Genomic DNA, 57519 nt, shown 5'->3' with positions numbered 1-57519 from the left:
CGTTTGCGGGGCTGATAATACTTCACAGGGATTTTTAGTCAAACACTTTTTTGGAGAAAAAAGAGCGTTCGCTCAGCATTTGGCCAAAGCGTGGAATATTCAAGCAATATCGACACTTATCCCGTTGTTTTACGCCGTACAGCCGATTTCACTGGCCATAAAAAACAAAAGGCGACACATGAGGTGTCGCCTTGTCACTGCCTGGAATCCAGCTTAGAAGTTCGGCTGGCCCGGAACCTTCTCAGCCTGGATACGCTGATAAATCTCTTCGCGGTGCACGGAAACTTCTTTCGGTGCGTTCACGCCGATACGAACCTGGTTGCCTTTAACGCCCAGTACGGTGACAGTCACTTCGTCACCAATCATCAGGGTTTCCCCTACACGACGAGTCAAAATAAGCATTCGCTTGCTCCTGTATCCTGTTTTGTTTTTATATCGATATGCGACATTATCTAACAAAGATACCGATATGGTAAATGGTTGAAACTAAATCAATCAGAGATTGTTAGCCCAGGGGCTGCTCTTGGGGCGCTTGATCCAACCCGAAAGCGGCGTGCAGGGCTCGCACCGCCAGCTCCAGATACTTCTCGTCAATCACCACAGAGATTTTGATTTCAGAGGTGGAAATCAGCTGCATGTTGATCCCCTCCTCGCCCAATACCTTGAACATGGTGCGGGCAACACCGGGGTGGTTCCACATGCCGACACCGACAATGGAAACCTTGGCGATCTCGCCATTTCCCTGCACACAGGAGGCGCCCAGCTCGCTGGCCGTTTCCTCAAGCAGTGCGCGGGCACGGCGGTAATCATCCCGATTCACCGTAAAGGTAAAGTCGGCGGTGCCGTCCCCCAGGGTGTTTTGCACGATCATGTCGACATCAATGTTGGCATCGCTGATCGGATTCAGGATCTGCGCGGCCACGGTCGGTTTGTCAGGCACACCCAGAATGGTCAGGCTGGCCTCGTTGCGGTTAAAAGCGATCCCGGATACCAGGGGAGCTTCCATCCTCTCACCTCCATATGTGATTAAGGTTCCCTCTCCATCGATAAAGCTCGACAGTACCCGCAGCGGGACGCGGTATTTGCCCGCAAACTCCACCGAACGGATCTGCAGCACCTTGGCCCCCAGGCTGGCCATCTCCAGCATCTCCTCGAAGGTGATGGTATCGAGACGACGAGCCTTGGGCTCGATGCGCGGATCCGTGGTGTACACCCCATCAACATCGGTAAAGATCTGGCACTCATCGGCCTCGATGGCCGCCGCCACGGCAACTGCCGTGGTGTCCGAGCCGCCCCGGCCCAGAGTAGTGATGGCGTTGTGCTCATCACGGCCCTGAAAACCGGCGATCACCACTACCTTGCCCGCCGCCAGTTCTGCCTGAACCAGCTCGGTATCGATATGAGTGATGCGCGCCTTGCCATAGGCGGAATCGGTGTGAATGCGTACCTGATCACCGGTCATTGAGACCGCAGGACAACCGCGTTTGTTCAACGCGATCGCCAACAGCGCTATGGTGACCTGCTCACCGGTGGAGACGAGCACGTCCATCTCGCGCCGGTTGGCATCAGGATCCAGCTGCTGGGCCATGCCCAGCAACCGGTTGGTTTCGCCCGACATGGCGGAGACCACCACCACCACATCGTGTCCCTGGGCGCGGGTCTGCTGAACCCGCTCAGCGACCGCCTCGATCCGCTCCAATGTGCCGACCGAGGTGCCGCCGTACTTCTGTACATAGAGTGCCACAGATCACCTCGCCCTATTACAGGCGCTCTTCCAGCCAGGAGTGAACGGATTGCAGCGCTGCCGGTACGGCCTCTGGCTGGGTACCACCCGCCTGAGCCATGTCCGGACGACCACCGCCCTTGCCGCCCACCTGCTGGGCTACCAGATTGACCAGTTCACCGGCCTTGACCTTGCCGGTCAGGTCGTTGGTGACACCGGCGATCAGGTTGACCTTGTCATCGCTGCTGGTTGCCAGCAGTACGACACCGGATTTCATCTGGTTCTTCAGCTCGTCCAGCATGCCGCGCAGGGACTTGGGATCAGCCCCTTCCAGCGCTGCAACCAGCACCTTCTGCCCCTTGATCTCGATGACCTGGCTCAGCAAATCGTTACCGGCCTGGGCAGCCAGCTTGGCCTTGAGCTGCTCCAGCTCGCGCTCCATCATCTTGGCCTTGTCCAGCACCTGACGCACCTTGTCCGCCAGGGAGAACTGGTCACCCTTGATGAGGGCCGCAGTCTCTTCGATCTGCTCACCCAGCTGGTGCATGTAGTCGATGGCGGCCTTGCCGGTCACCGCTTCGATACGACGCACACCGGCGGCGATACCGCTCTCGGCGATGATCTTGAAGAAGCCGATGTCACCGGTACGCTTGGCGTGGGTACCGCCACACAGCTCGGTGGAGTAGTCGCCCATGCGCACCACGCGCACGTCATCTTCGTATTTTTCACCGAACAGCGCCATGGCACCGGCCGCCTTGGCGGCTTCCAGACCCATGACCTGAGTGCTGACTTCATGGTTGGCACGGATCTGGGCGTTGACCAGCTCTTCGATCCGGCGAATGGTCGCCATGGTCAGGCCTTCGAAGTGGGAGAAGTCGAAACGCATGCGCTCGGCGCCCACCAGGGAGCCCTTCTGGGTCACGTGATCACCGAGTGCCTGACGCAGGGCAGCATGCAGCAGGTGAGTCACGGAGTGGTTCAGGGCCACGGCCTGACGACGCTCGCCATCCACCACGGCTTCCACTTCGGCGCCCTTCTCCAGGGTACCCAGCTCCATGTAGCCTTTGTGGATGATGGCCTTACCCGCCTTCATGGTGTCGGTCACGGCGAAGATGCCGTCGTCCACCTTGAGGGTACCGGTGTCGCCGATCTGGCCACCGGACTCGGCGTAGAAGGGGGTCTGCTCCAGCACGATGACGGCTTCGTCACCGGCGATCAGTGCATTCACCTCTTCGGTGCCCTTGTAGATGCCGATCACGCGAGTCTGCTCGCTCAGGGTCTTGTAACCGGTGAACGGAGTCTCGAAGTCGAGCTTGAGCATCTCGTTGTAGTTCACACCGAAGCTGGAGGCCTCTTTGGCACGGGCACGCTGCTTCTCCATCTCGGCGTTGAAGCCTTCCTCGTCGATGCCGATCTCGCGCTCGCGCACCACGTCGGCAGTCAGGTCAGCCGGGAAACCGTAGGTGTCATACAGCTTGAATACCACCTCGCCCGGAATGACCTTGGCATCGCCCAGGTTGGCCAGAGCGTCTTCCAGCAGCAACAGACCGCGGTCCAGGGTGCGGACGAACTGCTCCTCTTCGATGCGCAGCACACGCTCGACCAGCGGCAGCTGGGCGATCAGCTCGGCAGCGACATCCTTCATCTGAGCTGCCAGCTCGGCGGCCAGCTTGTAAAAGAAGACATCGGTGGCGCCCAGCTTGCGACCGTGACGCACGGCGCGGCGGATGATGCGGCGCAGCACGTAGCCGCGACCTTCGTTGGAGGGCATGACGCCATCAGCCACCAGGAAGGCGCAGGAGCGGATGTGGTCCGCGATGACGCGCAGGGACTGGTTGCTCAGATCGGTGGTACCGACAATCTCGGCCGCTTTTTTGATCAGCGCCTGGAAGATGTCGATCTCGTAGTTGGAGTGCACACCCTGCATGATGGCGGAGATTCGCTCCAGACCCATGCCGGTATCCACGGACGGGCGCGGCAGCGGCTCCATGGTGCCGTCAGCCTGACGGTTGAATTGCATGAACACCACGTTCCAGATCTCGATGAAACGGTCGCCATCCTCTTCCGGTGAGCCGGGACGGCCACCCCAGATGTGATCGCCGTGGTCATAGAAGATCTCGGTGCAGGGACCGCACGGACCGGTATCGCCCATGGCCCAGAAGTTGTCGGAAGCGTACGGTGCTCCCTTGTTGTCACCGATGCGCACGATGCGATCGGCCGGCACGCCAACTTCCTTTTCCCAGATGTCGAAAGCTTCATCGTCAGTCGCGTAGACGGTCACCAGCAGGCGCTCTTTCGGCAGTTGTAGCACCTCGGTCAGGAAACCCCAGGCGAACTTGATGGCATCCTGCTTGAAGTAGTCGCCAAAGCTGAAGTTGCCCAGCATCTCGAAGAAGGTGTGGTGACGAGCGGTATAGCCGACGTTTTCCAGATCGTTGTGCTTACCACCGGCACGCACGCAACGCTGGGAGGTGGTTGCGCGGTTGTAGGCACGCTTGTCTGCGCCAAGGAAGACATCCTTGAACTGGTTCATACCCGCGTTGGTAAACAACAGGGTCGGGTCGTTATGCGGTACCAGCGAGCTGGAGGAGACAACCTGGTGCCCCTGGGAACGGAAATACTCGAGAAACGCGGTGCGTATCTCAGACGTGGACATATACATGGAAAATCCTGCTTGATTCGAATACGGACTTTTAACCGCATTAATGTAAGTTTTCTGCGGGGTAAAGTAAAACGTACCGGCCCTTCACGGGCGAAAAAGCACGCATAAACGGGCGGGTGAAGAAAAGGGAGGCAAATGCACGCTTTTCCGGCCACGGATCGAGCCAAAAGCAGCGGAAAATAACCGCAGGATGCGACAAAACCGGACCCGCTTCATCATCCGTAGCCAAGCCACTGAACAGACAGGAAAAAGCTGCTGAGCCGCGCTCAAGGAGCGAGTCCCGGTGAGTCGTCAGACGAAGGGAAGCTGGCGAGAAGGAGCCGGTTAAAGGGAATTGACAGGTTCAGGGGCCACGCGGCCCTATGGTCAGCGCAGGAGACGAACTGGCAGTTATCGTCACCGACATCTTGTTATCTCGCCAGCTTGTGCCGACCCTACTTCTCCCGCTCCTGCAAGGCAGAGAGGGCATAGCGGGCCTGATCCTGGGTAAAACCTCGCCCCAGCAGATACTTGAGCCACTTCATGCGTAGCTTGAAATCGGCCAGATCGGCGACTCTGGCGCGTCGCTCCAGCAGCTCGAAAGCCAGTTCGAACCAGTCCAGTTCGGGTTGCTCGAAGGCGGCGTCGATCTGGCTGTCGTCCAGCCCCTTGCGTCGCAGGTCGAAGCGGATCTTGATGGGCCCGTGTCCCTTGGCAGCACCGGCTCGCACCGCCATGGCGCCATAACGCTCGTCATTGACCCAGTTGTAGCCACGGCAGTAGTCGACGACCGCTTCGATCACCTCCTGGCTGAACCCCTGCTGGCGCAGCCGGTTGGCCAGTTCGGATTCGGCACTCTCGCGGCGGGCGAGACTGCGCATGGCGAAGTTGCGGGCGGCCACCAGCTGCTCTTCGAAGCTGGGCTGTGTGGGTTCGGTAGTGGATTCATCAACCATAAATGACAAGGCCGGGTATCGACCCGGCCTTCCTGTTACTCGTTATTCGAACTCTTGTTCGCTTTCGACGTCGAACTCGTCTTCTTCCGCGGCGACCGCCTTGTCATCGGCAGGAACCACGCCGGAGAGCAGCAGATCGCGCAGCTTGGCCTCCACCTCGGCTGCCATGGCCTTGTTCTCGGCAAACAGCTTCATCACGTTGGCCTTGCCCTGACCGATCTTCTCGCCGTTGTAGCTGTACCAGGCACCGGCCTTGTCGATCAGCTTGTGCTTGACACCCAGATCCACCAGCTCACCCTCTTTGGAGATGCCTGCGCCGTAGAAAATCTGGAATTCGGCCTGCTTGAAGGGCGGGGCCACCTTGTTCTTGACCACCTTGACGCGGGTCTCGTTGCCGACCACTTCGTCCCCTTCCTTGATGGCGCCGGTACGACGAATATCCAGACGCACGGAGGCGTAGAACTTCAGTGCGTTACCACCGGTCGTGGTCTCCGGGCTGCCGAACATGACGCCGATCTTCATCCGGATCTGGTTGATGAAGATGCACAGGCAGTTGGCGTTCTTGATGTTGGCGGTCAGCTTGCGCAGCGCCTGGGACATCAGACGAGCCTGCAGGCCGACGTGGGAGTCACCCATCTCGCCCTCGATTTCCGCTTTCGGAGTCAGAGCGGCTACGGAGTCGACGATGATGACGTCAACGGCGTTGGAGCGCACCAGCATGTCGCAGATCTCGAGCGCCTGTTCGCCGGTATCCGGCTGGGAGATCAACAGGTCATCGACGTTGACGCCCAGTTTGGCGGCATAGATGGGGTCGAGTGCGTGCTCCGCATCGACGAAGGCACAGGTCTTGCCCTTCTTCTGGGCTTCCGCGATCACCTGCAGGGTGAGGGTGGTTTTACCGGAAGATTCCGGGCCGTAGATCTCGACGATACGACCGCACGGCAGACCGCCAATGCCCAGCGCCACGTCCAGGGAGAGAGAACCGGTAGAGATGGCTTCGATGTCCATGGTCTTGCTGTCGCCCAGACGCATGATGGAGCCTTTGCCAAACTGCTTTTCGATCTGACCCAGCGCAGCCGCCAGTGCCTTCTGTTTGTTCTGATCCATGCCAATCTCCGCTGGAAATCGTGAGTAAGAAGTGAAGTTGGGCTAAGTATACTGTCTATTCATACAGTATCAAGCCCAATTTATCTGAGCAGGGCCAACAGACCCGACAAGGCCTGTCTCACCGCCTGTTGACGCACCTGACGACGGTCGCCGTCGAAACGGGCCAGCAAGGAGTGGTGGCGGCCGTTGCAGTCGACCCAGGCAAACCAGACGGTGCCCACCGGTTTGCCCTCGGTGGCGCCACCGGGGCCGGCGATGCCGCTGATGGCCACACTGATGGAGGCAGACGAGTGGGCCAGGGCGCCGCGGGCCATCTCCAGCACCACTGCCTCGCTCACGGCGCCATGCAACACCAGGCTCTCGTCGCTCACCCCCAGCATCTGCTGCTTGGCCTCGTTGGTGTAGGTGACAAAGCCGCGATCAAACCAGCCGGAGCTGCCCGCGATATCGGTGATGGCGCTCGCCACCCCGCCGCCGGTGCAGGACTCGGCGGTCGCCGCCAGCCAGTCGCGCTGGCCAAGGGCCTGTCCCAACTCGATGGCCAGGTGCTCTATCTCTGCATCCAGTGTCATGGCGGATCTCCTGCTCATTGAAGAAGCACATTATGCGATCCCGATCCTGTCGCCCGCAACTGGAGGCAATCCAAGCCGGCCTCCCCCGCCACGCCGCTTATGTGTAGAATGGCGCCATCAAGCTCAAGGCTCATCACCGCAGACACAGGCCCGCAGAGGCCCCTTCTGGAATAGCACATGACCGCACAACACCAAGCCACTGGCGCCGCGCCAGGCGCCAATCTCAGCGCCCACACGCCCATGATGCAAGGGTGTTTACATGTTGATTTTAATGTGCTTTTTTTGAAATTTATCTATCTTTCTACGCTTTAACCTACGCTATGAACACCCTTCATGATTGAGCCTCTTTTACCAATCCTGCACCCACATCCCCAATGAAGGGCATTGTCCAAACATAACAACCAGTATGCTGCTTAACAGCGCACACAAATAAAAACACGACTACATCCTATTCAATGAAATTTCAAACCTATATCACCTACATGAGTTAGCAGGCTGAATGTCTGCATTTCACAATTCCTGGAGGAGATATGGCTCACCTGATCGACACCATGGCCTACACCGGCCAAACCCCTTGGCATGGCCTTGGCAATGTCTTGCCCCCGCAACAATCTCTCGATATCTGGCTGCAGGCAGCCGGGATGGATTGGACCATCGAGCAGAGCGACGTGATGTTTAACGTCGCCTCCGATGCACTGCATATCCGTTCCTGCAGCGATAGCAAGGTGCTGTATCGCTCCGATACCCTCACCCCTCTGTCGGTGGTCTCAAGCCGCTACAACGTGGTGCAGCCTCACGAGGTGCTGCACTTCTATCAAGACCTAGTGGAAGCCGGTGGCTTTGAGCTAGAAACAGCAGGCTCGCTCAAAGGTGGCCGCAAACTGTGGGCACTGGCTAAGACCGGCCAGGATCTAAAACTCAAAGGTAATGACTTGGTAAAATCCTATCTGCTGCTGGCAACCAGCTGCGACGGCACGCTCTGCACCACGGCGCAGTTCACCTCGCTGCGGGTGGTCTGCAATAACACCCTGCAGATGGCACTGCGTGGCGCTACCGGCGCCATCAAGGTACCCCACTCCACTCAGTTCGATGCGGCGACCGTCAAAGAGTCGCTCGGACTGGGGCTCTCCCATTGGGATGAGTTCAAAGTCCAGACTAAGGAATTGGCACAACGGCCCGTCGCCCCCGAAGAGGCGCTGCGCTTTTTCAGCGACCTCTTGGCGCAACCGCTGGATGAGGAGAGCATCATCCTCACCAAGCCGGTGCAACGACTGCATGAGCTCTATCAGGGCGCAGCTATGGGCTCAGAGCTTGCCAGTTCCCGCAATACCGCCTGGGGGCTGGTCAATGCGGTCACCGAATACGTGGATCACCACCGCCGTGCTCGCAGCCAAGATCACCGGCTCGATTCCGCCTGGTTTGGTCAGGGCGCCCAACTCAAATCCCAAGCCTTGAATCAAGCTCTCACCCTACTGCAGTAATTCCGTTTCCCCATTCAAACCGCATAACGACCTCACCCGGATTGGCGCAAGCCAATCCGGGCGTAGGCGTTTATGCCGTTAACAAGGAGTCGTCATGAAAGCAAAAACCAAATACGGCCAAGCCCTGCGGCTGGCCTCCACGACCCAGTTAACCCGCGAGCAGTGGCTCGCTATCCGCAAACTCGGCATTGGCTCCTCCGATGCCGCCGTGGCAGTGGGGCTCTCCCCCTACAAATGCCCGCTCAGCCTGTGGCTGGAGAAAACCGGCCGCAAGGAACCGGAAGATATTTCCCACAAGGACGCGGTGCTGTGGGGCATTGAGCTGGAACCGGTGCTGGCGCAGGTCTACGCCAAACGCACCGGCTATAAGGTGCGCCGGGTCAATGCGGTACTGCAGCACCCCGAGCAACCCTTCATGCTCGCCAACCTCGACCGGGAGGTAATCGGCCATCCCGATGGGCCGGGCATTCTGGAGATCAAGACCGCCAGCTATCACAGCGCCCCACAGTGGGAGGAAGGGGTGCCGGTGGCTTACCAGTGTCAGGTGCTGCATCAACTGGCCGTCACCGGCCATGCCTGGGCTGAGGTGGCAGTGCTCATCGGCGGCCAGGATTTCCGGATTTACCGCATCGAGCGCGATGAAGAGAAGATCCAGGATCTCACCGAGCGGGAAGCACAGTTCTGGCAAATGGTGCAACAAGACCAACAGCCTGAGCCTGATGGATCCAGTGATGCCGCCAATGCCCTGAGCTGGCTGTTTCCGCGTGACGATGGCCAGACGGTGGATCTCTCCGATTCCCCCGAGTTCAACCAGCTGTTTGGCGAGCTATTGAGATTGCGCGAGCAAAAGGAAGCCGTCGAGCTGCAGGAGTCACAACTCAAACAGCGGCTGCAAGCCACTTTGGGTGAAGCGACAGCCGGGCTGTTTGCCGACGGCAAGATCACCTGGAAACGCAGTAAAGACCGGCTGGCGCCGGATCTCGATAAGCTCGGTCAGGATCATCCCGACCTGCTCACTCGTTACGTCAAACCGGTGCCCGGCGTGCGCCGTTTCACCATTCAACCCTTGAGGCAAACACAATGATCAAAGGACTGGCGATAACCCCGCCCGTGATCGGGCGGGTCTGCATCGGCAAGCTGGTGCAAAAACAAGATAAGTGGGTACCGGAGAAGGACGACAGTTTCACCCTCACCACCCAGATACAACAAAAAGGGGGATGGTTGCTCCATCCCCTGCATCAACACTACTCATCGCAAAAAAGTAGCCAAGGGCAGGAGCAGACCAAGATCCGCGCCATTCCGGTACGGGTGCTGTTCAACGATAGCGACTTGAATCTGCGGGCGGAATATAGCGCCTTTGACCGTCAAACCGGCAGGCCGTTGTGTGTCGGGAATGGGGAGGTGGCGAGACGAGTGGGGGCGCAAGGCATGGAGGAAGTCAGCTGCCCTGGACCAGAGCGCTGCGCCTTTGCAGGGCAACAGGGCTGCAAGCTGTACGGTCGACTGAACCTGTTTGTGGAGGGGCAAGGGGATGAGCTGGGTAGCTTTATCTTCCGCACCACCGGCTACAACTCGGTGCGCACTCTGGCGGCTCGACTGAAGTACCTGGAGGCTGTGAGCGGGGGCCATACCCGCTATCTGCCGCTCACTCTACGGCTGCGGGCCAAGAGCACCACCCAGTCCTACCGCACCCCGGTCTACTACGTGGATTTAACCTTGCGGGAGGAAACCAACCTGACCGAGGCAGTCAGGCTCGCACAGGAGGCGGCCCAGCGTGACCAGGAGGCAGGCCTTGCAATCGACCAGATGGAGCAAGCCGCTCGTGAGCTGCTGCGTAACGGCCAGTTTGAGGATATTGATGAAGAGGTACCGATGCTGCTGGAGGAGTTCTATCCCGAAACCAACAGCGACGAGACGGCGAATGGTAACGCTGGTGTGGAGGCGACTACTTCGCATGCCGCACCGCAAAGCCAAGCAACCAGAACGCCGCAGAGGCCGCAACCAAGAAGGAGTCCACTCACCAACAAATTGGGGAAAGGGAACCCATCCCCTCCCCAGTGAATGGCGGGTGATCAGCGGGGACGCGCCAACCGCTCCACCAACCGTTCTACCGTTTCCAGCAACAGGGTTCGGTCAGCATCATCGAGCCGAGCCAGTTGCTGGCTCAGCACAATGCCCTGCTCGGTCGGGCGGTTACTGGTCTCACGCAGAAAGTCGGCTAGCTCACAACCAAACAGTTGAGCGAGCTCCGCCAGCCGCACCACGGTCGGCACCACAATTCCCCGCTCCATTCGAGAGACGGCTTCCATCCCGATATTGAGGTGTTCAGCCACATGCTCTTGCGTGAATCCGGCTTGAGTACGCTTGTGGCTGATCGCCTTGCCAACGCTCTTGGCTAACAGCTCAAGGTTGATATCTGTCATGGGTCCTCCAGTCAACCTCTATGGTTGACCATGGACCCATTGACGATAAGGACTCAAAAGGTAGACTAAAGACTTAATGAGTCCATAAACGGCAATTGGTGCTGATTTGACACAGATGCGAGGCCCTCAACCAATAAACCAGCGTGACCAACTCGCAACAGGTGGGCTCCATAAGACCCTTTTACTAAACGACCAAGGAAACAAAACATGGAAAGACTGACTTATGAAGATCTAGGTACTGACAAGCTGGCCTCACTGATCCGTGCACGAAAATCTTTCGAAGTCGTGGGGCTATCTGGGCGTATGAGCGCCGCTGTGACAAAACTTGAAAACAGCATCGAACCTGCCGGGCTGAAATGCCGGGTGTATACCAAGGGCCGGATCGCCGCAGCAGGGGCCAGCGTCTTTGGCGGTATTACCGGTCTAGCCGGGATCGCATCTGCCGTCACCATCGCGGCACATAATCTCGCCACTTACAATCCAGACTATGAAATCGTTAAGCACTTGGTGGATAACTCACTCAGCGTGCTTTACAAAAAATAACCACGTTAATGGCTCATCTAAATCCTTGAGCCTTTAGGAGTCACAGGGATGAAAAAACTCTTCATTACCTCAACAGTACTGCTGCTGTGCGGCAACGCCATGGCGTATGGCGAGGCCGGACGCTGGAGCAGCGGCTGGGGTCAGGGCACCAGCGAATACACGGCGGTGGTCAACGAGCAAAACAACCTCTATATCGCCTGTAATGACACCCGCAAGGTCAGCATGACGGCCACCGTGCAGGGCAAGGAGTACGGCTCTTATGCTGGGCAGGCTTTCTCCATCGTCGTCGATGGCAGCCAATACGATGCGCCCTATGAGACCGAGTCCCGTGTCGGTGAGAACAATTTCTTCGACATGTGGGGCAAGCTACGCAAGGCCAAGTCGATCAGAATTTTGACGGCTGACGGCAAGCAGCTCGCACTGCCGACCCAAGAGGTGGCATCAGTTCTGCCCGCCACCAATACCCCCGAGTTTGACTGCTTGATGTGGGACCAATAGGTCACACCCATTCCCATCCAAGAGGAGGCATTTGCCTCCTCTTTTTATTTCTGCCATTCACCCACTCTTGAAGGAGACGCACTATGCCCCCCTGCATTCCCCCTGAATGCGAGCCGTTCGATCACCAAGGCTTTTGGCACAAACTCTGGGCCTTTGCCAAACGTGCCGGTCGGCCCTTTATCGAGACCTGCCTGTTGCTCTACTACACCAGCCAAAAGGATGATCTGCCGCTTTGGGCCAAGCTCCTGATTTACAGTGCGCTGGCCTACTTTATATCGCCCATTGATGCGATCCCGGATGTGTTGCCGATGGGACTCACCGATGACATCGCGGTACTGAGTGCAGCTCTCGCCAGCATTGCCGCCTTTATTGATGAACAGATCCGTGCCCGTGTGGCCAAAAAAATGCGCGAGCTGTTCGACCAAGATTAACCCCCACAAGGAGTACACCATGGCCATTCCCTTTTTCCGGGAGGGCTTTGCCCTGCCCGTTGCCCAAGCTTTGCTGGTTCTGCTCAACCAAGAAGTCGCTAAAACCGAGCTCGACATCGAGCGCTTAACCCAACTGACCTTCAACTTTCGTAACCCCGGCTACAGTGCCGCTCAAGGCGGCGTGCACCCAGTCGAGATCCGGCTGATCCGTGGGCTCGATGGCTGGCTGTTCGATTACGTCACCGACTTCAGTTATCAAGGGCTGGGCTCGGATGCCGAGCTCAGCAAGGAGCTCGATTTCAACTTCCTTGATGGGGAACACACCATGCTGGGCTGGGGACCGCTGCGGCTGGCCGAAGCGCGGGAGCTGTTCGATATCTGGCAGAGCAACTTCATTGCCTACTGCCGGTTAGAGTGTTTCAGCGTCACGGTCGCAGGAGATTAGGAGGACACCATGAGCCAAGAATTAGCACTCTCCCACTACTCACGTCAATGGTTGGGACACGTCTCCACCAGTGCCAAGCTAACACCCACCCGCAGTGGTCAACGCTGGTTGCTACATCTGACCCCAAGAAGTCAACAAGCCAGCACCGTCACCTTGCAAGTGCGCTGGTCTGGTGTGCAGTGGCAACTGCTTTCCATCAGCAATGCCGAGGACTGGCACACCATGAGCCAGCCAAGGGATGAAATCTGCATCGACCCCAAGCGACGTTGTTTCTGGCAATGCCAAGCAGGGCCGGTGCCGCTCAGCGAGCAACCCCGCGTGCTGGCCAACTTTCTGGCAGACCTGCAGCGCATCTGCATCCATCGTGGCTATGCCGTGGAGAGTGACCCCATCCCTGACAAGGAGACCGAAGATGATTAACGCCGTGATCGCCATCGAGCTGGAGGCTTACCTTGAGCACAATGGTCAATTTGAAGTGGTGCATGAACAGGGCCAGCCGGTGGACGGTTACGCCCTCTACCTGCGCTATGAAAACGAACAGGGCGATGTACTGGCGCAATGGCTGTGCGATCACCCTGACCACAGCTGGCTAACCCAGCTAGGCGCCCTGCTAGCGACCAGTTACCACATTCCGCTGCACGACTACACCACTCACACACTGGCGGCCTGAACACAGCCAACCAAGCCTGCGGTCACGCCCCATTCAGTAACTCATTAACCAAATAGCTCGCCTACCCTGCCGCATCCAACGCGGTGGGGCGATGGCGTATGGAGCCTAATCATGTTGCATCACAAACTAATCGCCGGGGAGCCCCCCGGAACCTACTGGGTGACTGACCTTGTCACCGACGATGACCTGCTCACCATCGCCCAAGCTATTGCCCGGCAGAAACTGGCCAAGGGGGAAGCTATTACCGATAAACACGTGGCCCATCAAGCCCTGCAAGGGCTGCTGCAAACACGGGATCGCGAAGTTTTTGCGGCACTGTTCCTCGATAACCAACACCGGATACTGGCCTACGAGGAGCTGTTCCTTGGCACCCTGTCCGCTGCGACCGTCTACCCCCGCGATGTCGTCAAGCGAGCACTGCATCACAATGCTGCCGCCCTGATGCTGGTGCATAACCACCCGTCGGGATACCCGGAACCCAGCCGGGCAGATATCGAGATCACCCTGCGCCTACAGAATGCCCTAGCACTGGTGGATATCCGGATTTTGGATCATCTGGTCGTCGGTACTGAGGGTGTGGTGTCGCTGGCAGAACGAGGGAATTTGTAACTACCACGCCGGTCAGGGAGCCCATGGAGGAAGAAGGCATGGTCAGCAGTGAGCTCTACAACGACTTACCATCATTAGGAGTACACAGAAAATGGGAACCATAGGGAGTTGGGGATTACACACCCAAGTTCAACCACGTTTTGGCGCACGTGCAATTGTTGAACGAAGCAGGGTTTCCCTGCTTTGGGATCGCTGCGGCGTCTATGGCGATGCTGACGAGCAATGGCATACCGACATTGATACCGTTATACCGAGTTTTATTGAGCGCCTTAGCAAGCTCTTTCAACAAGGAGAACTACTGAGTGACCAAGATAAATTGGTGACGTTGCAGCAAGGGGAATGGGTATGTCTGGCTAATCCCAAAGCCAGCTACGGATATCTCTATCTGGATGTCTACCGGCAGGAATGCGGTAATGTTCAAGCCACAAAAAGATAAATCTGAGGCAGAGGGTGAGCATGTAGCTCACCCTACCTGAGACTTCTTTTTTTGGCTGACTACTGAACCCCTAATGCCTTGTAGACGGCATCCACCGGATCAGCATAAAAGCTGATTTGAAACTTGGAGAAGATCTCCGCCGGTACGGTTGGAATATCCGAGGCTGACGCCATCGGCAGTAATACTCGTTTTCCGCCACTGTCCATTGCCAGTTGCAGACTGCCAGCCAAATCCTCAACCGGATTGACCACACCGCCTAGCGTCATGTCACCCAGCACCACCATCTGCTCCTGCACCGGCTTGCCCATCAGAATGGAACAAAACGCCACCAGCGCGGCCAGACTGGTTTTGGTGCTGGGGCCGGAGTTATGTAGCTCGACCACATGCAAATGGTACTCATGCTCGGAGAACTTGGCCGTTGCGCTGACCCGATTCAGGTTGCCTTTGAAGTAATCGAAACCGACCCGGATCGCCTCCTTCGCTGGCGTATTGGAACCTAGGCCTGAGGTTTAATGCTTGCCGTTATCTGGCGCCATCCGTGCCCACAAACGATACGCCGTCACTGATATTAACCTTTGGCGTCGATTAGGCAAAGGCTGGAAATCACTGAGCAGTGCACCCAGAACATATTACAACTGTAATGCGTATAGGAATAAGTTTGAGGAGTAGGGAATATACGATATTAGCATGGTGTATCACGATGACTTAGAAGAACGTCATCTGCTATTGCATAATGTGCTGAACTATTTGCTCAAATTTGATGAAATGCTACTGACTGTGATGTATGAGCTCTTCAGAAGCATAGGTAAAATGGAAGTGCCCCGCAGAAGATGGAAAGGTGGTAAACCACGTTTTCTGCAGTGATATCAAGGCGGTAAGATAGCGCATATTTATAACATATGCGTACCCCCTCTTGAAATACAGAACCCGTGATATGGTGCATCACGGGTTCTGAGTAGTTAGAAGTTAGCTAAGAATGTTTAAGTCTAGTATGGGACTAAAAAGACTCGACTCCCGCTCAGAGTATATGCACGGAGGCGGTGTTAGTTGTGCCGCTCGGTACCAGAGCACCGGAGACCATCACAACCACGTCACCTTTCAGACCCATGCCAATTTCCAGCGCGGCTTCTTTACCGATGCGATAGAAATCGTCGGTAGAGGCGATGCTGTCAACCACGTGAGCAACCACACCCTTGGTCAGTACCAGCTGGGCAGCGGTCTTCTTGTTGGTGGTGATGGCCAGGATCCAGGCTTTCGGGAAGTACTTGCGAATGGCCTTGGCAGATTTGCCGCCTTCGGTGGCAACCACGATCAGCGGGGCGTCCAGCTTCTCGGAGGTCTCGACCGCGCCTTTGCAGACCGCTTCGGTGATGCGCAGCTTGTTGCTGTCGTTGACAGCAGACAGGTTGGACGGCATCACGGCATCGGTACGCTCGCAGATGGTGGCCATGATGGTCACGGCTTCCAGCGGGTACTTGCCCTTGGCGGACTCACCGGACAGCATGACTGCGTCGGTACCGTCCAGGATGGCGTTGGCCACGTCGCCAGCTTCGGCGCGGGTCGGACGCGGGTTCTTGATCATGGAGTCCAGCATCTGGGTGGCGGTGATGACCACTTTGCGGGCTTTGTTGCACTTCTCGATGATCATCTTCTGGGCGAAGATAACCTCTTCAACCGGGATCTCGACACCCATGTCGCCACGGGCAACCATGATGCCGTCGGAGACAGCCAGGATCTCGTCGAAGTTGTCCAGGCCTTCCTGGTTTTCGATCTTGGAGATGATCTGGATGTTCTCGCCGCCGTGGGCTTTCAGGTGCTCACGGATTTCCAGCACGTCTTCTTTCTTGCGAATGAAGGAGGCGGCAACGAAATCAACGCCTTGCTCGCAACCGAAGATGAGGTCGCGCTTGTCTTTCTCGGCCAGGGCCGGCAGCTTGATGGAGACGCCCGGCAGGTTGATGCCCTTGTTCTCGCCCAGGTCACCGTTGTTGAGCACTTTACAGATCACTTCGCGCTCGGTGATTTCGATGACGTCCAGGCCGATCAGGCCGTCGTCAACCAGGATGCGGTTGCCGACGCGCAGGTCGCTGGCAAAGCCGGCATAGGTGACGGCGACTTTGTCTTTGTTGCCCACCACGGTCTGGTCGGTGGTGAAGGTGAAGGTCTGGCCGGCGACCAGGGAGACGTCGTTGCCGCCTTCGAGCTTGATGGTGCGGATTTCCGGACCCTTGGTGTCCAGCAGGATGGCTGCGTGCTTGCCGGTTTCGGCCATGACAGCGCGCAGGTTGCTGATGCGACCACCGTGTTCGGCGTAGTCGCCGTGGGAGAAGTTCAGGCGCATGACGTTCATGCCGGCATCCAGCATCTTACCCAGCATTTCTTTGGATTCGGTCTTGGGACCGATGGTGCAGACGATTTTGGTCTTTTTCATGTCAGTCTTCATGGTGCTGTTGTCATCTCTTCAATGTGAAATAGTCAGCGGGTCGGGGCAAAGGCGGCCAACGCCGGCAGTCCTCTGCCCTCCCGATCAAACAGGGCCTGGTTCTCCCAACCATTACCGAGGGGTTCGTCTATCCCGAGGAACGCCATGCCAGCCTGACTGGCCCAGCTGTCACCGGTGACCCGGATCCAGCCCGGCTCCCAGTAGACAAACCCGAGCCCGAGCCGATCCGGCACTGCGGCAATAGCGGCACGCAAGGCATCGAGAAACGCCAGTTGCCCCTCGGGCGTCGCAGCAAACCCGCCGCGCACGGCCTCCTGCTCACCGAAGGCATTGCGAACCGCGTCCTGGTTGACGGTATCGTGCCCATAGGCGGTCTCAACCACCAGCAGCGGGAGTCTGATTTGGGTGGCAAGGCTGTTCATGGTGCGCGAGAGGTCACCCAAGGATCCGTGCCAATAGGGGTAGAAGGAGAGACCCACCAGATCGAACGGCACATCGCGCGCCTGCATCGCCTTGAACCAGCGCAGGCACTGAGCCTCATCCCCTCCTTCAGCAAGATGCAGCATCAGTCGTGGGGTGATCCCCCCCTCGCTGCCAGCGCGGATCCCGGCGATGGCCGCCTTGAGCAGCTGGGCCAGTCGATCGAACCCCTCCTCTTCTTCCTGCCGGTGTAGTTGCCCCAGCGGCCACAGCATGCCGTTATTGAGTTCGTTGCCGACCTGTACCATTTGCGGCGGCACCCCAGCCTCGCGCAGGCGCTGCATCACGGCGGCGCTGTAATCGTGCAACATCGCCGCCAGTTCTGCTTCCGACTTGCCTCGCCAGGTCCGTGGCGTGTACTGCTTGCCCGGATCGGCCCAGAAGTCGCTGTAATGAAGATCGAGCAACCAGGGCAAGTTGAGAGCCCGGCTTCGCTGCGCCAGTGCAATCACCTTTTCCAGATCATTGTTGCCACCACCAAAGGGTTCCCCCTTGGCCGAGCGGGGATCGACCCACAGCCTCAGGCGCACCAGGTTGAGGCCACGCTCGCGCATCAGGGTTAGCAAATCCCCCTGTCGCGTTTCGTCCTGATAGTGAACGCCCAAGTGCTCGAGTTCGGCCAGGGTGGAGACATCCGCCCCTCGGATGGCCAGGTTGTGAGGAGCGGCTCCAGCCCCTGCACTGATCGCTCCCAGCATGACCAACAGTGGCCAGCTCAGCGGGAGGTACATGCTAGTGTTGCTCCGGCTCGTGCAGCTCGAACCACTGACCGAGCTCGCGGCGCAGGTTGTCCGAGCGCTTGCCGAAGATGGCCTGCACCTCGTCACCGATGATGATGACGCCGATGGCACCGAGACCTTGCAGCGCCTCGCTGTCGACCTGCTGCAAGGCATTGACCTTGACCCGCAGCCGGGTCAGGCAGGCGTCAAAGCTCACTATGTTGTCGTGCCCACCAAAGGCAGCGATGAGCGCGGTGATGGCCGCCTCGTCCAGCCCGGAGAGCGGCGCCTCGGTCGATTTTTCCTCCTTGTGGCCGAGGGCGGCGGCGAACAGCCGCTTGAAGTCCTGCATCTTGACCATTTGAATCTCCTAAACATAAAAAAAGAGGGCGAAGCCACTGGCTCCGCCCCGCAATCAACGGGCGCGACGCAGCACTCGGCAGCCGAATGGAGGCAGCACCAGCGAATCGCTCAGCGCCTCACCGCTCACCATGTCACTGTGACCACCCGGCAGAGTGACCAGGCGCTCGGCGTTGGCGAAGTTTTGCACGAACACGAACTCCTGCTCACCATCGCTGCGACACTGAGCTGTGACCCCCTCCGGCAAGGCTGGCAAAGCACGCGGCAGGGCCAGGGTCTCGATGAGATGGCCAAAGAAGTCGCGTTGGAACGCCAGATCATTTCGCGAGGCGACATAATAGGCGCGACCTGTCCCGTGCTCGTTGACCGTCACCGCCGGACGTCCGGCATAAAAGTCACCGTCATAGCTGGCCAGGGCCCTCGCGCCTTCCAGGTGGATGAGATCGCAAAGGTGAGTGACTTCGTAAGGGCCGCAGAGTCCGGCTTCGTTGCCAGCAAGACCCGAGACGGCGTTACGTTCCTCGTCATAGAGACCGTCTATCTCCTCTGCCCAGATCCCAAGGACCGGGCGCAGCGGCCCTGGGAATCCCCCCAGGTGACAGAGATCGGTCTCGTTGACGATGCCGCTCCAGTAAGTGGTAACAAACTGCCCACCTCGTTTGACAAAGGCGTCAACCCGTTCGGCAAAGCCATCGCGCACCATGTAGAGCATCGGGGCGATAACCAGGTCATAACCATCCAGCGCGCAGTCGGCATTGATGACATCCACCGCAACTCCTGCCTCCCAGAATGGGCGGTAGTGCTCGGCTACCGTCTTCTCGTAGAAGAGGCCGGCATTGCGCGGCCCCTGGGCATTGTCCATGGCCCAACGGCTCTCCCAGTCGAAAATGATGGCCACTTTGGCCTCGACGCGACTGCCAGCGACCTCTTGCAACTTGGCCAGGATCTCGCCTAGCGCCTGCACCTCGCGGCCCACCCGGGTATCGATGTGACCAACGTGATCGACCACGGCGCCGTGGAACTTCTCGACCGAACCACGGCTCTTGCGCCACTGGAAGTACTGCACCGAGTCGGAGCCGTGGGCTACCGCCTGCAAGGAGGAGAGGATATGCATTCCCGGCTTCTTGAGCTTGCTGATGGGCTGCCAGTTGGTCAGGCTCGGGGTCGACTCCATCAGGAAGAAAGGTTTGCCTCCCTTGAGAGTGCGCATCAGGTCGTGATACATGGCGGTGTACGCCGCCAGGGTCGAGTCATCGCCACTGTTGTGCCAGAGGGGGTAGCTGTCCCAGGAGATGAAATCGATCTCCTTGGCCAACTGCCAGTAGTCATAGTCGTAGAAGTACTCCATGAAGTTGGTGGTGGCCGGCAGGCTCGGGTTGGCCGCCTTCAAGGGCTTGATCTCCTCGGCACAGAAATCGCTCACCTGGGCGGTATTGAAACGCTTCCAGTCGAGGTTTAGGCCGTGGATCGAGCTCTCGCCGATGGGAGACGGGGATTCGATCTGTGACCAGTCGGTGTAGGTATGGCTCCAGAAGCTGCTCCACCAGGCGTGATTGAGCGCTTCTATGCTGCCATAACGAGCCTTGAGCCAGTCACGAAAGCGCTCCTGACAAAGCTCGCAGTGGCACTCGCCGCCGTACTCGTTGGAGATGTGCCAGGCGATGACACCTGGATGATGGCCGTAGCGTTCGGCCAGGGCACCGTTGATAGCGCGCACCTTGTCACGATAGACAGGCGAACTCATACAGTGATTGTGACGGCCACCGTGCAGTGCCTTCACACGTTCCTTGCTGACCCGCAGCACCTCGGGATAACGCTGGGAAAGCCAAGCCGGGCGAGCACCACTTGGTGTGGCGAGGAAAACTGACACACCGTTTTCGTGCAAGCGATCGAGCACCGTATCGAGCCAGCCGAATTCATAGCGCCCCTCTTGTGGCTCCAGGGAAGACCAACTGAAGATGCCGACCGACATCACGTTGCAGCGGGTCTGCTTCATCATCTCGAGATCGCGCTCGAACACCTGGGGATCATCCAGCCACTGATCCGGGTTGTAATCAGCACCATGCAGCAGAGCGGGCACCCGTTCACTGAGCGGGGGAAACTTGAACATCACACATCTCCTAAAACGAGGGGGCGCCGGCCATGGCCGGTCGCCCTATCGGTTGAAACCGGGTCAGTTGAATACCTTGATCGAGGGGAGCACATGGCCGGAGCAGTCAAACAGCGCCTGGTTCTCCCGGGCATTGCCCTCTTTCCAGTCGTCGTTGTTGTACTTCATCCCAGCCTTGGTGGCCCAAGTGGCACCATGGGTTGGCAGCCACGCAGGCTCCCAGTAGAAGACTCCCTTGCCACGCCCGTCCGGTACCGCCACCACGCTCTTGATCAGATCGCGCAGGAAGTCGGCCTGCCCCTGTACGCTGGCCGGGTAACCACCGTCGCTCGCCTCCTTGGCAGTGAAGTTGTTCTCGGCGTTGTCGCAGTTCTCCGTGGTGTAGCCGTAGGCGGCCTCGACCACGATCACATCCTTGCCATAGCGCTTGCTGATGTCATCCATGTTGGCCTTGAGGGCACTGATGGGGCCATTCCAGTAGGTGTAGAAGGAGAGTCCGATGATATCGAAGGGCACCTCGCGCTTGGCGACTTCATCAAACCACCAGACGAAGGTGTCGTTTTTGGTGCCCTCAGCCAGATGCAGCATCACCTTGATATCTTTGCCGTGCTCTTTCACAGCACGTACACCAGCCTTGAGCAGTGTGGCCAGGCGATCAAACTCCCCACCGTTTTGCCCCCAGCTCTTGCCCTCTGGCCATAACATGCCACCGTTGATCTCGTTGCCGACCTGCACCATGTCAGGCATCACACCGGCTTTTGCCAGGGCATCCATGCTTTCCTTGGTATGGGCGTAAACGGCATCCGCCAACTGCTCGACTGACATCGTACGCCACGCCTTGGGCTTGTTCTGGCGGCCCGGATCCGTCCAGAAATCACTGTAGTGGAAATCGAGCAGGAACTTCATACCAAGGGCCTTGGCACGCTTGGCAAGCGCTATCGTTGCAGCCAGATCGTTGTTACCACCGCCGTAAGGCTTGCCGTCCGCATCCTTGGGGTCTACCCACAGGCGCAGGCGAATGTAGTTAAAGCCGTTCTCCTTGAGGATTGCCATGGCGTCCTGTTGCTTGCCACTGGCATCAAAGAACTTGCCACCAAATTTCTCTACTTCGGCCAACATGGAGACATCAGCCCCCTTGATGAACTCCTGCGGTACAACAACTGGTTGCACCACCACATTTTCGGCAGCCACGGCGGGGGCATGCATACCCAACATGCCGGTGGCGAGCAGCGCCGCCATCACCAGCGTCTTCTTGATTTTCATGTCGAACGTCCTGTTTAACGGATTAACCTTTGGTCCCACCTGCGGTAAGACCGGAAACGAAGTACTTCTGCAAGGAGAGGTACAAGATGGCCACCGGCACCGCGATGAGCACAGCTCCCGCCGCATAGGTGGTGTAGCTGGCCCCCATCTTCTGGGCGACCAGGTTGTAGAGACCAATGGGCAGGGTGAACTGATCCGGGGTGCGCAATATGGTGCTGGCCAGGATGAAGTCGCCAAGCGGGCCGGTGAAGGAGAACAGTGCAACCACCGCAATGATGGGCTTGGAGAGCGGCATGATGATCTCGATAAAGATGCGGAAGTTGCCCGCCCCGTCCATGCGCGCCGACTCGTCGAGATCCTTGGGGATGGCATCGAGGTAACCCTTCATCAGATAGGTGTTCATCGGGATCATGCCGCCCACATAGACCAGCACCAGCGCCAGATGGCTGTTGACCAGACCCAGCATCTGGGCCAGCACGAAGATGGCGATGAGGGCCGAGAACTGGGGCACCATCTGCAACAACAGGAACAACATCAGGCCATTTTGCCGCCCACGGAAACGAAAGCGCGAGAAGGCATAGGCAGTGAAGCTGACGCTGATGAGGGTCAACACCATGGTCAGGAAACTGATCTTCATCGAGTTCCAGTACCAGGCGGCATAATCGATGCGACCGTCAAACAGCTCCTGATAATGAATAAAGGAGAAGTTTTCCGGGATGATCGAGGTGTTGAGCAGGCTGCTGCCCGGATTGAGAGAGGCTCCAACCGTCCAGATCAGGGGATAGATGATGATCACCGCAACCATAGCCAGCAGCAAATAGCTTAGGGTCAGACGGATGGCATTACTCTTTTTCAGACTGTGTTTGGCACTCATGGCTGGATCTCCTTACACCATGTCGTCTTGCTTGAACGAATTGGTCGCACGGAACTGCCACAGGGCAATGCCGACCACGAAGATGGAGAGCAGAATGGTGATGCTCGCTGCAATCGCATACTGGGATGACGACATGGTCAGCTTGTAGATCCAGGAGACCAGGATGTCGGTGCCGCCGGCATTGGAACCAGCCACCGCAGGTCCACCGTTGTTGAACAGGTAAATAATATTGAAGTTGTTGAAGTTGAAGGTGTACTGGGTGATGAGGATCGGAGCGATCGAATACAGCACCAGGGGCAGCGTAATGGTGGTCAGCTTGTGCCATGTACTGGCACCGTCGATGGTGGCCGCCTCGTAGAGATCATCCGGGATAGCCTGCAACACCCCAGTGGTCATGGCGAAGACGAACGGGAAGCCAAGCCAGGTCTGCATCAGGATGAGGGCCGTCTTGGTCCAGAAGGGATCTGTCATCCATGCCTTGGGGTCGATACCCAGAGAAGCCAGAATACCGTTGTTGATGACGCCAAAGGTCTCGTTGAACATGCCGGCGAACACCAGAATGGTGACAAAACCGGGCACTGCCCACGGCAGGATCAGGATGGTGCGGATGAGCGGCTTGAAGCGCAGATCCTTCTGATTGACCAGGATCGCCAGCAGCACCCCGACCGAGCATTGCAACGTGGTGGCGATCAGCGTCCAGATCACGGTCCACTGCAGCACGTCGAGCAAGGTCGAACGCCACAGATCGAGCTTGAAGATGTTGATGAAGTTCTTCATCCCCACCCAGTCCACCAGCTTGGCCGGCGGCGTGTGGTAGAGATCGTAGTTGGTGAAGGCGATGGAGAAACCAAAGATGATGGGGAACACCACCACGAACACCAGCAGGATGAAGCCCGGGGTGATCATCAGATACGGGAACCCTTCGCTCAGCAGCAACTGGTATTGCTTGCGCACACTGGTCAGCGCTACGCCACGATCCCGGCGATCGCCGTTAACATAGGCGTCGCGGACGCTCCAGTAGTAGATGGCGCAACCAAAGATGGCCACCAGTACGCTGATAACCCCCTTGGCCAGGAGGAAGACGGAGTTGTCCCGGGGCAACTCGGTGCCGAGGGTAAACAGCCCCCAGAACCCTTGAGATAGAAAATCATGGAATACGCCGAAGAAGCAGGCCATGACGGTGAAAAACAGGGTGCCCTTGACCCATTGCCGGTTATACCACTGACCGAGTCCCGGGATCAGCGAGAGCAGGGCGGCCACCTTGGCATGATGGGTTCTTGTACCGATCTGGGTAAGCGATCCGGAATCGACAACCACAATGTACCTCCTTTCCATTAAGAGCCCGGGCGGCCACGAATGCCGCCCGGCCCGAATTGGGCCTGCGCCCAACTTGTGTTATTGCTGCGCGTGGTTGACTTCGATCTGCATGTTGATGTTCTTGACTGCACCTTCCAGTGCCGCCTTCACATCCTGCTTGCCAGTCACGCCAAGCTGCAGTGCACTGTTGGCAGGGGTCCACACCTCTTGCATCTCGGGCACGCTCGGCATCGGAGTGGCGAAACCGGCCTGAATGGCCACGGCACGGGATTTCTCGTCATCTTTGATGAGCGGATCGTCAATCAGCGCCTTGAGCGGCGGGATCTCGCCGGTCTTCTCGAAGCGGACTTTGGCGTACTCAGGCTGGTTGATGAACTCGATGAACTGCTGCGCCAACTCTTTCTGCTTGGAATAGGTAGAGATGCTGTACCCTTTCACGCCGAGGAAGGAGCGCATATGCTCGCCATTGGGCAATGTCGGCAGCGGTGCGACACCGTAGTTCACCCCCGCATCCTTGTAGGGCTGGAACGACCAGGGTCCAGTAATGACGGCAGCAGCCTTCTTCTCGGTGAACAGGGAATCGATGGCGTTGGCACCGGTCTCACCCACGATACCGGCCGGGAAAAGTCCTTCACTGTAGAAACGCTTGAGGAAACTCACTGCATCGACCGAGCCCTGGTTGGCCAGGCCCACGTCCTTGACGTTGAGCGAACCGTTGGGGTTCTGGCCGAAGATATAACCCCCCATGGCTGCGACTACACCGTAGGAGTAATAAATCTCGTCAAACTTGGCGAGCAGGCCGTATTTGTTCTCCCCGCGCAGGGTCTGTGAAGCCTTGATCAGCTCGTCAAAGCTCTCGGGAGCCTTGGGTAACAGGTCCTTGTTGTAAACCATGACGATGGTCTCCACCGCCTTGGGCAGGCCATAGAGCTTGCCTTCATAAGTCTGGGCATCCACCGCAGGTTTGGTGAAACCAGCCAGATAGTCGGCCCCCGGCTTGATCTCGCTGATCAGCCCCTGTACCACGGCAGTACCAACCTGATCATGCGGCAGTACCAGCACATCCGGACCGATACCGGCCGGGCCATCCAGGCGCAGCTTCTCGATCTGCTGGGCATAGGGAGTTTCGAGGATCTTCACCTTGACGTTGTGCTTGGCTTCGAACGCTTTGACAGCCTCCTCAATGCCGTTTGATTTCTTGATGTCTTCCCACACCAGAAGTTCACCGTCAGCGGCACGGGCTACCTGGCCCAACCCCATAACGCCCAAAGACAACAACATTGCAGCAGTCAATTTGTTGATTTTCATATGATTTCCGTGTCCCTAACTCAGGTAAAAGCAGGTCTTCTCAGACCACGTAGGCAAAGTGAGTGTTACGATTCCATCCAGTCGGTGTAACTTCTGAAGCTTGTTACCAATTCGGGTGTAAAACAAAGCACAACCACATTACACGCCGGACTGGTCTGGCCTCTATGACACAACCTCACTACCACCTAATGCAATGAAAAATAAATGGTTTAATCCCATACATCAGATCCGGAGCAATACGCTCTATCACTTGATTTTTGCTTTACACAGCTCTTCGAGTGCACTGGAACAGCAAAAAAGGTAACGATTACACCGAATGGCTCTACGGTAAGCGGTGCTTGCCCAGCCTGCCAGTAGCACGTACCAAGGCTGTGATCTCATGCACAAAAGAAACAGCATTTTGTGCAACCGCTTACACCTGACTGATATAGTCCTCCCAAAGCCACAGAGTGAAACGGTGTGAAACGCCTTCTCCCTCCCAGGGCAAAGAAGCCGCAGCAGGGGCATGACTGCCCCCAGCATTTGCAGCTAAGGCATTTATTATCAAGGAGTTAAAGCTCATGGCGAGTATCAGGCTGAACAATGTGATCAAGCGTTTTGGCAGCAATGTGACCCTACATAATGTGAATCTGGATGTAGAAGATGGTGAGTTCACCGTCTTTGTCGGTCCTTCCGGTTGTGGTAAATCCACTCTGCTGCGCATGATCGCCGGTCTGGAAGAGATTTCGGACGGCCACATTGCGATTGATGAGCAGGTGGTCAACGATGTAGCCCCGGCTCATCGCGGGGTGGCCATGGTGTTCCAGTCCTATGCCCTCTATCCCCACATGACGGTGGCCGAGAACATGGGCTATGGCCTGCGGGTCAATGGCGTGCCGAAAGAGGAGATAACCCACCAGGTCAGCATGGTGGCCAAGACGCTGCAGCTCTCCCACCTGCTCGATCGCAAGCCCAAGCAGCTCTCCGGCGGCCAGCGCCAGCGGGTAGCCATCGGCCGTGCCATCGTGCGCAACCCCAAGGTGTTCCTGTTTGACGAGCCGCTCTCCAACCTCGATGCCGAGCTGCGTGTCGAGATGCGCCTGCACATCGCCAAGCTGCATCAGGAACTCAAGACCACCATGATCTACGTGACCCACGATCAGGTGGAGGCCATGACCCTGGCCGACAAGATAGTGGTGATGAACTATGGCAAGGTGGAACAGGTCGGCTCGCCGATGGAGCTCTACTACAAACCCTGCAACCGCTTCGTGGCCGGTTTTATCGGCTCACCCAAGATGAACTTCCTGCCGGCCCGCGTACTGGCCTGGAGCCCGGAGCAGATCCGGGTCAAGGTAGCCGGCCAGCAGGAGCTCACCCTGCCCATCCTCACCGAGCGACTCGAGCCGGGCAGCGAGATCTCCCTTGGCCTGCGTCCCGAGCATGTGGTGCCGGGCGCAGAGGGGATCCACCTCGCCTTTACCTGCGAGGTGGTGGAACGTCTTGGCAACAGCACCTACCTGTTCGGTCAGTGCTGCGGCACCGACGGCTTCAAGCTGCTGCTGGCAGGGGATGGGGAGTTTCATCCGTACCAGAAGATGGATGTCTTCTTTGCCCCGCAAAATTGCCTTGTGTTCAATGCCGAAGGGCTCAGGATCAGCCGCTGAACGCGGCTACTGCATGCCCCGATCCATTTTGCCCCCGCCAGTCGGGGGCTTTTTTTATCCCCGGGCGCGGGACACAAAATGAGAGCGGGCTCGCAACCCTGGACAAATCCCGTACAAGGGTGCCGAGAAAGAGTGTAAAAGATTCACAAAACAATGAAAACGTTACACTAAAAATCAGAATCAGGTGCCCTCCCTTATCGCCGCCTTATCTTTTAACGAGGTAAGACACTGATAAAACATGACTTATCACTTGTGTCATCAGGCTGGGTTGACTCAACACCATATGTAATCGATACCATGAACTTGCGCACTCGTCACCTTTCCATCATCCAGCGCCTGGCGCTGGGCTTTGCCGTCATCCTGTTGCTGCTGCTGCTCTCGGTGGCCCTCTCTCTCTACGCCGGCCAACGGCTGGCCGACCAGGTGGGGCTGCTCGCCAGCCATACCGCGCCGACCCTGGTGCAGAGCCGCGCCGTGACCCGCGATCTCTTCACCCTCGACCGACATCTGGGCAACGCATTGTTGCAGACCGGAGAGGAGGAGCTGGGCGCCGCCCGCGAGCAGATGCAGCAATGGCAGGCCCGTTTCGACCAGGATCTGGCCACCTTGGCTCGACAGATAGCGGGGGAGCCGCAACAGAGTGCGCGCGTCGAGAGCCTGCGCGAGCAACAGGCCGCCTACTGGCAACTGGCCCAGCAGTTGGTCGATGACTATGCCCACAACCGCCTCGAACAGAGCAAGCTGGCGGCCGACACCCGCCTTGGCGAAACGGCGCGCCAGCTTGCCAGCGCCCTCGATGTGCTGCTCGCCCCTCTGGGCAGCCACCCCGCCGTGCTGCTCAAGAGCCGCCTGCTGGCAAACCTGGAACAGCAGGTCAGCGCCACACAGGAGATCCTCAAGCAGCAGGATCCGGCCCCCGTTGCCGCACGTCTGGCTGCCAATGCACGCGCCAGCGAACAGGCGGCGGCACTGCGCCAGGAGCTGGCACGCCAGCTCGCCGGCCAGGAGGATGCCTTCGGCGTGCCCCTGAGCCTGGAACGCGGCACGGGTGCCAGGTTCGATACCCTCGCCACCCTGCTGGCCGGCCCCGAGAGCCTGCCGGCACGCCACCTGGCGCTGGTCGAACAGAGCATCATGTTGCGCAACCAGAGTGTGCAGGCCAGCCGCCTTATCGACAGCCTGCTAGGCGATCTGAGCGAGCTTGACGCCGCGATCGACGCTCAGCTTCGCCACAGCACCGCCGGCAGCGGCGCCATCCTGCTCTGGCTGCGCCTCGGGCTGTGCGCCGGCCTGTTGCTCTCCCTCGGTCTCGGCGCCCTGGTGCTGTGGCACCTGGTGCGCGCCATCCGCCAGCCACTGCACCACATCCTCACCACCCTCAAGGCCCTGAGTCAGGGAGACATGCGCCAACGCGTGCCGCTACTGCGCAACGACGAGTTCGGCCAGCTTGCGACCGGCATCAACGCCCTGGCCGACGAGATGAGCGGCATGCTCGGTCAGATAGTTCAGGCCGCCGATGCCCTCGGCCGCATGGCCGGCCAGAACCAGCACGCCCAGCATCACGCCCAACTTGCCATCGGCGAGCAGCGCAACGAAACCACAGGGGTCTGCAGCGCCATGGAAGAGATGGACTACTCGGTGCGCGAGGTCGCCGGCAGCATAGGCCAGACCGAGCAGACCCTCGGCAACATAGCCGCGGCGGCCCACGCCGCCAGCCTGCGTGGGGCGGCGACCGGTCAACGGCTGCAGCAACTGGCTGACGAGTTGGCGGAGTCGCGCCGCAGCGTGGAACAGGTGCAGACATTGAGCGTCAGCATCGGTGACATCCTCGCCCTGATCGAGCGCATCACGGAGCAGACCAATCTGCTGGCCCTCAACGCCGCCATCGAGGCGGCCCGCGCCGGCGAACAGGGGCGTGGCTTTGCCGTGGTGGCCGACGAGGTGCGTCAGTTGGCGCACCACACAGCAGACTCCACCACCCGCATCCAGGGGATCATCGACGATCTGCAGCAAAGCACCCGCGGTGCGGTCGCCACCATGCTGCGCTGCCACGACGCCATGGCCCAGAGTCGCACCGACAGCGACGCGGGTTGCGCCACCCTAGCCGAGCTATCCCAGGCGCTGCAGCAGGTGGCCGAGCAGAGCAGCCGTATCGCCAGCGCGACCCTGCAGCAACAGCAGACCAGCGCCGAGATCGCCCGCAACATTACCAACATCGCCCGGATTGCCGACGACAACCAGGGCGCCCTGGCCAAGGTGGCACAGACCAGCGACCAGTTGCAGCAGCTATCGCAGCAGCAACTGTCGCTGACCCGCCGCTTCACCCTGCAGAGCGCCTGATCACACACCACAGAGAGGACCATCCATGTTCAAGAAGACACTGTTGCTGACTACCCTGATCGCCTGCCTCCAGCCCGCGCTGGCCAACGAGGAGGATCCCCTGGCCCGCCCGCTGTTCCTGCGCGGCGAGATGAACAACTGGGAGGCCCCGGCAGACCAGCAACTGGTTACCCAGCAAGGGGACTTGCTGTCGGTCCAGGTGGCCTTGCAGGCCAGTCACGGCGCCTACAAGTTCAAGATTGCCGACGAGAAGTGGAAGGCCGACACCACCTATGGCCAGTTCGACCCCGCCGCCAAGGTCGAGTCGGACAAGCCGGTGGTAGTCAAGGCCGGCTGGCAGTGGAGCGACATGAAGTTCACCCCGCCCAGCGACGGCAAGTATCGCATCACCCTGGATCGCCGCGATCCCCAACACATCCAGGTCACCGTCTCCCCCGCCGGGTGATCCTAGGGCCGCCGCAAGGCGGCCCCAGCCTCCGCCGGGATGGCGCCGCACGGCGACGCCATCCCGGCGCGGGACTGCCTCCTTGTCGCCACCCTACACACATCCAGACAGGAGATAACAACAATGAAGAGACATCTGCTTACCACCCTGCTGCTTGGCGGCGCCCTGCTGTTTCATGGCCAGGGAGAGGCCATGGTCAAGGGAGCTGACGTCAGCTGGCTGACCCAGATGGAGAAAGCCGGGTACAAGTTCTATAACGACGCCGGCCAGCAGCAGGATCTGTTCAAGACCCTGAAAGAGCACGGTATGAACACCATCCGGCTCAGGGTATGGGTCAATCCTGCCGATGGCTGGAACAACATCAGCGACGTCATCGCCAAGGCCAAGCGGGCCAAGGCGGCCGGTTTCGATCTGCTGATTGACTTCCACTACAGCGACAGCTGGGCCGATCCGGGCAAGCAGACCAAGCCGGCGGCCTGGCAGAGCTACACCTTCGAGCAGTTGATGTCGAACGTCTGGTGGCACACCTATAACGCCCTGGTGGCCCTGAAAAATGCCGGCATTACCCCCAAGTGGGTGCAGGTGGGCAACGAGACCAACAATGGCATGCTGTGGGAAGAGGGGCGAGCCTCGGTCAACATGAAGAACTTTGCCTGGCTCATCAACAGCGGCTATGACGCGGTCAAGGCGGTCAACAGCGGCACCAAGGTGATCGTCCATCTGGCCAACTGCGAGAACAACAGCCTCTATCGCTGGATGTTTGACGGGCTGAAGAGCAACGGGGCCAAGTGGGATGTGATAGGCGCCTCCCTCTACCCGACCCAGAGCGGCAACGGTGACTGGTTCACCCTAGACAATCTCTGCTACGACAACCTCTCCGACATGGTGACCCGCTATGGCAAGGAGGTGATGATCGTCGAGGTGGGCATGCCGTGGGATGACCCGAAAAACAGTTACGACACCATTGCCGACCTGCTCAACAAGATGACGTGGATCCCTGACGGCAAGGGACTCGGCGTGCTCTACTGGGAACCACAGAGCTACAAGAACTGGCAGGGCTACAGCCTGGGTCTGATGGACAACAGCGGCAAACCCACCTATGCGCTGGATGCCTTCCTGTTGCAATAAAGATGTAACGTTACACAGAGGCGCGGTGAGTCGTGCGCCTCTTCCATCTGCCGCCTGGACATGACTTAGCCCGTCTCTTCGCCCTTTCTCGCCATCGCTTATCATCCCGCCTCCACCACTCCGCGCCCTCCGGCACCATCACCAAAACATGGCCACCCTCTCCCCGAGGCAGACTCGCGGACGACACCTTCGTCGCCGGGATTCGCAACGATGGAGCCCCGATGACGACGTCAGCACGACAAGGCGCGCGTTCAATGCAAAATAAAAAAGGGAGCCCAAGCGGGCTCCCTGCGGGGTGACGAGTCGGGATTTACCACCAGGCTTCAGCCTGCACGCCGAAGTTCCAAGTATTATCATCCTCACCGCCGTTGAAGGATTTGCCTTCGCCATCTTTCAGATAGCTGGCAAAAACCCGGATCTCCGGGCGGGCAAACATGCTGGAACCAGCTGACCAAGCTTGAGCCAAGGTATATTTTTGACCACTCGATTTTTCTTCAGAGCCGCTTGTCCAGGTCTTGGTGCTCTCATAAGTACCGGCTTCAACCAGCGTCTTCATGATGTCAGTCCACGCATAACCGCCTCGCGCGACAGCGCTGAACAGTTCGGTGTTGTCATGCCATGCTTCAAGTTTCTCACCCTTACCGTAAGTGAATACATGGTTCACACTGAATTTCTCTCCCATGGGAATGTCACCAGTCAGAATCACACGGTATCCCTTGGCATCATCGGTCAGATGCCAAACATCATACCAACCGCCCCCTTGGGAGATCATGTTCTGGGCCAGCCCTTTATCAGCATATTGCAGCACCAACTTCTCGTAGATGCGGCTATCGGCAAAGTATTGACTCATTTCTGCGGTCAACATGACACCATTTTTGGGATCATAGAGATTACCAGCTTTCTCCTGCTCATCGGTCGGATTGGGCATGGCATAGCTGACACCCGCTTCAGTCCAAGCCCCTTCCCAAGGAGCCCAGCCGGCATAGCGCAGGTCCAGGAAGTTAACGTTGAGGTCATTGTTGACAATCGAGTTATCGATATCGTTACCATCAGACCGGATCCACGCCAGTGAGAAGGCGCCTGGACCTGCCTTGAGGTTCTCAATACCGGCACCGGCTCCCGAGATATTCCAGTATTTGGTATCGATGATGTGAAGGTCGTGACGCTGATAGAAGCGCTTGCCAGCCCACACCACAGCATCGGGCGCAGCGGAAATCAGCCCCTTGGCCTTAACATTGAATTGGCGCAGGGCAAATGTTGCATCGTCCTTGCACTCCTTTTGATCGAAGTTACACACAGTGGTGGTACTTTCATAGTCATTGGAGCCATCGCTCTGCATGCTGAACATGCTGTCTACATAGAAAGTCTTGCCATCCTTGTTGTAAACCTCCTGACCAATACCAATTTCGGTATAGGTATCACTTTCGTTACCCAAACGACCGACAAAGTTCTGTCGACCGGTTTGCATATCACCGTCTTGGGATACACCTACGCCAGAGCGGAAATAGCCTGTAAAATCAACAGCATTAGCATTCAATGCAGTCATTGACAGAGCGAGGGCAACGGATGTCGTCAGTAGTTTCACTTTCATAGTTATTCCTTTAATCCACTGTTGCATTGTTATCTTGATGAACCGCTTACCAACCCATAGGGAAAGCGCTTTCACTGTCCGATGGAGATTATAGGAATAACTGTGCCATCATTGACATGACAAAACTCACAAAACTGTAATTATTACATAAATACTGCTATAAAAACACTTGATAAAGCCACAGGGAAAACTCAAGCGATTGAAATTAAAGGGGTATTTGATAAAAAATCATGTGTTATCGATTACACTCGTAATGATAATATCTACACCTGAGAACCATGACTCGACCAGACTCATCGCAGCAGACATGACCTCCTCGTGCAGGGCATAGGAAGGCACCGTGAGACCTTCCCGACCCCACAGGAGTGAGCGACAAAAGAGAGAGGAAGAAGATGAGGCACTAAAAAGGCAAGGCCCCTGACGGGTAACCTTGCCTGATGGCCGATGAATTCAGGTTGCCAAATCGTCGATCAATCGATACTGCGGACTGAATGACGGCGTACCAGAGTCGGGCTGAACATATGTGTCGTCTGGGGCAAGGGCCCACCTTTTGCCAGAGCAATGGCCAGCTCGGCGGCATGGGTCGCCATGGCGATGATGGGATAACGCACCGTAGTCAGACGAGGGCGCAAGTAGCGGGATATCAGTACATCATCAAACCCCACCAGAGATAGCTCCTGGGGAACCTCGATCCCGTTGTCGCTAAGCACGGACAAAGCTCCTGCCGCCATCGAATCGTTATAACAGACGACCGCCGTCATCTGTTGCCCCCGGCTCAACAACTCAGTCATCGCGGCTTCACCTCCCAGCTCATCCGGACTGCCACGGGAGATCAGGCGCTCATCGACCGGGATATTGTGCTCTTGCAGCGCATCCAGATACCCCTGCATGCGATCCTGAGAGTCAGAGATCAGATGATTTGAACACAGAAACCCTATCTTCTTGTGCCCTTCCTGGATCAGGTGACGAGTTGCAAGCCAGGAACCATAGCGATCGTCCAGCGCCACACAACGGGACTCGAACCCTGGAACGATACGGTTGATTAGCACCATGCCGGGAACATAGCTCATCATCTGGATCAGCTCTTCATCTGGCAGCATTTTGGCATGAACCACCAAGCCAGAGCAGCGATGCCCTATCAACTGCTCTATTACGTGCTTCTCTTTGGCTGCGTCGTGGTAGCCATTTCCGATGAGCAGAAAATTCCCCGTAGCCTGCGCCACCTGCTCAACTGCTTTAACCATGGTGCCAAAGAAGGGGTCAGACACATCGGCAACAATCAACCCCAGCGTTTCGTTGTTCTGATGGGCCAAGGCTCTCGCATTCGCGTTGGGGTGGTAGTTGAGTTCATGCATCGCCTTGAAGACGGCATCGCGTGACGCCTGACTTGCCTTTGGCGAATTATTGATGACACGTGAGACTGTGGCGACGGATACGCCTGACAGGAGTGCTACATCTTTGATGGTTGCCATGAATTAGCTTTTCCGGTGAACGGTATAAATAAAAACCAGTGCTTTATAGGGTCAAGATACTACCGACATTTCCAATACCTGACACGGCTTTCATGTCAAAAGCGGGAGCATTCTATCAATACGAGCGTCTCGCTGTGTAATCCATTTACATACACCCTTATCCATTCTCATGCTCATCGCGGTGAAAAATGTGACAAAAATCACATCAAATGGAGATGCATCTTCCAGGACCTTGTTCACAAGCGCAGAATAAGGGAAAGCGATTACACCAAATAAAACCCAATGAGAACGAGCGCCAAGGAGCGATTCATGTTGAAGATACTCGTGACAGGTGGAACTGGTTACATAGGTAGTCATACCTGCTTGCAGCTTATCGCTGCCGGGATGACCCCCATCTTGTTGGACAATCTGGTTAACAGCAAAGAGAGCGTCCTCGAACGTATCCACAGCCTCAGCGGACTGCGCCCCCAGCACTATCACGGTGATGTGCGGGATGCCGACCTGCTGGATCGTGTGTTTGCAGACCAGCAGATAGATGCCGTGATCCATTTCGCAGGCCTCAAGGCCGTAGGGGAATCGGTACAAAAGCCTCTCGAGTACTATGACAACAATGTCAGCGGCACCCTGGTGTTGCTGCAGGCAATGCGACGCGCCGGGGTCAAGACCCTGCTGTTCAGCTCATCTGCCACCGTCTATGGCGAGCCGGAGATCATGCCCATCACCGAGGAGTCGCCCACCTTTCACGCCACCAACCCTTATGGTCAAAGCAAGCTGATGGTGGAGCGCCTCATCAAGGACTTTGCACACTCAGCCCCCGACTGGTCATTGACCCTGTTGCGCTATTTCAATCCGGTGGGCGCCCATCCCAGCGGCCTGATGGGCGAGGATCCCCAGGGCATTCCCAATAACCTGATGCCCTATATTGCCCAGGTGGCAGTGGGCCGCCGTGCCAAACTCGCCATCTTTGGTGATGACTACCCGACACCAGATGGTACCGGTGTGCGGGATTACATTCATGTCATGGATCTAGCCGATGGCCACGTCGCAGCCTTGAAACATGCGCTTGGGCAAGCTGGCGTCCATGTGTACAACCTGGGCACTGGGCATGGCTACAGTGTCCTGGACATTCATGCCGCCTTCTCCAAGGCCTGTGGCCGCGAACTGCCTTATGAGATCGTGCCGCGCCGCGCTGGGGACATAGCACAGTGTTGGGCAGATCCAACACGAGCCTATAACGAGCTGGGGTGGAAGGCTTATCGCACGCTTGATGAGATGACGGCTGATACCTGGCGCTGGCAATCCCAAAATCCAAACGGTTACCCCCTTCCATGAATATACAGAACGAGACAGACCTTACTATGCAATTCGAACCGACCGACCACCCTCACCGTCGTTACAACCCATTGATCCAACAGTGGGTTCTCGTTTCTCCCCACAGGGCGAAACGCCCTTGGCAGGGCCAGCAGGATGAACCCGATCGTACCCAGCGCTCCCCTCACGATCCGGATTGTTTCCTCTGCGCCGGCAATACTCGCGTCACTGGTGACAAAAATCCGGATTATCCGTCGACCTTCGTTTTTACCAACGACTTTGCGGCACTGATGGTTGATACACCTATGGCCCCAACCAGCGAGGACCCCCTCTTCCAGCTAGAGAGTGCACGCGGCACCAGCAGGGTAATCTGCTTCTCACCGGATCACAGCAAGACCTTGCCCGAGTTGTCTATCCCCTCCCTCACTGCCGTGGTCAACACCTGGTGTGAACAAACTGCAGAGCTGGGGCGCGAATACCGCTGGATCCAAGTATTCGAAAACAAGGGCACCATGATGGGGTGCTCCAATCCCCATCCCCATGGGCAGATATGGGCCAACGACTTCTTGCCCAACGAAGCCGCGCGGGAAGATGTCGCCCAACGGGAGTATTTTGCCAAACATGGTCGAGCCATGTTGCTCGATTATGCGGAACGCGAGCAGGCTGACGGCAGCCGCACCGTAGTGGAAACGGAACACTGGCTGGCAGTAGTGCCTTATTGGGCTGCCTGGCCCTTCGAAACCCTGTTGCTTCCCAAGTTTGCGGTAACACGTCTACCGACACTGACACCGCAACAGCGTGCAGACCTCGCACTGGCGCTCAAAAAACTAACCAGCCGCTATGACAACCTGTTTCAGTGCTCCTTCCCCTATTCGATGGGATGGCATGGTGCGCCATTCAATGGCGAAGAGAATGATCACTGGCAGTTGCATGCCCACTTCTACCCGCCCCTGCTGCGCTCTGCGAGCGTACGCAAGTTTATGGTGGGCTATGAAATGCTGGCAGAAACACAACGTGACCTGACGGCAGAACAGGCGGCCGAACGCCTGCGTTCCGTCAGCGATATCCATTTTCGTGAACAGGTTTGAGGTTGAGATATGAGTATTGAATCGCCACACAGCGTGACTGAACATACCTTTTACACTCAGTATGGTTATCGCCCGACCCTCGCCATTCAGGCACCTGGGCGTGTTAACCTCATTGGGGAACACACGGACTATAACGATGGCTTCGTGCTACCCTGCGCCATCGATTATCAGACCGTGATCAGTGCTGCCCCCCGCCAAGATAGTCTGATCAGGGTTATCGCTGCCGACTATCACAACCAACTGGATGAATTTGACTTACGCCACCCCATAGAGGCGCGCCCGGAATACCTGTGGGCCAACTATGTGCGAGGCGTCGTCAAATATTTGCTATTGCGAGGCTGTCAACTGACAGGGGCAGACCTGGTAATCAGTGGCAATGTACCTCAGGGAGCAGGCCTGAGCTCTTCCGCCTCTCTGGAAGTGGCAGTAGGACAGATCTTCAAAGAGATGAATCACCTCGACATCAGCCAAGCAGATATCGCCCTGAATGGACAACTGGCGGAAAACAGGTTCGTCGGTTGCAACTGCGGCATCATGGATCAGTTCATCTCGGCTCTGGGTCAGCAAGATCATGCTCTGCTGATCGATTGCCGCAGTCTGGATACCTGTCCTGTGAGCATGCCAGCCGACATTGATGTGGTCATTATCAACTCGAACGTACGTCGGGGCCTGGTGGATAGCGAATACAATACCCGCAGGGCACAGTGTGAAGAGGCCGCACGGCATTTTGGGGTCAAGGCACTGCGCGATCTGACGATGACCCAGTTCACCGAGCGAGCCAACGAACTGGATCCTGTCGTCGCGAGCCGTGCACGCCACGTCATCTCCGAGAATGAACGAACGCTGGCAGCAGCCGATGCGCTTGCGAATGAAGACATGGTCATGATGGCCGAATTAATGGCGCGGTCCCATGCCTCGATGCGTGATGATTTTGCCATCACAGTGCCTGCTATCGACGCCTTGGTCGACATGATCAAAGAGATCATCGGCAGTCGTGGTGGTGTGAGGATGACTGGTGGCGGGTTTGGTGGCTGTGTGGTTGCATTGGTTCCACAGTCACTGACAGCAGCAGTGTGCGAACAGGTTAATATTCGTTATCCCCAAGTGAGCGGTCTGGCCCCGAGCATCTATATCTGTAAGCCCTCCGCCGGAGCCGGCCCACTCTGATATGTTCGCTGACACCTCAATATTGTAGTGGTCACGTATTTCCAGACTGGTCATGGTATAGCCGCCCTGCTAGACGGTGAACGCTCGACTTAGTTGAGTTAAACAACGCTCTCTGTGAGCAGCTGTGGTTAACATGTAGATAATACAATTGAACCAAACTTCAGACATGTGTTATCGCAATGAGCCTAACTCAGGGACTGCTTCGGCAGTCCCCTTTTCCTTTGCTGTAAATGTTCGTTGCATTCAACAATCCTCCGCAACTGCATGTTTTCACATGGTCGTGACACACCCGATTGAATCCCACCCTCCTTTGAGATGTTGCGCTCTCCTCGGTTAATTGACGCAGATCGGTTTTCAAGCAGTGTATCTCGGCTTGCAAGGCAGACTCTTCGTGTTGCTGCTCTGCAGGCTTGCCGTACGGCTTGAGCTAGGCATACAGAATGTGGCTGGATACCCCAAGGGCTCGTGCAACGTCAGCCACAGGCATCTCACGCTCAGTAACTTGTTTAACAGCTTCGATTTTGAAAGTTTCTGGATAACGCTGACGGACCATGGCACCTCCAATGCTGGCCTCATTTTAAGGCAGTTAGGTCTCTAGGGAACTAGGGGCAATTCACACCGACCAAACCCCTTTATATGGCAGCGGATGAGCCTCGTTCTCAGCCAGCCAAGTCAATAGCTGTCCCATCAGACGAGGGACCTGGTTCGCAGGGGGAGCCATATGCACTAACTGCTCGCCTCGATAAATACCTACGCCAGTGACCCGCATCATCACAGAGTCCACGCATCAGTAGTCCGTGAGCACCAAGTAAATCTTCCGCTGAAGCTGGATCCCTATTAGGCATTGCCTCATAGGCCGCAAACGCATTACGGACCTCTTGGATTTCCCGTGGAAGCCCAAGTACCGTCTTCCCCTCAGTCACTGCCGTCACCTGCTCAACACTCAGAGTATTGTGCTCAGTAGCTAGCGAAGCTTGGATGGTGCGGATCCGGTTCTCTCGACGCAACATAAGAACCTGAGAGCTCTGAGCAAACCGCTACAGCCGCAGCAACTCAGCGATATCCGCCACTCGACTCAACATGGCATGGGTCATGGGTGAAGGAAGGGGAATAGGCTGCCATGGGTTACTCCAACTGATGCGATAACAAATGAGGGATTAGCTTAACAGATCCGAGAGTAGAAACTCCCGAATTGAATTTGAATGTCCAAGCATCCCCACTAGGGCCAGTGAATTAAGAGTGAACATTACCTTATCCGTTCACTATGCCCGAAATTACGCTCACCTCGTACTTTCGAACGCAATTTAAATAAATACCCGATCCTCACCAAGAAGTTATAAAAATTCTCATTCTGCAGATCTGCATCTCTGCGATCAAATCGATACTCTGCGTCAGGAGGGAAATGCACCAAAGACGCATAATCAGGGTATGCAAGCCTCAATGCTCTGCACCAAGCTTTACGAATACGCGTAGCCATGTTATCCGCATCAAAATTAGCGTAGCCACCAAGATAACCGTAATCATCTCGGTTAAATAGTAGCACCACGTGATAATGAGGGTACTGGCTTGTTACTTGCTCCTTTACCCAGATATAACCCAAGAAGAATCGTTTACCAGTCTTACCCTTACGGTGACGTAACGCATGTATCTGGCTTTTTAGTGAAGCAATAAATCGCGTAATAACCTTTTCCTCTTCTACCTCCGGTGGAAAGCTTGTCGGCATGTCCGGATCATCCATAACTGGTATATGAGGGAAACGCATATCAACGCGTACAGCAAACACTCTCGGATGTTTATTCAAAAAGCTGGCGATCACCTCCACGGATGTTTTTAACTGCTCAAAGGATATTTCACCATACTTGGCCTCAGCCACAACTCGCAAATTGTCTAGCTCGTTGCCTATTAAACAATACCCGCCATTTGATTTCATATACGGCCCTATGATTTACATGGAATACCCATGCCAGTTGGTTAGATGCTCAGGTAACAGCACTCATCGTCATTAATGAGGGCCGCTGCGTAAAACTTTACGGTCAACTGATACCCTGCTCTCTTATCAAACCAGTAGGTTGATATACCAACCTGCGTTTAGCACTCTGTGCTTTGCATATGCTGCGCTATGCCGATGTATACGGCTAATGGCTTGTATCTGACGTACAAGCCCGATGTGTATCTGATTGGTATACACTTCGTGTGTATATCACATATGCTCGTTGGTATACCCTGTGATACACTTTGGTGGTGTATCACTCTCATCTTCGATATATCTCCTACACCCTCTACCTTGGTATACACCTTGGTGTATATATTACTATTACCGAACTTAGCGACCTCCTAAATCACCGGGGTACACGTGATTATTTTAAATAAACCTCCACTAATACTGGTTGTTAAGGCAAGAAAGTTACTCTGAAGTTAGATTCAACGTACAAGCAACTATTCCATGCCATGAAATTAACCAGCAAAAAGTTGTCGACCAACAGTTACCGCCCCTAAACAGATAAAATGAAACCACCAAGCTAAAAAGGCTCCCCAAAGGGGAGCCAAGTAAATTGTTAGTTGTTAGCCTTCTCGCTCCATTATCAATTTGCGAATCCAGTCCTCTATTTCTGATTTTTCCCATGCCACCGTCTTGGGCGATGTTTTGAGTTGTGAAGGGAACTTTCCAGCCTTGATTAGCCGGTAGATTGTAGGGCGAGACAGCTTAGTCATTGCTATTAATTCATTTATTTTAATGAGACCCATCTTACACTCCTTAGATTTTTTCATACCTAAGGTTCGTTGCGTTCATTTTTACATAGCCCAGACGCCATCATCACACTCGGATCTATTACCCCACTATTTATACTCACTGATCCACAGCCAATACCAAATCATCAACAACTCACCGATGCTACTATAGGTATTCACATACCAGCTCTCTGTAAAACCAGTGATGAGAAACCTCACACCAACCACGAGACACAACGCAATCGCCCATAAAAGCTAATAAAAATCAATGAAAAGCCATGGATTCCAGGGTTTTTAGCTCACATAAAAACACTATAAACAGACTACAAAAATTCAATAAAAACCCTAAAAAAACACTTGACCGACACTAGGAAAACCCTAGTATAAAACTTAAATAACTTTTAAATGGAATTAGTTCATATGACGCCAGCCAATTATGAATTACCAAAAACAAGTGATTCAAAATACCCGTGGAAGGATAAATTCAATAGACTTAAAGCTACAGAGGAAATGATAAGATTTGCAGGATATATTCTGCATCAACTACAAGTTGATACCATCAATATTGATTCCGACTCAATTTTATTAACTTTTAATGACTATTTAAAAACCAATCCCGATTATGTTGTCGCAAACTATATTCGAAAAATAGATAACTCCATACAGCTAGAGAATATCGATACCATCGCAGAATTTCTATTCAAACAGTTTAGTAGAAACTGTCTAGAAATAGAACACTTTTGCTGGATACAGGAAGCGAACCAAAGAGTGTGTAATTTTGCATTTGCCATAACTAATAATTGGGGTTATTTTTTTGACAAAGATAGTGACCTTTACAAGAAGCCTATCCAAAACTTTAGTCAGCCAGGGCCAAATTATTTTAGAAACAATTCATTTGAAGACGCAATATCATTCAGCCACATGCGTTTTACCAATACGCCCCCCAGAGCCAAAACTCCTCGTCAAAAAAAAGAAAGGATAATAGAGTATTTTGATCACTTAGATGATGAAATAGCTATAAAGGCCAAGCACCTTCAGCTTATTGAATTGTTTTGGAATAAAATAGTTAAAAGCCAAAAACCTAAAAGCTGGTCAAACTTTGAAAAATTAAAAAATGAAGATTTGTTATGGATAAAAAACCAGATAGATCAAGATGAGCTTTTTTTAAAAATAATTGACGGTAATAGTAACAAAGATGTTTTCGAGACCATTAAAACCTACTTTGACTTACTATTCGTATTTAAAGAAAGTGACTGCATAGTCAAAGTTGATAGAATCAAAAAATCCCTAACCCAAAAAAATTACAGAAAAAGCAACCCAGACAGCAAGCAATATAATTTCATCATGAGTGTAGACATTGAAGGTAAATTAAAAGAAATTACAAAGTCGAAGGGACTAAAAAGAAATGAAGTCATAGAAAAACTAATCAACGATGCGTACTGCAACATCAATCCTGATGGGTAGTTTCATCAATATTTAAGCTAGCTATAAAAATCACATGTTACATGGGGGCACTTACGCCCCCACAAATAAATATATTTGACCGATGAGAATTTTCTATATCGCAATTAACCTTTCTAAATGATCCGCCCACTTTTGCAACCACTCTTTGCACTCATCATTGTATCTGTGTAGGTTGTATGTTCCTTCTATGCCTTTCGGGGCATGACCTAGTATTGCCTCTGCAATATCACTGGGGCATTTCAGCTTTGCAAGCCCCGTTCTAACGGTACGCCTAAGGTCATGTGGTGTCCAAGAAGGTATATCAATCATTACATTGTCTTTGCGCAGTCGCCATGCTGTTTCAGTTAACAATTTTTGAGGTATCGGTTTTTTAGTCAAAATAGATGGGAATAAACAATCACCTGTGATTAATTTCAGTGAATGAAGAAATTCGATAGCTTGTCTTGGCAACTGAACATATCGCTCGGTATCAGTTTTTGTTTCTTTTAAATGGAATGTACCATTACTTAGATCAATATCTCGCCAATAAGCACCACATATTTCTCCGGTACGGCATCCTGTCCATAGCGTCATTCTGAGCACGTTTTTCTGTGGAATAGTAAAACCAGAACTTGGTAACCAGAGAAGAAATTTTTTTAGCTCTTCATCACTAAGAATTCGAGTTCCTTTTTGACATGTTAAACGCACTTTCGCTAATTTTAATCTTTTCTTTGCGTTTGTAACTGGGTTTACAAAGTGCTCATCCAGTTTACCCGTTCCAATTGCATAATCGAAAGCAGCTGATAGCTCACGCAGAACACTACCAGCTTGAACATTCGCTCCCCGCGCAACAATCTCCATGATCAAAGCCACGATATCGTTAGCTAGCACCTCCGTGGCTAAACTCTCTCCGAATACACGCACAGGATCGTTATAGAGAGTCCTTCGTGTTTCTGCTTGCCCTTTGGGTTTACGGGCTCCAGGTAAAATTCCTCCTTCCTTGGCGTGCCGATCTTCGATGTGCTCAGTAAGGTAAAGCTCGATCATGTCAGTGATGGTAAACGGTGCAACGACTTCAGGTTCCTGCTCGAGCTTGACTTTAACTGCGCTCAGCTCTGTAGCCGGACAGACACCTTGATGCCTCATGAGCTTCAATTCCTTGAACTTGGTCCTTGCCTCCTCCAATGACATGGCAGGAAAGACACCTAAGGTGACTTGCTTTTGTTTACGCGGATTCAAAGGGTCATTGTAGCGGTAGTAAAAGCTTTTCTTTCCCGTTTTCCCGCACGCTACTCGCAATCCTCGGTAATCACCGATGTCGACTTTATCTTTGTCTCCTGGCTTCATCGACTCAATTGCCTTGTAAGAAAGCGGTTTGCTATTCTGGGGCGCAGCCATCACTTACATCCTTTCATATCGTTTTTTATGAGAGAAAAGCGTAGGTTTTCATTCTAATCACGTTCATCATCACACAAACCTACGCTTTAGCCTACGCTTTGAAGCAAGATTCAGTGAGCTTAGGTGAGACAAACTGAACCATGCTGAGCTTTAACAAAGAATAAAGACAGTTTAAGAACAGTAACTTAACGACGAGCAGACATTGATAACAATAGAAAATCTACAGCAACACACACCTATGATGCAGCAGTATCTGACCCTTAAGGCCGAGAACCCGGAGATCCTGCTGTTCTACCGGATGGGCGACTTCTACGAACTGTTCTACGACGATGCCCGCAAGGCCTCCCAACTGCTCGACATCTCCCTGACCAAGCGTGGTCAGTCGGCGGGCAGTCCCATCCCCATGGCGGGCGTGCCTTATCACGCCATCGAGGGGTATCTGGCCAAGCTGGTGCAGCTCGGCGAATCCGCTGCCATCTGCGAGCAGGTGGGGGATCCCGCCACCAGCAAGGGGCCGGTGGAGCGCAAGGTCATTCGCATCATCACCCCGGGCACCGTCTCCGACGAGGCGCTGCTCAGCGAGCGGCAGGACAACCTGATCGCCGCCGTCTATCACGATGGTCGCCGCTTCGGCTATGGCACCATGGACATAGGCTCGGGCCGTTTCTTCATCAACCAGTTCGAGAAGGAAGAGACCCTGCTGGCCGAGCTGCAGCGCACCAATCCGGCCGAGCTGCTCTACCCCGAATCGTTCGAATTCCTGCACCACGTCGAGGGTCGCCGTGGCCTGCGCCGCCGCCCGGAGTGGGAATTCGAGCTCGGCACCGCCCGCAAGCTGTTGTGCCAGCAGTTCGGTACCCAGGATCTGGTAGGCTTTGGGGTCGAGCAGAGCGAGACCGCCCTGTGCGCCGCCGGCTGCCTGATGCAGTACGTGAAAGACACCCAGCGCACTGCCCTGCCCCATATCCGCAACGTGCGCCTCGAGCAGCCCGATCACGCCGTCATCATGGATGCCGCCACCCGCCGCAATCTGGAGCTGACCCAGAATCTGGCCGGCGGCCACGACAACACCCTCTCCGCCGTGCTGGACTGCACCGCTACCCCCATGGGCAGCCGGCTGCTCAAACGCTGGATCCACCAGCCGATCCGCGACCGGGTGATCCTGAAAGGTCGCCAGAGCACCATCAAGGAGCTTATCGAGCAGAACCTTTATGACGAGCTGGGCGGTTTGCTGCGCCAGGTCGGCGACGTGGAACGGGTGCTGGCGCGCCTGGCCCTGCGCTCTGCCCGCCCGCGCGACCTCACCCGTTTGCGCCAGGCCTTCGCCCAGCTGCCGGAACTGCAGCGCTTGCTTGCGGGCAGCGAGCACGAGGCGGTGCAGCAGCTGCGCGAGCGGGCCAGCACCTTCCCCGAGCTGTTCGACCTGCTGGAACGCGCCGTGATGGAGGTGCCACCCGTACTCATTCGCGATGGCGGCGTCATCCGCGAAGGGTTCAACACCGAGCTGGACGAGCTGCGGGATCTCGCCAACGGCGCTACCGCCAGCCTGGCCCGCATCGAGGAGCGCGAACGGCTGCTGACCGGCATCAACACCCTAAAGGTGGGTTACAACAAGGTGCACGGCTTCTATATCGAGGTGAGCCGTGCCAACAGCCACCTGGTGCCGGCTCACTACATCCGCCGCCAGACGCTGAAAAACAACGAACGCTACATCATCGACGAGCTGAAGAAGTACGAGGACAAGGTGCTCACCGCCCAGGCCCAGGCGCTGGCGCTGGAAAAACGCCTCTACGAGGAGCTGCTCGATGATCTGCTGCCGCACCTGGGCGAGCTGCAGGAATCGGCCGCCGCCCTGGCTGAGCTGGACGTGCTGGCCAACCTGGCGGAGCGGGCCGAGACCCTCGACTACCGTTGCCCGACCCTCATCGACGAGGATCAGATCCTGATCGAGGCGGGCCGCCACCCCGTGGTGGAGCAGGTGATGACAGACCCCTTTATCGCCAACCCGATCCGGCTCGAGCGGGAACGGCGGATGCTGATCATCACAGGCCCCAACATGGGGGGTAAGTCCACCTATATGCGCCAGACCGCGCTGATCGTGCTGCTGGCCCATATCGGCGCCTTCGTGCCTGCCGACAGCGCCCGCATCGGCCCCATCGACCGTATCTTCACCCGCATCGGGGCATCCGATGACCTGGCATCGGGCCGATCCACCTTTATGGTGGAGATGACCGAGACCGCCAACATCCTCAACAACGCCACTGCCCGCAGCCTGGTGTTGATGGACGAGATCGGCCGCGGCACCAGCACCTATGACGGCCTGTCGCTGGCGTGGGCCTGTGCCGAGCAGTTGGCAAGCAAGATCGGCGCCTACACCCTGTTCGCCACCCACTACTTCGAGCTGACCCGTTTGCCGGAGCTGATGGAAGGGCTTGCCAACGTTCATCTCGATGCGGTGGAGCACGGCGACACCATCGCCTTTATGCACGCGGTGCAGGAGGGGGCGGCCAGTCGCTCCTACGGCCTGCAAGTGGCGGCATTGGCGGGAGTGCCCAAATCGGTGATCCAGCAGGCCCGTCACAAGCTGCACGAGCTGGAGAGCGCCACCCCGGTGGCCGCCGGCGAAGTGCGCCTGGCCCCGGTCGCCCTGCCGCCCCAGAGCCATCCGGTGGTGGAGGAGCTGGAAGCGGTGCGCCCGGACGAGCTCACCCCGCGCCAGGCGCTGGATCTGCTCTATCGCCTCAAGCAGATGCTGTAACCGACAACGAATGCAAACAGGGGAACCGCGAGGTTCCCCTTTTTCATGGCTGGCGGCCAACCCCTGTCAGGGCAAGCCGGGACCGAACTGCCCTTTGAACGGATCGTAGTAGTAGGCGCGATAGTCGAAATCCATCTCCTTGAGCAAGGTATTGGACAGTTCGAGGTGCAGCCTTCCATCCAGCTTCGCCTGGTCGAGGGAAGGTTTGAAGTGATGCAGCCAGAGCCGCTGCAACGAGCCATCCTGCCAGGCCAGCCGGATCCCCTCCGAGATGCGCTGGATCGCCGCCTGATTGGCCTTGTTGGTGTAAAAGAGATGGAGAAAGGGATAGTGCAGCACCAGGCGTCGATCTACGGTGAGCCCCGGCAGATCCCTGTGTTGTGTCTGTTCGATGAACACCTCATTCACCCCGCGGCAAAACAGATCGACCCGACCGCGGGCGACCAGCCGGAACAGCCGCTCATAGCTGTCGACCTCCTGCACCCGCAAGCCGGCATTGCGCAGAATGGCCACATCCTGCCAACCACGCCCCTGGCCGTGCACAAACTGCCGCAACTGGGCCAGGGTACTCACGTTCGCCACCGCCTGTGCCTGCTGCGGGCTGACAAAACAGATGCGGTAACCGAGCAGACCCAGCTCCACCGGGAATCGCACATAATCGAGGGAGTCACTGATCGCCGCCGGTTGCGGGGTATCGGAGGCGAACAGGTTGGGATAGAGGTTGGCTTTCATAGCTTGGCGCATCCGCACCCGGTTCATCGGTGGTGCCAGCCGCAGCTCGTAATCACCGTGGCTATCGCGGGTCTTCTCCAGCGCCAGTTGCAGCAGGTCGTGAGTATAGAGAGCCCGCATATCCCGTTCACTCTCCGGGCTGATATGGGTAAAGACATCGCCAGCCCGGGTTGGGCTGGCGAAAAACAGGCTGCAGAAGAGCAGACAACAGAGAGCAAGGCGATGGTTGGTCATATGGCTCGTCCCGGGCGCACTGCTTTGAGTGTAGCGCCGAGTACTGCCCGAGGAGGCACGCCTCTCCTTACCAGAAGATCTTGCCCAGCAGGGGCGCCAGCAGCACGGTGACCATGCCAGCGATCATCATCACCATGCTGGAGACCACCCCTTCCTCATTGCCCATCTGGTAAGCCCTGGCGGTGCCGGCACCATGGGCCGAGGCACCAAACCCGGCCCCCTTGCCGAGCCGGCTGCGAATGGCCAGCACGGTGAGCACGCTCTCGCCGACCGCCATGCCGATCACCCCGGTCAGCACCACGAACAGGGCGGTGAGATCGCTCTCGCCACCGATGGCGCGGGTCGCCTCCACCGCAAACGGAGTGGTGATGGAGCGCATCGCCAAGCTGCGCTGCAACATGTCAGAGAGATCCAGCCAGCGGGCCAGCAAGACGGTGCTGCCCACCGCCATGATGACGGAGGCCACCACCCCCACCGAAAGAGAGAGCCAGTGCCGACGAATGAGCCGGCGATTCTCGTAGACGGGCACCGCAAAGGCCACGGTCGCCGGCCCCAGCAACCAGAGCAGCCAGTGGGATTCGGCCATGTAGTCCCGGTAGGGAATGTGGAACAGCAAGACCACCGCCACCAGCAGGGTGGGCGCCAGCAGCAGGGGCATCAGGGGCAGGATGCGCTTTTTGCCATAGAGCCACTTGCTGGCGTAGTAGAAGATCAGGGTCAGGGCGAAACAGACGAAGCCGAGCAGGGTATCAGACATGGCGACGACTCCGGCGGGCCAGTTTCAGCTCGAGGCGATAGACCCGGTCCACCACCAGGGCCGTGGTGCCAAGCACCAGCGTGGTGCTGACCAGCAGCACCACCATGATGCGCCACCCCTCCTGCAGCAACAGCTCCTGATAGTTGACCACCGCCACCACGGCGGGCACGAAGAACAGCAGCATCTCCGCCAACAGCCAGCGGGCACCGGCCTCAAACCACTGTGCCTTGACCACCCCGAGCAGGATGCAGGCCAGCAGCAACAGCATACCGGTAAGGTTGGCGGGGAGCGGAATGTGCAGGGTGCGCACGGCAGTATCGGCCAGCAGCCAGACAAGGGCCAGCAGGGCGATTTGGAAGGGAGTCTGGAACCAGCGAATGCAGAGGGCTTTCATTATCGTCGTCTTTCTGTGAACTGGGTCACAGTATAAAGAGACGGTAAACCTGCAAAAAATGAATTTAAATTATCAAAATCATGCCAAATTGGCATGTTAGGATAACCCGGTCAGACACACGCCAACCAGAGGGAAATCCATGGATATCCGGGCCCTGCGCTACTTCGTCGAACTGGTGCGGGAGCAGAGTTTCACCCGCGCCTCGGAAAAGCTGTTCGTCACCCAGCCCACCATCAGCAAGATGATCCGCAACATGGAGGAGGAGCTGGGCCAGCCCCTGCTCAACCGGGAGGGGCGCCGCTTCACCCTGACCGACAGCGGCCGGGTGCTGTTCAACCGCGCCCAGACCATACTCGCCGAGATGCAGCAGCTGGAAGACGAGCTGGCCGACCTGCAGAGCCTGAAGTACGGCCGCCTCACCCTTGGCATTCCCCCCATGGTGGGCCATGTCTATGCGGATCTGATCCGCGCCTATCGGACCCGTTATCCCGGCGTGGAGCTGAGCCTGGTGGAGTATGGTGGACGCCGCATCGAACAGGCGGTGCTGGAGGGAGAGCTGGATCTGGCCATCACCATGCTGCCGACCAGGGAGGAAGCTGCCCTCAGTACCCTGGATCTGGACTGCTACCCGATCCGGGTGGTGTTGCCGAATCTGCCCCGCTGGCACGGCGACGCTCCGCTTCGACTCGATGCCCTGCAAGATGAGCCCTTTCTGCTCTACACCCGGGCCTTCACCCTGAGCGAGCGGCTGGAGCAGGCCTGCCAGCTGGCCGGCTTCGAGCCCCAGGTAGCGGCCCGCAGCAGCCAGTGGGACTTTCTCATCGCCATGGTGCGCAGCGGCATGGGGGTGGCCTTCCTGCCCGAGCCAGTCTGCCGCAGGCTGACCCCGGACGGGCTGGTGCTGCGCCCGCTGGCGCCAGAGCTGAGCTGGCGGCTCGGGGTGATCTGGCCGAAGGAGCGTTACCTCTCCCGCACTGCAGAGGCCTGGCTGGCGCTCTGCCGTGAGCGCCATCAGCCTCACTGATCGCCGAAACGATCCGTCATCGGGTTGTAGAAGTAGGGGCGGTAATCGAAGCCGATCCCCTTGAGGAAGGGATTATCCAGCCGGATCAGGTGGCGCTGCGGCAGCTTGGCAAAGTCGATGGCCGGGCCGAAGCTGCCGCGCCACAGCGCCTGCAGCGAACCATCCTGCCAGGCCAGTTGCAGCCCCAGCTCGACCCGCTTGATGGCCTCACCGTTTTTCCCGTTGGTATAAAAGACCCGTGGCAGTGGGTAGTAAAGCAACAGGCTGTCATCGACGGTGAGATCGGTCACCCCCTGATGGGTCAGCAACTCGTTGCGAAGCTCGCTCACCCCGCGGCAAAACAGATCGAAACGACCGCGGGACACCATCTTGAACAGCTTCTCGTAACCATCCACCTCCAGCACCTGCAGGCCCGAGCGGCGCAGGATCTCGATATCCAGCCACCCCTTGCCCTGACCGAAAGTAAATGGCTGCAGCGCCTTGAGGCTGGTCACCCGGGTGACGGCCGCCTGTTGCTGCGGGCTGACGAAGCAGATCCGGTAGCTGACGATGCCGAGGTGAATGGGGAAACGGACATAGGCCAATCCCTCTCCCTCGCGAGCGCTGCTGTAGCTATCCATCACCATCAGGTTGGGCAGCAGATTGAGATCCATGCTCAGACGTGCTCGCGCCTTGGTCATGGTGGGCGCAGGAACCAGTTCGTAGTCGCCGAAGGTGTCGCGAGTCTTGTCGAGGGCGAGGCGCAGCAGCTCCCTGTCATAGGTGGTGTGGGGGTCCTGCTCGCTCTCCGGGCCTATATAGGTGAAAAGGGTGGCAGCCTGTGCCATCACCGGCAACAAGCAGAGCAGGGAGGCAAACATCAAACGCGGCAACACCATAAACTGGACCTTGGCAAGAGAGACACCCACAAGTGTAGCCACTGGTGTCCCTCTATCGCCGCCCTGCCCTACTCGCCATGGCAACCCGGGCCTCTATTGGCCTGAGCACACGGCAGACCGCCACCCGGTCCGGGTGAGAAGCGTCGCTTACTGCTCTTCCCCGATGGGAGCGGCAATCCACTTCATCAGGGTCAGCATGTCCTGGGGTGCCACGCCGACCGAAAGGCCACGCTTGCCGCCGCTCACCAGAATCTCGTCAAACTGCATGGCCGACTCGTCGAGCACGGTAGGCAGCAGCTTCTTCTGGGCCAGCGGGCTGATGCCACCCACCTTGTAGCCGGTCAGCTTCTCCGCCTCCGCCGGCTTCATCATCTCCACCTTCTTGAGGCCGGTGGCCTTGGCCAGCTGTTTCAGGCTGCACATGCCGGACGAGGGGACGATGGCCACCACCGCCTGCTTGTCGTGGTGGGCGATCAGGGTCTTGAACACCTGGGCCTCCGGCAGGCCGAGCTGGGTCGCGGCATGCTTGCCGAAATCGTCGTGGGCTTCGCACTCGTAAGGGTAGAGCTTGTGGGGGATCTTGAGCTTCTTCAAGAGGTTGATGGCAGGAGTCATGATAAATGCCTTGAGTCAAAACAAGACCAGAGAGTCTGCGCCTGCATGGCAGGGGATGCAAGCCGGGGCAGGCTGCCACACAATTTGTGTCCCCCGGGTGCGGGCCGGCGAATGCGGTCAGTTTTGACTCAAAATCCCGCTTTTGCCATCGCGTCGCGCCTGGGGTAGTTTTTCCCTCCCCAAGAAAACTGCCGGAGGAGTGAATGGCGAGAAGAATCATGGTGCTGAGACACGGCGAGACCCTGTTCAATGCACAGCAGAAGCTGCAAGGGCATTGCAACTCGGCATTGACCGGGCGCGGTGAAGCGCAGGCCAGAGGCGTCGGACAACGCCTGGCACAGCATCTGGCTGGCCGCCCCTACCGGGTCTATGCCAGCGATCTGGGGCGGGCCATGCAGACCGCCGCCATCGTCTGCGGCGAGCTGGACTATCCGGCCGACCAGATAGTGCCTGAGCCCAGGGTGCGGGAGTTCTCTCTCGGGGAGTGGGAGCAGCGCACCATCCCTGACTTGCTGGCCGCCCAGCCCGATCTGCTTGAGCGCCGTGACTGGTACTTGCAGGCCCCCGGCTGCGAGCCGTGTGACGGAGTGCGGGCCCGCCTGGCCGACTGGCTGGCCGGCTTGCCAGAGGATGAGGACGTGGTGGTAGTGAGCCACGGCCTGACCGGCGTAGTGCTGCGCGGCATGCTGCTCGGGCTCGATGAGGAGGCCACCTGGCAGCAGGATCTGCCACAGGATGCCTTCTTCATCATCGAAGCGGGAAGCATGACCCGGGTTGACTGCACGCCCGTGCTTGAGCCTGCGTAACAGGCTGACTTTATCAGCATCTGAACATGGAAAAGGGCGCCTTGTCGGCGCCCTTTGGCATTATGCAAACCGGCTGAACGCGGCTCGCGTCGCCAGCGTCATCAACCGGTGTTGCGCATCCCTGCGGCGATACCGGCGATGGTGACCATCAGCGCCTTGTCCAGCTCGGGGTGCAGGGTCTCCGGGTGGTTGCGGGAGCGGTTGAGCAGCTCGGCCTGCAGCACGTTGAGCGGGTCGGTATAGGGGTTGCGCAGCTTGATGGACTCCTTGATCCAGGGCTGATCCTCCAGCAGGTCCCCGCGCGGGCTCAGTTTCAGCACAACTTCGATGGATTCGGCGAGCTCCTGACGCAGCTGCTGGCCGAGGCCCCACAGCTCTTTGGGCACCAGACGGGTGTCATAATACTCGGCGAGCCAGGCGTCCGCCTTGAGGAACACCATCTCCAGCATCTCGAGACGGGTGCGGAAGAAGGGCCACTGGGCGCTCATCTCTGCCAGCACCTCGAGCTTGCCGCCATCGATGGCCTGTTGCAGCCCCTTGTGGGCACCGAGCCAGGCCGGCAGCATCAGGCGGTTCTGGGTCCAGGCGAAGATCCACGGAATGGCGCGCAGACTCTCGACGCCGCCGTTGGGCTTGCGCTTGGCCGGACGGGAACCGAGCGGCAGCTTGCCGAGCTCCATCTCCGGAGTAGCGGCACGGAAGTAGGGCACGAAGTCCGCATGACCGCGCACGATACTGCGGTAGTGTTCGCAGGAGTCGGCGGCCAGCTGCTCCATCACCTCGCGCCAGCACTCCTTGGGCTTGGGCGGCGGCAGCAGGTTCCCCTCCAGCACAGCGCTGGTGTAGAGCTCCAGGCTCTTGATGGCCACCTTGGGCAGGCCGAACTTGAAGCGGATCATCTCCCCCTGCTCTGTGGTTCGCAGTCCCCCGCGCAGGGATCCCGGCGGCTGGGAGAGAATGGCCTGGTGAGCCGGCGCGCCACCACGGCCGACGGTACCGCCGCGGCCATGGAACAGGGTGAGGCGAATGTTGTTGGCCTCGGCCAGCCCCACCAGAGACTCCATGGCGGCGTACTGGGCCCAGCCCGCGGCCATCATCCCCGCATCCTTGGCAGAGTCGGAGTAGCCGATCATCACGTACTGGCGACCCTGGATATAGCCGCGATACCAGTCCACCGACAGCAGGCGCGCCATCACGGCGGTGCCCGCCATCAGGTCATCCTGGGTCTCGAACAACGGGGCGACCGGCATGCGGAACTTGCAGCCAGCCTCTTTGAGCAGCAGTTGCACCGACAGCACATCGGACGGCGCACCGGCCATGGAGATGATGTAGATGCCGAACGCATCCGGGTCGTGGCCGGCGATCACCTGGCAGGTATCCAGAGTCTCGCGGGTCTCGGCACTCGGCTCCCAATCGTGGGGGATGAGCGGGCGGCGGGAGTTGAGCTCGCTCAGCAGGAAGGCCTGCTTGTCATCCTCGCTCCACTCGGCGTAGTCACCCATGCCCAGATAGCGGGTCAGTTCGGAGAAGACCTGGCCGTGGCGCTCGCCATCCTGACGGATGTCCAGCTTGACCAGATGGATGCCGAAGCAGGCGACCTTGCGCAGCACATCCAGCAGCATGCCGTCGGCGATGTTGCCCATGCCGCAGGCGTGCAGGGAGTGGTAGCAGAGCTCCAGCGGCTCGCGCAACTGAGCGGTAGTCTTGATGAGGTCGCGGCTCTCGCTCACCTGACCCTGCACCTTGGCGGTCAGGTGTTCCTTGGTTTCGCGCAGCGCCTCGCGCAGCTCGCGCACCAGGGCGCGGTAGGGCTCGGGATGATCCCCTACCCGCTCGCGCACGGCCTCGGTGCAGTCGGACATGGAAAGCTCGGAGGTGAGCTCCTTGATGTCCTTGTAGAACAGGCTTACCGCCATCCAGCGGCCCAGCTCCAGCACTTCGGCGGTCACCTTGGCGGTGACGAAGGGGTTGCCGTCGCGGTCACCGCCCATCCAGGAGGTGAACTTGACCGGCGCGGCATCCAGCGGCAGCCGCACACCCAGGTGATGTTGCAGCCGCTCGTCCAGATTGCGCATGAATTCGGGAATGGCCGGCCACAGGCTGTTTTCCACCACGGCAAAGCCCCACTTGGCTTCGTCCACCGGGGTCGGGCGCTGCTCGCGGATCTCGTTGGTGTGCCAGGCCTGATTGATCAGCTGTTCGATGCGATTGAGGATTTTGTCCCGCTCGCGGGGCAGCAGGTCGGAGAGCTCCAGCGCCTCCAGGCAGTCGTTAAGCTGCACATGCTTGTGGATCAGGGTGCGGCGGGTCACCTCGGTGGGGTGCGCAGTCAACACCAGATCGATATCCAGCTCGCGCACCGCCTGGATGATGGCCTCCTGCGACAGGTTGGAGGCTTTCAGCTTGTCGAACATCAACTCCAGCGGATCCGGGGTGCAGGTCTGCTCTTCGCAGCGACGGGAGATGGTGTGGAACTGTTCTGCCACGTTGGCCAGATTGAGGAACTGGCTGAAGGCGCGGGCCACCGGCAGCAGCTCGTCGTCGGAGAGGGTGCGCAGGGTATCGAGCAGACGTTCCCGATCGGCCTCATTGCCCTTGCGGGAGGACTTGGCCAGCTGGCGAATGGTTTCGATCTTGTCGAGGAAGGCCTGACCCTGATGATCCTTGATGGACTTGCCCAGCAGTTGACCCAGCATGCCTACGTTGGCGCGTAGTGCGGCGTACTTTTCGTTCATTCCACATCCTTATCTTGTTGGTGCCTGACACCCGTCCCGGGGTGCATGACAGCCTCACTTATTGTTGTGCGATTACAACATATGCTCCGTCATCTTAGGGTGACAATCTACCCAGATTGTCTGCGCAAGGTCAAATAACAGGCCGATTCAGAAGATGTATTTCCATCACCTCTCCAGGCGCGGCTTGTTATGTAACTTACTTACAAATGTTCTGCTCTTTGCGCCGTGCCCGTCACAGGCAAAAACGGCGGATCAGGTGCTGCAGCACCGCCGTGGTCGGCTTGACGAAGGAGAGGTCCAGATACTCGTCCGGCTGGTGCGCCTGGGCGATGTGGCCCGGACCCAGCACTATTGTCTGGCATCCCAACTGCTGGATAAAGGGGGCCTCGGTGCAGTAGTTCACGGATTCGGCGACCCGGCCGCTCGCCTTCTCGGCTTCGCGCACCAGCTCCGAGTCATCTGCGCAAGCATAGGCGGGGATGGGCTCGTGCAGGTGCTGCAGGTGCAGGCAGCCCGGCTGGTGGATCTCGATGGGGGAGAGCGCTTCTTTCAGCATCCCCATCAGCTCATCCGGCCCTACCTGCGGGGTGGGTCGCATGTCGATATGCAGCTCGCAGCAGCCGCAGATACGGTTCGGGCTGTCGCCCCCCTGGATGTAGCCGAGATTCAGGGTCGGCTGGGGCACCGCAAAGCGATGGTCGGCGTATTTCTCTTTCAGGCTGTGTTGCAGCTTGAGCACCTGGCCCATGGCCTGATGCATGATCTCCAGCGCATTGACGCCATTGGCGGGATCCGAGCTGTGGCCGCTCCTGCCTGTGATGCGGATCGCCTCCGACATATGCCCCTTGTGAGCCACCACAGGCACCAGCCCGGTGGGCTCACCGATCACCGCGTAGTCCGGCTTGAGCTCGGCCGCCGCCGCGATGGCGCGCGCGCCCGCCATGGTGGTCTCCTCATCGGCAGTCGCCAGAATGCGCAGTGGCTTGTCGAGAGTCTTGAGGTCTATCTCTTTCAGCGCTTCCACGATAAAGGCAAAGAAGCCCTTCATATCGATGGTACCAAGGCCATAGAGGCGGTTGCCCTCTTCAGTCACCTTGAAGGGATCCTTGCGCCAGCCTCCCTCATCGAATGGCACAGTGTCCGTGTGGCCCGCCAGCAGCAGCCCTCCTTCCCCCTGACCATAAGTCGCCACCAGGTTGAACTTGCCCGGCAGCTCAGGCAGGGCGGTGACCTCGCAGCGAAAGCCGAGCTGGGTGAACCAGTCCGCCAGCAGCCGGATCACCGCCTCGTTGCTCTGATCCCACTTGGGATCCGTGCTGCTGATGGAGGGAATCGCAATAATGTTCTTGTAGAGAGAAAAAAAATCCAGATTGGCCACCCGCTCCTCCTTGCGTCCCCGAAACGTTTCTGTTAGAAAATACAAATGCAATGTGAATGCATGAATATGCTGCAAGTTTAACAGGATACGCAGCCCACCGACAAAGGCTACTAGTTGTAAGGGAAAGTTAATGTTCTGTCACCTGATCTATAACCGACGACACAACCCCGCCTGAATTGCCCCTCCGCACCAGTTGCACCAAAGGGGCGATTGACCACCCCTTGCCTCGCAGCACCACGCTGTGAAATTCGAACTCTGACTTGGAATACTCAACAATGCTTAACACCGTTATCGTCGGTGCCAGTGGCTACGCGGGAGCCGAACTGGCCGCACTGGTCCAGAACCATCCACAACTCAAGCTGTTCGGGCTCTATGTCTCGGCCGGTAGCCAGGACGCCCACAAGCGTTTCTCCTCTCTGCATCCCCAGTGGGTCGGCAAGCTGGATCAGCCGCTGCTGCCGCTGGACGAGGATGGCATGACCCGGATCCTGACCCAGGCTGACCTGGTGCTGCTGGCCACCGCCCATGAGGTGAGCGCAGAGCTGGCGCCCAGGTTCCTGGCCAAGGGGCTGCCGGTGTTCGATCTCTCCGGCGCCTTCCGGGTCAAGGATCAGGATTTCTACGCCTCCTTCTACGGCTTCACCCACGACAGCCAGCAGTGGCTGGATCAGGCCGCCTACGGTCTGGCGGAGTGGAATGCACAGGCCATCCAGGCCGCCCAGCTTGTCGCCGTACCCGGCTGCTATCCGACCGCGTCCCTGTGCGCCCTCAAGCCGCTGCAGCAGGCCGGCCTCATCGCCAAGGGGTGGCAGCCCATCATCAATGCGGTCTCCGGGGTCTCCGGGGCCGGTCGCAAGGCGGCCATCAACACCAGCTTCTGCGAGGTGAGCCTCAATCCCTACGGCACCTTCAATCACAGGCACCAGCCGGAGATCAGCCACCACCTCGGCAAGGAGGTGCTGTTCCAGCCCCACCTTGGCAACTATGTGCGCGGCATCCTGGCCACCATCTATGTGCAGCTGGCGGACGGCGTGACGCCGGCCCAGGTGGATCAGGCCTACCTCAAAGCCTACGAAGGCAAGCCGCTGGTGCGCCTCACCGGCCAGATGCCCTCCATCCGCGGGGTGGCGGGTACCCCTTACTGCGACATCGCCTGGCAACAACAGGGCAACATGCTGGTGGTGGTCTCTGCCATCGACAACCTGCTCAAGGGTGCCGCCTCCCAGGCGATGCAGTGCATAAATATCAAATTCGGTTTCGACGCAGGCCAGGGCCTGATTTAAAGACTCAAGGAAGGATCGCAACGATGGACAAACAGACTCTGGTCATCAAGCTGGGCGGCGCCCTGATCGAGAACGACGAGGCGCTGACCGCCCTGTTCGCCACCCTCAAGACATTTCTGGACGAGCAGCACAGACCCCTGGTGCTGGTGCACGGCGGCGGCTGCCTGGTGGACGACCTGCTCAAGGGGCTGGGGCTCACCTCCAGCAAGAAGAACGGCCTGCGGGTGACCCCGTTCGATCAGATCCCCTTTATCGCCGGCGCGCTGGCGGGCACCGCCAACAAGATGATGATGGCCAAGGCCATCGCCACCGGCATCCCGGCGGTGGGGCTCTGCCTCGCCGATGGTGGTCTGTGCCAGGTGACCCAACTCGATCCGGATCTCGGCGCGGTTGGTGACTGCCAGCCGGGCAACCCGGCGCTGGTGGCCGGCATCCTGGGCCAGGGCTTCCTGCCGGTGGTGAGCTCCATCGGCATCACCGCCGATGGCCAGCTGATGAACGTCAACGCGGATCAGGCGGCCACCGCCATTGCCGAGGCCCTCGGCGCCGATCTGGTGATGCTCTCCGACGTGAGCGGCATCCTGGATGGCAAGGGCAAGCTGGTGCCCCAGCTGAACAAGGCCACCGCCCTCGATCTGATGGAGAAGGGCGTCATCGCCGACGGCATGGCGGTCAAGGTGAAGGCGGCCCTGCACGCCGCCGAGACCCTGGGCAAGCCGGTCTGTGTTGCCAGCTGGCGCTACCCGGATCAGCTGCTCAA

53 protein-coding genes, 1 tRNA gene and 1 pseudogene (2 of these 55 only partly in view) are annotated in these 57519 nt (G+C 57.5%); 25 read left to right on the top strand and 30 right to left on the bottom strand.

The window, feature by feature from the left end; translation table 11 throughout:
- The 7 genes from ACB034_RS12750 to ACB034_RS12720 form a co-directional block, all read right to left on the bottom strand.
- Position 1 (bottom strand) — tRNA-Ser (locus ACB034_RS12750); it reaches 92 nt to the left of the window's first position.
- A gap of 212 nt (positions 2-213) precedes the next feature.
- Complete coding sequence (gene csrA / locus ACB034_RS12745; protein WP_026456466.1) at positions 214-402, bottom strand: carbon storage regulator CsrA; 189 nt, start codon at positions 400-402, stop codon at positions 214-216.
- A gap of 103 nt (positions 403-505) precedes the next feature.
- Positions 506-1744: an aspartate kinase gene (locus tag ACB034_RS12740; protein ID WP_026456467.1), complete on the bottom strand. Its 1239-nt coding sequence runs from the start codon at positions 1742-1744 to the stop codon at positions 506-508.
- A 16-nt stretch (positions 1745-1760) separates the two neighbouring features.
- Positions 1761-4385 carry an alanine--tRNA ligase gene (gene alaS, locus ACB034_RS12735; RefSeq protein WP_371172956.1) on the bottom strand — a complete coding sequence of 875 codons (2625 nt, stop codon included), beginning with the start codon at positions 4383-4385 and terminating at the stop codon, positions 1761-1763.
- Positions 4386-4819: 434 nt separating this feature from the next.
- Positions 4820-5320 carry a regulatory protein RecX gene (locus tag ACB034_RS12730; RefSeq protein WP_342013457.1) on the bottom strand — a complete coding sequence of 167 codons (501 nt, stop codon included), beginning with the start codon at positions 5318-5320 and terminating at the stop codon, positions 4820-4822.
- A 42-nt stretch (positions 5321-5362) separates the two neighbouring features.
- Positions 5363-6427, bottom strand: coding sequence for a recombinase RecA (recA, locus tag ACB034_RS12725; RefSeq protein WP_342013456.1), 1065 nt, complete (start codon positions 6425-6427; stop codon positions 5363-5365).
- A gap of 80 nt (positions 6428-6507) precedes the next feature.
- Entirely contained in the window at positions 6508-6999 is a 492-nt protein-coding gene (locus ACB034_RS12720; RefSeq protein WP_371172955.1) for a nicotinamide-nucleotide amidohydrolase family protein, read from the bottom strand.
- Between the two features lie 177 nt (positions 7000-7176).
- Between ACB034_RS12720 and ACB034_RS12715 the strand changes: the two genes are divergently transcribed.
- The 4 genes from ACB034_RS12715 to ACB034_RS12700 all read left to right on the top strand — a co-directional run bounded on the left by ACB034_RS12715 (position 7177) and on the right by ACB034_RS12700 (position 10541).
- Positions 7177-7311: a hypothetical protein gene (locus ACB034_RS12715; RefSeq protein ID WP_371172968.1), complete on the top strand. Its 135-nt coding sequence runs from the start codon at positions 7177-7179 to the stop codon at positions 7309-7311.
- Between the two features lie 218 nt (positions 7312-7529).
- Positions 7530-8480 (top strand): DUF932 domain-containing protein, encoded by a 951-nt coding sequence (locus ACB034_RS12710; protein ID WP_236358347.1) that lies wholly within the window; start codon positions 7530-7532, stop codon positions 8478-8480.
- Positions 8481-8574: 94 nt separating this feature from the next.
- On the top strand, positions 8575-9564 hold the full coding sequence (locus ACB034_RS12705; protein ID WP_231720610.1) for a YqaJ viral recombinase family protein: 990 nt from the start codon (positions 8575-8577) through the stop codon (positions 9562-9564).
- Positions 9561-10541, top strand: a complete 981-nt coding sequence (locus ACB034_RS12700) for a hypothetical protein (protein WP_100654376.1) — start codon at positions 9561-9563, stop codon at positions 10539-10541. The genes ACB034_RS12705 and ACB034_RS12700 overlap by 4 nt, the downstream gene beginning before the upstream one ends.
- Positions 10542-10552: 11 nt before the next feature.
- On the opposite strand, the gene ACB034_RS12695 is transcribed toward ACB034_RS12700, so the two are convergent.
- The gene (locus ACB034_RS12695; protein ID WP_101530889.1) at positions 10553-10903 is read right to left on the bottom strand and encodes a helix-turn-helix domain-containing protein; all 351 of its coding nucleotides are present in this window, start codon (positions 10901-10903) and stop codon (positions 10553-10555) included.
- Positions 10904-11110: 207 nt separating this feature from the next.
- Here ACB034_RS12695 and ACB034_RS12690 point away from each other — a divergent pair, with 207 nt between their 5' ends.
- The 8 genes from ACB034_RS12690 (at position 11111) to ACB034_RS12655 (ending at position 14535) form a co-directional block, all read left to right on the top strand.
- Positions 11111-11446 (top strand): hypothetical protein, encoded by a 336-nt coding sequence (locus ACB034_RS12690; RefSeq protein ID WP_042658366.1) that lies wholly within the window; start codon positions 11111-11113, stop codon positions 11444-11446.
- A 48-nt stretch (positions 11447-11494) separates the two neighbouring features.
- Positions 11495-11944, top strand: a complete 450-nt coding sequence (locus tag ACB034_RS12685; RefSeq protein WP_231720611.1) for a hypothetical protein — start codon at positions 11495-11497, stop codon at positions 11942-11944.
- Between the two features lie 83 nt (positions 11945-12027).
- Positions 12028-12375: a YkvA family protein gene (locus ACB034_RS12680; RefSeq protein WP_100654379.1), complete on the top strand. Its 348-nt coding sequence runs from the start codon at positions 12028-12030 to the stop codon at positions 12373-12375.
- 19 nt (positions 12376-12394) lie between these two features.
- The gene (locus tag ACB034_RS12675) at positions 12395-12820 is read left to right on the top strand and encodes a DUF2787 domain-containing protein (protein ID WP_100654380.1); all 426 of its coding nucleotides are present in this window, start codon (positions 12395-12397) and stop codon (positions 12818-12820) included.
- Positions 12821-12829: 9 nt separating this feature from the next.
- Positions 12830-13240 carry a hypothetical protein gene (locus tag ACB034_RS12670; RefSeq protein ID WP_231720612.1) on the top strand — a complete coding sequence of 137 codons (411 nt, stop codon included), beginning with the start codon at positions 12830-12832 and terminating at the stop codon, positions 13238-13240.
- Positions 13233-13490, top strand: a complete 258-nt coding sequence (locus tag ACB034_RS12665) for a hypothetical protein (RefSeq protein WP_231720613.1) — start codon at positions 13233-13235, stop codon at positions 13488-13490. The genes ACB034_RS12670 and ACB034_RS12665 overlap by 8 nt, the downstream gene beginning before the upstream one ends.
- Before the next feature lie 111 nt (positions 13491-13601).
- Positions 13602-14099, top strand: a complete 498-nt coding sequence (gene radC / locus ACB034_RS12660; RefSeq protein ID WP_231720614.1) for a DNA repair protein RadC — start codon at positions 13602-13604, stop codon at positions 14097-14099.
- Positions 14100-14190: 91 nt separating this feature from the next.
- Positions 14191-14535 (top strand): type IV toxin-antitoxin system YeeU family antitoxin, encoded by a 345-nt coding sequence (locus ACB034_RS12655; RefSeq protein ID WP_076362321.1) that lies wholly within the window; start codon positions 14191-14193, stop codon positions 14533-14535.
- 59 nt (positions 14536-14594) lie between these two features.
- On the opposite strand, the gene ACB034_RS12650 is transcribed toward ACB034_RS12655, so the two are convergent.
- The 9 genes from ACB034_RS12650 to ACB034_RS12610 form a co-directional block, all read right to left on the bottom strand.
- Entirely contained in the window at positions 14595-15005 is a 411-nt protein-coding gene (locus tag ACB034_RS12650; protein WP_266134617.1) for a S16 family serine protease, read from the bottom strand.
- 548 nt (positions 15006-15553) lie between these two features.
- The gene (pykF, locus tag ACB034_RS12645; protein WP_231720615.1) at positions 15554-16966 is read right to left on the bottom strand and encodes a pyruvate kinase PykF; all 1413 of its coding nucleotides are present in this window, start codon (positions 16964-16966) and stop codon (positions 15554-15556) included.
- Between the two features lie 44 nt (positions 16967-17010).
- Positions 17011-18189: a glycosyl hydrolase 53 family protein gene (locus tag ACB034_RS12640; protein ID WP_042863745.1), complete on the bottom strand. Its 1179-nt coding sequence runs from the start codon at positions 18187-18189 to the stop codon at positions 17011-17013.
- Between the two features lies 1 nt (position 18190).
- The gene (locus ACB034_RS12635) at positions 18191-18538 is read right to left on the bottom strand and encodes a glucose PTS transporter subunit EIIB (protein ID WP_041211339.1); all 348 of its coding nucleotides are present in this window, start codon (positions 18536-18538) and stop codon (positions 18191-18193) included.
- Positions 18539-18592: 54 nt separating this feature from the next.
- Complete coding sequence (locus ACB034_RS12630; RefSeq protein ID WP_042016006.1) at positions 18593-20647, bottom strand: beta-galactosidase; 2055 nt, start codon at positions 20645-20647, stop codon at positions 18593-18595.
- Between the two features lie 63 nt (positions 20648-20710).
- Positions 20711-21910, bottom strand: coding sequence for an arabinogalactan endo-beta-1,4-galactanase (locus ACB034_RS12625; RefSeq protein ID WP_231720616.1), 1200 nt, complete (start codon positions 21908-21910; stop codon positions 20711-20713).
- 22 nt (positions 21911-21932) lie between these two features.
- The gene (locus ACB034_RS12620; RefSeq protein ID WP_041212959.1) at positions 21933-22784 is read right to left on the bottom strand and encodes a sugar ABC transporter permease; all 852 of its coding nucleotides are present in this window, start codon (positions 22782-22784) and stop codon (positions 21933-21935) included.
- 12 nt (positions 22785-22796) lie between these two features.
- Positions 22797-24101 (bottom strand): carbohydrate ABC transporter permease, encoded by a 1305-nt coding sequence (locus ACB034_RS12615; protein ID WP_041212958.1) that lies wholly within the window; start codon positions 24099-24101, stop codon positions 22797-22799.
- A gap of 78 nt (positions 24102-24179) precedes the next feature.
- Complete coding sequence (locus tag ACB034_RS12610) at positions 24180-25409, bottom strand: extracellular solute-binding protein (RefSeq protein ID WP_041212957.1); 1230 nt, start codon at positions 25407-25409, stop codon at positions 24180-24182.
- 560 nt (positions 25410-25969) lie between these two features.
- Here ACB034_RS12610 and ACB034_RS12605 point away from each other — a divergent pair.
- From ACB034_RS12605 to ACB034_RS12590, 4 genes are all read left to right on the top strand, one after another.
- Positions 25970-27052 (top strand): ABC transporter ATP-binding protein, encoded by a 1083-nt coding sequence (locus ACB034_RS12605; protein WP_041212956.1) that lies wholly within the window; start codon positions 25970-25972, stop codon positions 27050-27052.
- 297 nt (positions 27053-27349) lie between these two features.
- A complete protein-coding gene (locus tag ACB034_RS12600) occupies positions 27350-29392 on the top strand; it encodes a methyl-accepting chemotaxis protein (protein ID WP_042016005.1) in 2043 nt (680 codons plus the stop codon).
- A 25-nt stretch (positions 29393-29417) separates the two neighbouring features.
- Complete coding sequence (locus ACB034_RS12595) at positions 29418-29837, top strand: hypothetical protein (protein WP_231720617.1); 420 nt, start codon at positions 29418-29420, stop codon at positions 29835-29837.
- A gap of 123 nt (positions 29838-29960) precedes the next feature.
- Entirely contained in the window at positions 29961-30965 is a 1005-nt protein-coding gene (locus ACB034_RS12590; protein ID WP_231720618.1) for a glycosyl hydrolase 53 family protein, read from the top strand.
- Between the two features lie 310 nt (positions 30966-31275).
- Here the strand turns inward: ACB034_RS12590 and ACB034_RS12585 are convergent, their stop codons facing one another.
- A complete protein-coding gene (locus ACB034_RS12585) occupies positions 31276-32562 on the bottom strand; it encodes a maltoporin (RefSeq protein ID WP_100654853.1) in 1287 nt (428 codons plus the stop codon).
- 464 nt (positions 32563-33026) lie between these two features.
- Positions 33027-34028, bottom strand: coding sequence for an HTH-type transcriptional regulator GalR (gene galR, locus ACB034_RS12580; RefSeq protein WP_266134599.1), 1002 nt, complete (start codon positions 34026-34028; stop codon positions 33027-33029).
- Positions 34029-34340: 312 nt separating this feature from the next.
- Between galR and galE the strand changes: the two genes are divergently transcribed.
- Genes galE through galK form a run of 3 tightly spaced genes read left to right on the top strand, consistent with a single transcriptional unit; the run spans position 34341 to position 37594 of the window.
- Complete coding sequence (galE, locus tag ACB034_RS12575) at positions 34341-35360, top strand: UDP-glucose 4-epimerase GalE (protein ID WP_041215920.1); 1020 nt, start codon at positions 34341-34343, stop codon at positions 35358-35360.
- Between the two features lie 26 nt (positions 35361-35386).
- Positions 35387-36427 carry a galactose-1-phosphate uridylyltransferase gene (gene galT / locus ACB034_RS12570; RefSeq protein WP_041213008.1) on the top strand — a complete coding sequence of 347 codons (1041 nt, stop codon included), beginning with the start codon at positions 35387-35389 and terminating at the stop codon, positions 36425-36427.
- A gap of 9 nt (positions 36428-36436) precedes the next feature.
- Complete coding sequence (gene galK, locus ACB034_RS12565) at positions 36437-37594, top strand: galactokinase (protein WP_231720620.1); 1158 nt, start codon at positions 36437-36439, stop codon at positions 37592-37594.
- 325 nt (positions 37595-37919) lie between these two features.
- Here the strand turns inward: galK and ACB034_RS12560 are convergent.
- The 3 genes and pseudogenes from ACB034_RS12560 to ACB034_RS12550 all read right to left on the bottom strand — a co-directional run.
- Positions 37920-38147: pseudogene (locus tag ACB034_RS12560) on the bottom strand (transposase); the annotation flags it as partial.
- 693 nt (positions 38148-38840) lie between these two features.
- Positions 38841-39524, bottom strand: a complete 684-nt coding sequence (locus tag ACB034_RS12555; RefSeq protein ID WP_231720621.1) for an inovirus Gp2 family protein — start codon at positions 39522-39524, stop codon at positions 38841-38843.
- A gap of 632 nt (positions 39525-40156) precedes the next feature.
- Positions 40157-40339 (bottom strand): AlpA family transcriptional regulator, encoded by a 183-nt coding sequence (locus tag ACB034_RS12550; protein WP_162517042.1) that lies wholly within the window; start codon positions 40337-40339, stop codon positions 40157-40159.
- A 405-nt stretch (positions 40340-40744) separates the two neighbouring features.
- Between ACB034_RS12550 and ACB034_RS12545 the strand changes: the two genes are divergently transcribed.
- Positions 40745-41788 carry a hypothetical protein gene (locus ACB034_RS12545; RefSeq protein WP_231720622.1) on the top strand — a complete coding sequence of 348 codons (1044 nt, stop codon included), beginning with the start codon at positions 40745-40747 and terminating at the stop codon, positions 41786-41788.
- Between the two features lie 93 nt (positions 41789-41881).
- On the opposite strand, the gene ACB034_RS12540 is transcribed toward ACB034_RS12545, so the two are convergent.
- Positions 41882-43165 (bottom strand): site-specific integrase, encoded by a 1284-nt coding sequence (locus tag ACB034_RS12540; protein ID WP_231720623.1) that lies wholly within the window; start codon positions 43163-43165, stop codon positions 41882-41884.
- Positions 43166-43367: 202 nt separating this feature from the next.
- On the opposite strand from ACB034_RS12540, the gene mutS reads away from it, so the two are divergent.
- Positions 43368-45923 (top strand): DNA mismatch repair protein MutS, encoded by a 2556-nt coding sequence (gene mutS, locus ACB034_RS12535; RefSeq protein WP_371172954.1) that lies wholly within the window; start codon positions 43368-43370, stop codon positions 45921-45923.
- A 66-nt stretch (positions 45924-45989) separates the two neighbouring features.
- Here mutS and ACB034_RS12530 read toward each other — a convergent pair whose 3' ends face one another.
- The 3 genes from ACB034_RS12530 to ACB034_RS12520 all read right to left on the bottom strand — a co-directional run bounded on the left by ACB034_RS12530 (position 45990) and on the right by ACB034_RS12520 (position 48040).
- Complete coding sequence (locus ACB034_RS12530; RefSeq protein ID WP_371172953.1) at positions 45990-46889, bottom strand: hypothetical protein; 900 nt, start codon at positions 46887-46889, stop codon at positions 45990-45992.
- A 67-nt stretch (positions 46890-46956) separates the two neighbouring features.
- On the bottom strand, positions 46957-47646 hold the full coding sequence (locus ACB034_RS12525; RefSeq protein ID WP_042070729.1) for an LrgB family protein: 690 nt from the start codon (positions 47644-47646) through the stop codon (positions 46957-46959).
- Complete coding sequence (locus ACB034_RS12520; protein ID WP_042070731.1) at positions 47639-48040, bottom strand: CidA/LrgA family protein; 402 nt, start codon at positions 48038-48040, stop codon at positions 47639-47641. The genes ACB034_RS12525 and ACB034_RS12520 overlap by 8 nt, the downstream gene beginning before the upstream one ends.
- Positions 48041-48179: 139 nt before the next feature.
- Between ACB034_RS12520 and ACB034_RS12515 the strand changes: the two genes are divergently transcribed.
- Positions 48180-49064, top strand: coding sequence for a LysR substrate-binding domain-containing protein (locus ACB034_RS12515; RefSeq protein WP_371172952.1), 885 nt, complete (start codon positions 48180-48182; stop codon positions 49062-49064).
- On the opposite strand, the gene ACB034_RS12510 is transcribed toward ACB034_RS12515, so the two are convergent.
- Positions 49058-49942: a hypothetical protein gene (locus ACB034_RS12510; protein ID WP_371172967.1), complete on the bottom strand. Its 885-nt coding sequence runs from the start codon at positions 49940-49942 to the stop codon at positions 49058-49060. The two genes, ACB034_RS12515 and ACB034_RS12510, sit on opposite strands and share 7 nt — an antisense overlap.
- 147 nt (positions 49943-50089) lie before the next feature.
- On the bottom strand, positions 50090-50557 hold the full coding sequence (gene ybaK, locus ACB034_RS12505; protein WP_026457579.1) for a Cys-tRNA(Pro) deacylase: 468 nt from the start codon (positions 50555-50557) through the stop codon (positions 50090-50092).
- Between the two features lie 203 nt (positions 50558-50760).
- On the opposite strand from ybaK, the gene ACB034_RS12500 reads away from it, so the two are divergent.
- Entirely contained in the window at positions 50761-51363 is a 603-nt protein-coding gene (locus ACB034_RS12500) for a histidine phosphatase family protein (RefSeq protein ID WP_216993598.1), read from the top strand.
- Positions 51364-51464: 101 nt separating this feature from the next.
- Here the strand turns inward: ACB034_RS12500 and ppc are convergent, their stop codons facing one another.
- A complete protein-coding gene (gene ppc / locus ACB034_RS12495) occupies positions 51465-54098 on the bottom strand; it encodes a phosphoenolpyruvate carboxylase (protein ID WP_371172951.1) in 2634 nt (877 codons plus the stop codon).
- A gap of 232 nt (positions 54099-54330) precedes the next feature.
- Complete coding sequence (argE, locus tag ACB034_RS12490; RefSeq protein ID WP_371172950.1) at positions 54331-55476, bottom strand: acetylornithine deacetylase; 1146 nt, start codon at positions 55474-55476, stop codon at positions 54331-54333.
- Between the two features lie 275 nt (positions 55477-55751).
- On the opposite strand from argE, the gene argC reads away from it, so the two are divergent.
- Together argC and argB are read left to right on the top strand one after the other, a co-directional pair.
- Positions 55752-56759: an N-acetyl-gamma-glutamyl-phosphate reductase gene (argC, locus tag ACB034_RS12485; protein ID WP_371172949.1), complete on the top strand. Its 1008-nt coding sequence runs from the start codon at positions 55752-55754 to the stop codon at positions 56757-56759.
- 23 nt (positions 56760-56782) lie between these two features.
- Positions 56783-57519 carry the 5' portion of an acetylglutamate kinase gene (gene argB, locus ACB034_RS12480; RefSeq protein WP_201941534.1) on the top strand. It continues 43 nt past the right edge of the window, so 737 of the gene's 780 nt are visible here — the first part of the coding sequence; its start codon is at positions 56783-56785; its stop codon lies beyond the right edge, outside the window.

Origin of the sequence: Aeromonas sp. S18(2024) (assembly GCF_041402525.1) — a bacterium.
GTDB lineage: Bacteria > Pseudomonadota > Gammaproteobacteria > Enterobacterales > Aeromonadaceae > Aeromonas > Aeromonas enteropelogenes.
Note: the sequence above shows the minus strand (reverse complement) of the source record. Positions and strands in the feature narration are given on the sequence as shown.

Excerpts from the sequence above, each read along its gene's own strand:
- ACB034_RS12685 (WP_231720611.1), top strand. The coding sequence starts at position 11,495 with ATGAAAAAACTCTTCATTACCTCAACAGTACTGCTGCTGTGCGGCAAC.
- ACB034_RS12600 (WP_042016005.1), top strand. The coding sequence starts at position 27,350 with ATGAACTTGCGCACTCGTCACCTTTCCATCATCCAGCGCCTGGCGCTG.
- ACB034_RS12605 (WP_041212956.1), top strand. The coding sequence starts at position 25,970 with ATGGCGAGTATCAGGCTGAACAATGTGATCAAGCGTTTTGGCAGCAAT.
- ybaK (WP_026457579.1), bottom strand. The coding sequence starts at position 50,557 with ATGACTCCTGCCATCAACCTCTTGAAGAAGCTCAAGATCCCCCACAAG.
- ACB034_RS12680 (WP_100654379.1), top strand. The coding sequence starts at position 12,028 with ATGCCCCCCTGCATTCCCCCTGAATGCGAGCCGTTCGATCACCAAGGC.
- ACB034_RS12665 (WP_231720613.1), top strand. The coding sequence starts at position 13,233 with ATGATTAACGCCGTGATCGCCATCGAGCTGGAGGCTTACCTTGAGCAC.
- ACB034_RS12500 (WP_216993598.1), top strand. The coding sequence starts at position 50,761 with ATGGCGAGAAGAATCATGGTGCTGAGACACGGCGAGACCCTGTTCAAT.
- galR (WP_266134599.1), bottom strand. The coding sequence starts at position 34,028 with ATGGCAACCATCAAAGATGTAGCACTCCTGTCAGGCGTATCCGTCGCC.
- ACB034_RS12715 (WP_371172968.1), top strand. The coding sequence starts at position 7,177 with ATGACCGCACAACACCAAGCCACTGGCGCCGCGCCAGGCGCCAATCTC.
- ACB034_RS12670 (WP_231720612.1), top strand. The coding sequence starts at position 12,830 with ATGAGCCAAGAATTAGCACTCTCCCACTACTCACGTCAATGGTTGGGA.
- ACB034_RS12730 (WP_342013457.1), bottom strand. The coding sequence starts at position 5,320 with ATGGTTGATGAATCCACTACCGAACCCACACAGCCCAGCTTCGAAGAG.
- ACB034_RS12595 (WP_231720617.1), top strand. The coding sequence starts at position 29,418 with ATGTTCAAGAAGACACTGTTGCTGACTACCCTGATCGCCTGCCTCCAG.
- ACB034_RS12550 (WP_162517042.1), bottom strand. The coding sequence starts at position 40,339 with ATGGGTCTCATTAAAATAAATGAATTAATAGCAATGACTAAGCTGTCT.
- ACB034_RS12530 (WP_371172953.1), bottom strand. The coding sequence starts at position 46,889 with ATGACCAACCATCGCCTTGCTCTCTGTTGTCTGCTCTTCTGCAGCCTG.
- ACB034_RS12555 (WP_231720621.1), bottom strand. The coding sequence starts at position 39,524 with ATGAAATCAAATGGCGGGTATTGTTTAATAGGCAACGAGCTAGACAAT.
- ACB034_RS12675 (WP_100654380.1), top strand. The coding sequence starts at position 12,395 with ATGGCCATTCCCTTTTTCCGGGAGGGCTTTGCCCTGCCCGTTGCCCAA.
- alaS (WP_371172956.1), bottom strand. The coding sequence starts at position 4,385 with ATGTATATGTCCACGTCTGAGATACGCACCGCGTTTCTCGAGTATTTC.
- ACB034_RS12695 (WP_101530889.1), bottom strand. The coding sequence starts at position 10,903 with ATGACAGATATCAACCTTGAGCTGTTAGCCAAGAGCGTTGGCAAGGCG.
- ACB034_RS12655 (WP_076362321.1), top strand. The coding sequence starts at position 14,191 with ATGGGAACCATAGGGAGTTGGGGATTACACACCCAAGTTCAACCACGT.
- ACB034_RS12510 (WP_371172967.1), bottom strand. The coding sequence starts at position 49,942 with ATGGTGTTGCCGCGTTTGATGTTTGCCTCCCTGCTCTGCTTGTTGCCG.
- csrA (WP_026456466.1), bottom strand. The coding sequence starts at position 402 with ATGCTTATTTTGACTCGTCGTGTAGGGGAAACCCTGATGATTGGTGAC.
- galK (WP_231720620.1), top strand. The coding sequence starts at position 36,437 with ATGAGTATTGAATCGCCACACAGCGTGACTGAACATACCTTTTACACT.
- ACB034_RS12625 (WP_231720616.1), bottom strand. The coding sequence starts at position 21,910 with ATGAAAATCAAGAAGACGCTGGTGATGGCGGCGCTGCTCGCCACCGGC.
- ACB034_RS12720 (WP_371172955.1), bottom strand. The coding sequence starts at position 6,999 with ATGACACTGGATGCAGAGATAGAGCACCTGGCCATCGAGTTGGGACAG.
- ACB034_RS12635 (WP_041211339.1), bottom strand. The coding sequence starts at position 18,538 with ATGGTCAAGATGCAGGACTTCAAGCGGCTGTTCGCCGCCGCCCTCGGC.
- argC (WP_371172949.1), top strand. The coding sequence starts at position 55,752 with ATGCTTAACACCGTTATCGTCGGTGCCAGTGGCTACGCGGGAGCCGAA.
- ACB034_RS12515 (WP_371172952.1), top strand. The coding sequence starts at position 48,180 with ATGGATATCCGGGCCCTGCGCTACTTCGTCGAACTGGTGCGGGAGCAG.
- ACB034_RS12545 (WP_231720622.1), top strand. The coding sequence starts at position 40,745 with ATGACGCCAGCCAATTATGAATTACCAAAAACAAGTGATTCAAAATAC.
- ACB034_RS12700 (WP_100654376.1), top strand. The coding sequence starts at position 9,561 with ATGATCAAAGGACTGGCGATAACCCCGCCCGTGATCGGGCGGGTCTGC.
- ACB034_RS12640 (WP_042863745.1), bottom strand. The coding sequence starts at position 18,189 with ATGTACCTCCCGCTGAGCTGGCCACTGTTGGTCATGCTGGGAGCGATC.
- pykF (WP_231720615.1), bottom strand. The coding sequence starts at position 16,966 with ATGAAAAAGACCAAAATCGTCTGCACCATCGGTCCCAAGACCGAATCC.
- ACB034_RS12620 (WP_041212959.1), bottom strand. The coding sequence starts at position 22,784 with ATGAGTGCCAAACACAGTCTGAAAAAGAGTAATGCCATCCGTCTGACC.
- ACB034_RS12705 (WP_231720610.1), top strand. The coding sequence starts at position 8,575 with ATGAAAGCAAAAACCAAATACGGCCAAGCCCTGCGGCTGGCCTCCACG.
- ACB034_RS12590 (WP_231720618.1), top strand. The coding sequence starts at position 29,961 with ATGAAGAGACATCTGCTTACCACCCTGCTGCTTGGCGGCGCCCTGCTG.
- galT (WP_041213008.1), top strand. The coding sequence starts at position 35,387 with ATGCAATTCGAACCGACCGACCACCCTCACCGTCGTTACAACCCATTG.
- ACB034_RS12610 (WP_041212957.1), bottom strand. The coding sequence starts at position 25,409 with ATGAAAATCAACAAATTGACTGCTGCAATGTTGTTGTCTTTGGGCGTT.
- ACB034_RS12630 (WP_042016006.1), bottom strand. The coding sequence starts at position 20,647 with ATGTTCAAGTTTCCCCCGCTCAGTGAACGGGTGCCCGCTCTGCTGCAT.
- ACB034_RS12540 (WP_231720623.1), bottom strand. The coding sequence starts at position 43,165 with ATGGCTGCGCCCCAGAATAGCAAACCGCTTTCTTACAAGGCAATTGAG.
- ACB034_RS12520 (WP_042070731.1), bottom strand. The coding sequence starts at position 48,040 with ATGAAAGCCCTCTGCATTCGCTGGTTCCAGACTCCCTTCCAAATCGCC.
- ACB034_RS12710 (WP_236358347.1), top strand. The coding sequence starts at position 7,530 with ATGGCTCACCTGATCGACACCATGGCCTACACCGGCCAAACCCCTTGG.
- ppc (WP_371172951.1), bottom strand. The coding sequence starts at position 54,098 with ATGAACGAAAAGTACGCCGCACTACGCGCCAACGTAGGCATGCTGGGT.
- ACB034_RS12690 (WP_042658366.1), top strand. The coding sequence starts at position 11,111 with ATGGAAAGACTGACTTATGAAGATCTAGGTACTGACAAGCTGGCCTCA.
- recA (WP_342013456.1), bottom strand. The coding sequence starts at position 6,427 with ATGGATCAGAACAAACAGAAGGCACTGGCGGCTGCGCTGGGTCAGATC.
- ACB034_RS12525 (WP_042070729.1), bottom strand. The coding sequence starts at position 47,646 with ATGTCTGATACCCTGCTCGGCTTCGTCTGTTTCGCCCTGACCCTGATC.
- radC (WP_231720614.1), top strand. The coding sequence starts at position 13,602 with ATGTTGCATCACAAACTAATCGCCGGGGAGCCCCCCGGAACCTACTGG.